The organism is Priestia aryabhattai, from assembly GCF_023715685.1.
GTDB classification, from domain to species: Bacteria; Bacillota; Bacilli; order Bacillales; family Bacillaceae_H; genus Priestia; species Priestia aryabhattai_B.
Map to the genome: position 1 here is coordinate 799,525 of NZ_JAMBOQ010000002.1, position 57,381 is coordinate 856,905.

Sequence of the window (57,381 nt, forward strand, 5' to 3'; positions counted from 1 at the left end):
GGGCAAAAAGCATAAAGCCAATAACCACTATAAATGAAAAAGGAACTTTGTTTGACACATTAAAACCTCCAAAATTATAAATGCTTTTTATTATCATGTTGAATAATTAAAATTTTCAGAATTTTATATTCGAATAATAAAAATAAACATGTATCGTATTATACTAACCTAAAATGCATATTTCAATATAAAATTTTATTTTTTTAATTTATTCGCTGAAATAGCAAAAATAGAAAAATACGCAGCAAAAAAATCTCGGTATACAACAATCATTTGATATGATAAAACAGAACTGTGAGTTTTAAAGATTTGCATGTGCGGTCTTACATTTTTTTAGTAAAGAGCTGTTTACATAAGATGCTGTGAGGGTGTATATTTATACACGGTTCGTTGAACCGCATATGCTCGATGGATGAAAGTCAACTGTGCGAAAGGAGCAAGAAAGTGAAAAGGTTAGGTCTAGCAACTCAGATTCTAATTGGACTGATTTTAGGCGTAGCTGTAGGTGCTATCTTTTATGGAAGCAATACAGCCATTTCTATTTTACAGCCAGTTGGAGACATATTTATTCATTTAATTAAGATGATTGTCGTACCGATTGTGATTTCAGCATTAATCGTAGCGGTCGCAGGAGTAGGCGATATCAAAAAATTAGGTAAGCTTGGCGGAAAAACCATTCTTTATTTTGAAATTGTTACAACCATTGCTATTGTAGTGGGGATTATTTCCGCAAACTTATTTCACCCTGGTGCAGGGGTTGATATGGGACATATTGAAAAAAGTGATATTTCTCAATATGAGGCAACGGCAAAAACTTCTGAAAGTACAGGGATTGCTCAAGAGCTTCTTCATATTGTGCCGACAAACGTCTTTCAATCGATAGCAGAAGGCGACCTTTTACCAATCATTTTATTTTCCGTGCTGTTTGGTGTTGGCGTAGCTTCGATTGGAGAGAGAGGAAAGCCTGTTTTAGCCTTTTTTGAAGGCGTCTTAGATGCAATGTTTTGGGTAACCAATTTGGTGATGAAATTTGCTCCAGTAGGTGTATTTGCGCTTATTGGCGTTAATATTATAAAGTTTGGTGTCGGATCACTAATTCCATTAGGAAAATTAGTGTTCGCCGTTTACTTCACCATGATTTTCTTTGTGCTTGTGGTTCTTGGAATTATTGCTAAAATGGCTGGAACAAGCATGTTTACGCTGATAAAAGTATTAAAAGATGAGCTGCTTCTTGCTTTTACAACGGCAAGTTCAGAAGCGGTTCTACCGTCTCTTATCAAAAAGATGGAAGACTTCGGTTGTTCTAAATCGGTTACATCGTTTGTAATTCCAACAGGTTACACGTTTAACTTAGATGGTTCAACCATTTATCAGGCGCTGGCATCATTATTTATTGCTCAAATGTACGGCATCGACCTTTCCATTATGGATCAAATTCAGCTCCTTCTTGTTCTGATGTTAACGTCAAAAGGAATGGCTGGTGTGCCGGGGGCATCGTTTGTAGTTGTACTTGCTACACTTGAATCCATGGGCTTCCCTCTTGAAGGCATGGCATTTATTGCAGGAATTGACCGCATTCTTGATATGATGCGTACCACAGTTAACGTAGTAGGAAATGCATTAGCTGCTATTGTGATGTCGAAGTCTGAAGGTGAATTTGATAAGCAAAAATCATTAAATTACACAAACGAATTAAAGAAATCAAACATAGCTTAATACAAAAAAGCCGGGCAGCTGCCCGGCTTTTTTGTTTGTAGCTGCCTGTTATCTTTTTTGAAACATATGGTAAAATAAAAGAAATGAGAGACAAAGGAAGTGTCATAATGACGGAAACTGTTCAGTTAATTAAAAAGCTTGTTTCGATTCCCAGTCCTTCTGGCAATACAGAAAAGGTTATTTCATTTGTCGAAGACTATGTAAAAGAGCTAAATATTCAAACGTATCGCAATCGAAAAGGAGGCCTAGTCGCTACAATTCCCGGTAAAGATACTGATCATCACCGCATGCTGACGGCTCATGTCGATACATTAGGTGCCATGGTAAAAGAAATCAAACCGAGTGGGCGTCTGAAAATCGACTTAATTGGAGGATTTCGCTACAATTCCATTGAAGGAGAATATTGTGAAATTGAAATTTCATCAGGAGAAGTATTTACAGGAACCATCCTTATGCATCAAACATCTGTCCATGTGTATAAAGATGCAGGAAAAGCTGAGCGAAATCAAGAAAATATAGAAATTCGACTGGATGAAAAAGTACATAGTGCAGAAGATGTTCTCAGCCTTGGAATTGAAGTCGGCGATTTTGTTTCGTTTAATCCTCGTGTAGAAATAACAAAAAGCGGTTTTGTTAAATCCCGTCATCTTGATGATAAAGCAAGCGTAGCTTTATTGCTTCAGCTCATTAAAACGATTCAAGAAGAACAAATAGAACTGCCATACACCACGCACTTTCTCATTTCCAATAATGAAGAAATTGGATACGGAGGAAATTCGAACATTACGCCTCAAACAGTAGAATACTTAGCGGTTGATATGGGTGCTATGGGTGATGGGCAATCTACCGATGAATACACCGTGTCTATTTGTGTAAAAGATTCAAGCGGCCCATATCATTACGGTTTGAGAAAACATTTGGTGGAGTTAGCCAAGCAGCATGATATTCAGTACAAATTAGATATTTATCCGTTTTACGGATCAGATGCTTCTGCTGCTATTCGTGCTGGACATGACATCGTACACGGCTTAATTGGTCCAGGAATTGATTCTTCTCATGCGTTTGAGAGAACGCATCAAGATTCATTAAATCATACGTATAAGCTTCTTTATCACTATATTCAGTCAAATATGGTTCAGCTTTAAGAGGTGAATATTTAGTTAATGTATTTTTATGCAAAACAAAGAGCAGGACGGGGTTATTATGTCTGTTCTTTCCTAAAAAGAAGCCGGATAGCCGGCTTCTTTTTTTATAGATACTATACATATTTTTACTGGTGAAGCACCAGTTGATTAAGAAAGCGCCTTTTTTAAAAAGGTATAATACTGCTTAGATCTTTTGTACATTTTGTTCATTTCCAGGAGTTAAAATGTTTTTAAATTTTTAAAATTTTCTTATGACAAGTTTTGTAGAATGGGTTTTCAAAAGGAAATGGTTTCGTCATAATGTGGATATAGCGATCACTACAATAATCGGAGGCGAATCTTTTCATGTGGGTACTGACGGTGTATGCTGGAAAAGAAATGAAAATGTTTGAATTTGAAACTGAAAAGCAGGCGAGAGAAGCTTTTGCAAAAACAAATGGCTGTAAAGTTCTTTCAGAAGTCGTGTATTATAATGATCCTCATTTAACATTGGTAGCTATATAGTAGAAAAACAAGAGCTGATTTTTTGCTCTTGTTTTTTTATAGCCTCTTGTATCTTACGAAAAGAATAGAGTTGAAATAAAAAAAAATGTACGCTATGATATGGTAGTTACTTCTATTATTCTGATAGTTTAAAAGGTTCATATATATCAAACAGCAACAGTAAAGGTGCCAAGAAGGCTTAATAGGGAAACTGGTGAAAGACCAGTACTGCCCCCGCAACTGTAAGTGTGGACGAACGAGTATAACCACTGTGAAAAAATCACGGGAAGGTTCTCAAGTAGAATGATACACAAGTCAGGAGACCTGTCTTTATTGTGAAGTTTCTATTTCTCCGGGGAGCGGGAAGGGAAACGTTGGCTTAAAGTGGCATTCGTGTACACTTTTATTCTGACGTTTTACCCGCTCGCATATTAGCGAAGCGGGTTTTTCTCGTAGCATAAAACTGCATATCGTGCAAAAAAAAGGTGCGTAATATTTACATTGCGTTAAATGGGAAGTCTGGTGTGAAGCCAGCGCGTACCCGCCACTGTGAAGAGGAGCTGATTGCATTTGCCACTGTATTCGGGAAGGCGCAATCAAGTGATGAATCGAAGTCAGGAAACCAGCCTTTTTCTAATGCTAAGCTTACCCTACGGGATATAGGTGGAAGTGCAAAAACTTAGTTTGAATTTTTCTGCGCCTCTATCATTGATAGAGGCGCTTTTTTTTAGTAAAGGAGCGAATGAGTGTGACGACGTGGAACTTAAATGGAACAAAACATCACGTGTTGATTTGTAATGGAAGTAGCTGTATGAGAAAAGGTGGAGAAGAAGCCACGCAAGCTATTCGTAATAAAGTGGGGGAACTGAACTTAGATGAAGCGGTTCATACAACGCGTACGCGCTGTAACGGACGATGCAAAGATGCTCCTGTAGCTATCGTATATCCTTCGGGAGACTGGTACAAGCAGGTCACTGAAAAAGTGGCTCACCGGATTGTCGAAGAGCATTTAGCAGGTGGCTGCAGCTTAAAGGAATCGCTTATTTATGAATATGATCAAAAGGGTTTCGTTTCTCCAGAAAACAGTGACTCCATAGAAGGAATTGACAAAGTAAAAAGTAACGCATAAAGGAGGAGCTAGCATGAAAGGTAAACTGTTAGTTATTGGATTCGGTCCAGGAAGCTTTGAACATATTACACAGCGAGCAAGAGAAGCCATTCAAGAAAGTGATATGATCATCGGTTATAAAACCTATGTGGAATTAATTCAAGGACTGTTAACGAATCAGCAAATTATCAGTACAGGAATGACCGAAGAAGTAAGCCGTGCACAAGAAGCTGTAAAGCAAGCTGAAGCAGGGAAAACCGTGGCGGTTATTTCAAGCGGAGATGCAGGAGTATACGGAATGGCTGGACTTGTGTATGAAGTGTTGATTGAAAAGGGCTGGAAAAAGGAAACGGGCGTAGAGCTGGAAGTAATTCCTGGCATTTCGGCCATTAATTCATGTGCATCTCTCCTTGGTGCACCCGTAATGCATGATGCCTGTACGATTAGTTTAAGTGATCATCTTACGCCTTGGGAGCTAATCGAAAAACGAATTGAAGCAGCTGCACAAGCAGATTTTGTAGTGGCTTTTTATAATCCGAAAAGCGGAAGACGAACAAGGCAAATTGTTGAAGCGCAAAGGATTCTATTAAAATACCGTTCCCCTGATACGCCTGTTGGTCTTGTGAAAAGCGCTTATCGTGACCGTGAAGAAGTCGTAATGACCAATTTAAAAGATATGTTAAATCATGAAATCGGCATGCTGACTACCGTTGTTGTTGGAAATTCCTCTACATTCTTTTACGACGATTTAATGATTACACCGCGCGGGTATCAGCGGAAATATACCCTCAACCAAACAGAGCAGCCGCTAAGACCTCATCAGCGACTTCGAAAAGAAGCAGAACCATGGGCTCTTGATCAAGAGGAGGCTGTAAAGCAATCAGCTTCAGCTATTGAAGCAGTTCAGAACACAAGAGAAGAAACAGCAGCTTCACGAGCCCTTGCAGAAGAAGCGCTTCAAGCAATTTTAGGTGAATCCACTTCTGCGGTCGTACACCAGCCAATCGAGTCTATTTTTGAAGTAGCAGTTAGTCCAGGACTTGCAAATAAGAAATTCACGCCTGTTCAAATGACCACACTAGCAGAAGTTGTTGGTGAAAAAGGTACGATGGAGTATACACCTGACCATCAAATCAAACTGCAAATTCCAACGGCTCATCCAGATATGATCATTGAAAAGCTCCAAGCAGCTTCCTTTTTATTATCTCCGGTCGGAGACGTGTTCACAATCAAAGCGTGTGATTTTTGCGATGGAGAAAAAAGCGATGCCATTCCACATACGGAAGAATTACAAAAACGCCTGGGGGGAATGGACATGCCAAAAGAGCTGAAGCTTGGTATTAATGGATGCGGTATGGCTTGTTACGGTGCTGTTCAAGAAGATATCGGCATTGTCTATAGAAAAGGTGCGTTTGACTTATTTTTAGGAGCTAAAACGGTTGGACGCAATGCGCATTCAGGTCAAATTGTAGCGGAAGGCATAGCGCCCGATGACATTGTTGAAATAGTGGAGAATATTATCCATGAATATAAAGAAAAAGGTCATCCTAATGAGCGGTTTCATAAATTCTTTAAGCGTGTGAAGAACGTCTATGGTTTCGACTATCAAGATATAACACCAAAAATAAAAGTAGAACCAGCTCCGTGCGGAGATTAAGAAATGGGAGGACATTATATGAAATCAGTTTTATTTGTAGGTCATGGAAGCAGAGATCCTGAAGGGAACGATCAAATTCGCGAGTTTATTTCTACTATGAAGCATGATTGGGACGCATCTATTTTAGTAGAAACGTGTTTTCTGGAGTTTGAACGTCCGAATGTAAGTCAAGGAATTGACACGTGTGTGGCAAAAGGAGCACAAGATGTAGTTGTGATTCCGATTATGCTCTTGCCTGCTGGTCATTCTAAAATACATATTCCGGCGGCTATAGATGAGGCCAAGGAAAAATATCCACATGTAAACTTCGTATACGGGCGTCCCATTGGCGTTCATGAAGAAGCTCTTGAAATTTTAAAAACGAGATTACAAGAATCAGGAGAGAATTTAGAAACTCCAGCTGAAGACACGGCTGTTATTGTCTTAGGACGAGGAGGAAGTGATCCTGATGCAAACAGTGATTTATATAAAATTACGCGCCTTCTTTGGGAAAAAACAAACTATAAAATCGTTGAAACTTCTTTTATGGGCGTGACCGCTCCATTGATTGATGAAGGAGTGGAGCGATGTTTGAAATTAGGCGCTAAAAAAGTGGTGATTCTTCCGTATTTCTTATTTACAGGCGTATTAATTAAGCGTTTAGAAGAAATGGTTAAGCATTATAAATTGCAGCATGAAGACATTGAGTTTAAGCTAGCCGGCTATTTCGGTTTTCATCCAAAACTGCAGACAATTTTAAAAGAACGTGCTGAAGAAGGATTAGAAGGTGAAGTGAAAATGAACTGCGATACGTGTCAATATCGCCTCGGCATTATGGAGCATATTGATCACCATCATCATCACGATCATGACCATGATCACGGACACCATCACCACGATCACCACGATCACCATGAAGATAAGGTCGGCGAGCTAAAATGATTTTATTGTTAGCTGGAACTAGCGATGCACGTGCATTAGCCGTGCAAGTGAAAAAAGCAGGTTATGACGTTACGGCAACGGTTGTAACCGACAATGCAGCAATCGAATTACAGCGAGCAGAAGTGAAAGTGAAAATTGGACGTCTCACAAAAGAAGATATGACGGATTTTATAAACGAACATGGTGTAAAAGCTATTGTTGATGCAAGTCATCCTTTTGCCGAAGAAGCGTCTAAAAATGCTATCGGTGCGGCTGCTGAAACAGCGATTCCTTACATACGCTATGAGCGGGCTTCGCAGGCTTTTACCTATGATAATATGACGATGGTTTCTACGTATGAAGAAGCAGCAGAAGTAGCAGCTGAGAAAAAAGGAGTTATTATGCTGACAACAGGCAGCAAGACGCTGCAGGTTTTTACAGAAAAGCTGCTTCCTCTTTCAGATGTACGGCTTGTTGCTCGTATGCTTCCAAGGCTGGATAATATGGAAAAGTGCCAGCAATTAGGACTGCCGCAAAAAAATATTATTGCTATTCAAGGGCCGTTTACAAAAGAGTTTGACCGAGCGCTGTATAAGCAGTACGGAGTGACGGTCATGGTCACAAAAGAAAGCGGAAAAGTTGGATCTGTGGATGAAAAAGTGGAAGCAGCCAAAGAGTTGGGCTTAGATATCATTATGATTGGGCGACCAAAAATCGAGTATGGGACCGTTTATTCTACGTTTGAAGAAGTGGTTCATGCTTTAGTAAACCAAACTAGGAGTTGATTGAGATGGATTTTCGTACAGAATTTAAACCGTTAACTGTTCAGCCTCAGCAAATTGAAGGAAAAAGTTTTGAAATGATTACAGAAGAGCTTGGGCCTCATCCGTTTACAGATGAACAGTACCCAATTGTTCAGCGCGTGATTCATGCGTCTGCAGACTTTGAGCTTGGACGCAGCATGCTGTTTCATCCGGATGCCATTCAAGCAGGAATTAAAGCAATTCGCAGCGGCAAGCAAGTGGTTGCTGATGTACAAATGGTACAAGTAGGAACAAACAAGCAACGAATTGAAAAACACGGCGGGGAAATCAAAGTTTATATCTCAGATTCGGACGTCATGGAAGAAGCGAAGCGTTTAAATACAACGCGTGCAATTATTTCTATGCGAAAAGCAATTAAAGAAGCAGACGGCGGGATTTTTGCAATTGGGAACGCACCGACAGCTTTACTTGAATTAATTCGTTTGATTAAAGAAGGAGAAGCGAAGCCTGGGCTTGTTATTGGTCTGCCGGTAGGATTTGTTTCAGCAGCTGAATCTAAAGAAGAGCTTGCTAAACTTGACGTGCCGTTTATTACAAACATTGGGCGAAAAGGCGGTAGTACGGTAACCGTTGCTGCATTAAATGCAATTTCAATCCTTGCAGATCAGGTGTAACGTATGAAGGAAGTGCCAAAAGAACCTAAGAAACTCAGAGAAGGCTATACAACGGGCGCTTGTGCAACGGCAGCTACGAGAGCAGCGCTGCTTACGCTAATTTCAGGAGAAGTGCAAGATGAGTCAACGATTTACTTACCTGTCGGTCGCTTTGCTACGTTTCATCTTGAAGAATGCGAGTATCGCGCAAGCAGCGCTGTAGCTAGCATCATTAAAGATGCTGGAGACGATCCCGACGCCACGCACGGAGCGCTGATTATTTCTGAAGTTTCGTGGTGTAATGGTGTAGACATTATCATTGATGGAGGAGTGGGGGTAGGGCGTGTAACAAAGCCCGGTCTCCCTGTTCCTGTAGGTGAAGCAGCCATTAACCCTGTTCCACGAAAGATGCTGAAAGAAACGGCTCAACAGCTTCTGGCTGAATATAATATTCAAAAAGGCGTTAAGATTGTTATCTCTGTTCCTGAGGGAGAAGAAATGGCGAAAAAGACATTAAATGCACGTCTAGGTATTTTAGGAGGCATTTCGATACTGGGGACAAGAGGGATTGTCGTTCCGTTCTCAACGGCTGCTTATAAAGCAAGCATCGTGCAGGCAATCAGCGTTGCTAAAGCGAGCAACTGTGAGCACGTTGTCATTACTACAGGGGGCCGAAGCGAAAAGTATGGAATGAAACAGTTCCCTGAACTTCCAGAAGAAGCATTTATAGAAATGGGAGATTTTGTTGGATTTACTTTAAAACAATGTAAAAAGCAAGGAATGAAAAAAGTATCGCTCGTAGGCATGATGGGAAAGTTTTCTAAAGTTGCCCAAGGCGTTATGATGGTTCATTCCAAAAGTGCACCCATTGATTTTAATTTTTTAGCAAAAGCAGCTTCTGAGTCAGGCGCTTCTGATGAACTGGTAGAGGAAATAAAAGGCGCAAACACAGCTTCTCAAGTGGGAGATTTAATGACGCAAAGCGGTCATCATCAGTTTTTTGAAAAACTGTGCGAGTACTGCTGTTTATCAGCATTAAAGGAAGTAGGGGACGGAATCGATGTCGATACGTCTCTTTACACATTAAAAGGAGATTTTTTAGGACAGGCGGTGCAACATGGCAATTAAAATTATTGGAATTGGTGACGACGGGAAGTTAAGTCTGCTTCCTATGTATGAACAGTGGATTTACGAAAGCGATGTGCTCATTGGAGGGAAGCGTCACCTTGACTTTTTTCAAGATTTCCAAGGAGAAAAAGTAGCCATTGAAGGAGGTCTTTCTTCCCTTGTTGAACGTTTAAAAAACGAAGAAGGAAATGCGGTTGTGTTAGCATCAGGCGACCCGTTATTTTACGGAATTGGAAGCTATCTTTCTACGAAGCTAGACGTTGAAATATACCCTTATTTAAGTTCTATTCAGCTTGCATTCTCACGTTTAAAAGAAAGATGGCAAGACGCTTATTTTACAAGTGTGCACGGGAGAAGCATAAAGGGACTTGCTCAGCGCATTGACGGCTATAAAAAAGTAGCGATTTTAACCGATGAGCAAAATTCTCCTACTGCTCTGGCAAACTACTTATTGTCATTTGGCATGACAGAATACAAGATGTTTGTGGCAGAGAACTTAGGAGGAGAAACGGAGCGCTGTCAGCTGCTTTCGTTGGAAGAGGCGGCGAATCAATTCTTTTCTCCGCTTAATGTCGTGATATTAAAGCAGGTAGAAGAAAGTCCAGTCTGGCCTCTTGGAATAGAGGACGATGAATTTATTCAACGTAAACCGGATAAGGGACTTATCACCAAAAAAGAAATTCGTACACTTAGTATTAGCGCCCTGCAGCTAAAGAGAGACAGCGTCGTATGGGATATCGGAACATGTACGGGTTCAGTTGCGATTGAAGCGGCTAAAATAGCGCGTGAAGGACAAATTTTTGCCGTGGAAAAAAATGAAGCAGACTTAGAAAACTGCAGGGAAAATCTAGCGAAATTTCGAGTAGATGCCCACACTGTGCACGGAAAAGCACCGGAAGGGCTAAATGAGTTTGCTGATCCTGATGCGGTGTTTATTGGAGGTACAGCAGGAGGCATGGAAACAATTTTAGATGTTTGCTGCAGCCGATTAAATTCAGGAGGTCGCATCGTATTAAATGCCGTAACGATTGAAAATTTAGCAGAAGCGATGAAAGCTTTTAAAGAACGAGGGTTTGAGACTGCTGTTACCCTTGCACAAATTTCAAGAAGCAAGCCAATTTTACATTTAACACGATTTGACGCTTTAAACCCCATTTATATTATTACAGCCAAAAGAGGAGAATGAACATGATTGGAACATTGTACGGACTTGGAGTTGGACCAGGAGATCCAGAACTGATTACAGTAAAAGCATTTCGTAAATTAAAAGAATCACCCGTTATTGCGTATCCGAAAAAGCAAAAAGGAAGCAAAAGCTACGCTCAGAAAATTATTGATGTCTATTTCAGTGCAAATGAAAAAGACATGCTCGGACTTGTGTTTCCGATGACAAAAGATCCTGCTATTTTAGAAAAAAAATGGACCGAAACGGTGGAACGAGTATGGGAAAAGCTTGAGGAAGGAAAAGATGTAGCATTTGTGACAGAGGGCGACCCTATGCTTTACAGCACGTTTATTCACATGATGCGTCTGATGCAAGAACGTCACCCACAGGCTCCGATTCAAGTGATTCCTGGCATTTCATCCATTAATGGAGCTGCATCTCGCTTAGGTATTCCGTTAGCAGACGGGGATGAACACGTAGCAATTGTTCCTGCTCGTGAAGATTATGAAACAATGAAAAAAGTATTAGTGGAAAACGACTGCGTCATTTTTATTAAAGTAGCCAAAGTCATCGATTTTATGGTCGGTCTTTTAAAAGAGCTTGACCTGCTTGAAAAAGCGTCGGTGGTAACAAAAGTAACGTCAGATGAAGAAATTATTTGGAAAGCTTCAGAACTAGAAGGAGCGGATTTACAATACTTAACGCTAATGGTGGTGCGAAAATGAAGTTATACATAATCGGAGCTGGACCCGGAGATCCAGATTTAATTACCGTAAAAGGCTTAAAATTACTTCAGCAAGCAGATGTTGTTTTATACGCTGACTCACTAGTAAGTCAAGATCTAATTGCTAAGTCTAAACCAGGTGCTGAAGTGTTAAAAACAGCGGGTATGCATTTAGAAGAAATGGTCGGTACTATGCTTGATCGCATGCGTGAAGGGAAAATGGTCGTGAGAGTACATACGGGAGATCCGGCTATGTACGGAGCCATTATGGAACAAATGGTGCTTTTAAAAAGAGAAGGTGTTGATATTGAAATCGTTCCGGGCGTCAGCTCCGTATTCGCTGCTGCTGCAGCGGCTGAAGCAGAATTAACCATTCCGGATTTGACTCAGACCGTTATTTTAACTCGGGCCGAAGGAAGAACGCCTGTACCTGAGTTTGAAAAATTAACGGATTTAGCAAAACATAAATGTACGATTGCGTTATTTTTAAGCGCGACGCTCACAAAAAAAGTAATGAAAGAATTTATAAATGCCGGTTGGAGTGAGGATACGCCGGTTGTAGTAGTCTATAAAGCAACGTGGCCTGATGAAAAAATTGTTCGCACGACGGTAAAAGACCTAGATGATGCTATGCGAACAAATGGCATTCGTAAGCAGGCTATGATTTTGGCGGGCTGGGCACTTGACCCCCACATTCATGACAAAGATTATCGTTCAAAACTCTACGATAAAACATTTACCCACGGCTTTCGCAAGGGAGTGAAATCGGAATGATTCAACTCGAAGAAGGAAAAAAAGCTCCAATTACACAGCGCGGGGATTATGCAGTCGTGGCCATCACGAAGCACGGCGTAGAAATTGCAAGAAATCTTGGCCGCATCTTTCAGCAGTCTGATGTGTATTACATGAGCAAGTTTGAAAAAGGAGACGAACAAGAGCAGAACATTCAGATGTTTTCAGGAAGTGTGCGGATGCTCTTGCCTTCTCTTTTTGAATCGTATAAAGGACTTATTATTATTATCTCACTAGGAGCAGTTGTGCGTATGATTGCACCTATTTTAAAAGATAAGAAAACAGATCCGGCGGTTGTTGTTATCGATGACAAAGGCGAAAATGTCATCAGTGTGCTTTCGGGTCATATCGGAGGAGCAAATGAGCTTACGCGTGAAGTTGCGGCAGCTCTTAGGGCCCATCCTGTTATTACAACAGCATCCGATGTTCAAAAAACGATTCCAGTTGATTTATTTGGAAAGCGCTTTGGATGGGTATGGGAATCAGCAGAAAAGCTAACGCCCGTCAGTGCTTCTGTGGTGAATGAAGAAGAAATAGCAGTGGTTCAAGAATCAGGTGAAAAGAGCTGGTGGCATTATGAGCACCCCGTTCCAGCTAACATTAAAACGTATTCATCGATTCAGACAGCTCTTGAAGCATCGCCACATGCAGCTTTGGTCGTAACGCATCGCGATTTAAAAAAAGAGGAAGAAGCGATCTTAGAAAACGGTGTTCTTTACCGGCCAAAAGTGTTGGCGATTGGGATGGGGTGCAATCGAGGGACAAGTGCAGCTGAAATTGAAACCGTTATTGAAAAAACGCTTGCTGAACTTCAGTTTTCAATGAAAAGTGTAAAAGCATTATGTACAATAGAGTTAAAGAAAGATGAAGAAGGGCTGCTAGAAGTGGCGTCTAAGTATGGCTGGGAGTTTGTCTATTATTCGCCGCAAGAGCTAAACAGCATAAGTATCCAACAGCCTTCAGATACTGTCTTTAAATATACAGGTGCATATGGCGTTAGTGAACCTGCTGCTATGTTATACAGCGGTGCTGATACGCTTGAACTTGTTAAGAAAAAGTCAGGGAATGTAACTATTTCAGTGGCACTTATTCCATATGACTAAAGGAGAGAACAACATGTCAAACAGAAGACTCGTCATTGCCGGTACCGGAAGTGGCGTAGGAAAAACAACCCTTACAATCGGGCTGATGGCAGCATTAAAACAAGCTGGTTATAAAGTTCAAGGGTTTAAGTGCGGACCCGATTATATTGATCCAACGTATCATACGGCTGTTACAGAACGAACGTCTCGAAATATCGACAGCTGGATGCTTGAACACGACATGGTTAGAGAAATTGTCGCTCGGGCTAGTCAAGATGCTGATATTTCCATCATGGAAGGAGTTATGGGATTTTTTGATGGAAAAAACCCGTTAACGAACGAAGGATCAACAGCAGAAATTAGCTTAATCACAAATAGCCCTGTCCTTTTAGTTGTCAATTGTGCTAGTATGGCTAGAAGCGCAGCGGCGATTGTAAAAGGGTTTCAGCAATTTTTACCCGAAGCCAACATTGTCGGTGTGATTGCTAACCGAGTTGGAAGTGAAGGGCACTATAAACTTGTTAAGGCAGCGATTGAACAGGAATGTCACATCCCTGTAGTAGGCTACTTGAAAAGAAACGATGAGCTTACGATTCCTGAGCGTCACCTCGGGCTCATTCCGTCGATTGAACGAGGAGAATTAACACCGTTTTTTGAACAGTTAGGGCAGCTTGTTCATGATACAATTGATATCGAAAAAGTATACGAGCTGGCTTTAGCTCCTAAAATAGAAATTAATGATCCTATATTTACAAAGCCGTCCGTGCCTCAAGTGAAAATTGCTGTGGCGAGAGATGCTGCTTTTAACTTTTATTATGAAGAAAATTTCGAATTGTTAAAAGCTTGCGGAGCAGAGCTTGTAGAGTTTTCACCTTTAAAAGGAGAAATGGTTCCACAAGATGCTGACGGCCTTTATATAGGAGGCGGATTTCCAGAAGAATTTGCTGAAACACTGGCTCAGCAAATCGACGTTAAAAACTCTGTCCGAGCAGCCATTCAAAAAGGGCTGCCTACGCTCGCTGAGTGTGGAGGCTTTATGTTTTTAACAGATGGTATTGTCACAACAGATGATACATGCTATGAAATGGTGGGGCTTATTCCCGGACAAGTAAGGATGCAGACAAAATTAGCTGCTTTAGGATACCGAGAAGTCACGGGAAAGCCGGGGAATTTTTTATTTAAAGGCGATATACAAGCTAAAGGCCATGAATTTCATTATTCAACTTTTTATTCAGAGAAAGAGTTTTCGCCTGCCTATGATACAAAAGGGATGCGAGGAATGAAAGAAGAAGGCTATATGAACAATAATTTAATTGCCGGCTATACGCACTTTCATTTCGGCTCTTCTACGAAAATGGTAGAAAACTGGGTGGAACAGTGTAAAGCGGCAAAAAAAGAAAGAAGAGATGCAGTGTGACAGTTGGAAAAGTATATTTAGTAGGAGCCGGACCAGGAGATCCGAAGCTAATAACCGTGTATGGAATGGAGTGTATTCAAGAAGCAGACGTCATTTTATATGACCGCTTAGCCAACGAACAGTTGTTAAACTATGCAAAAAAAGACGCGGAGCTTATTTTTTGCGGAAAATTACCAGGCAAGCACGGAGTCATCCAAGATCGTATTCACGAACTGCTTGTTGAAAAAGCACTTCAAGGAAAAGTAGTCACGCGTTTAAAAGGAGGAGATCCTTTTGTATTTGGCCGCGGAGCAGAGGAAGCTGAAGTGCTTGCTAATCAAGGAATTCCTTACGAAGTAGTGCCAGGTATCACGTCAGGAATTGCAGCTCCGGCCTATGCAGGAATTCCTGTTACCCACAGAGACTATGCAACTTCTTTTGCGATTGTAACTGGGCATGGAAGAGAAGAAAAAGGAAAAGATTATTTAAACTGGTCAGCGCTCGCTCAAGGAATAGATACGATTGCTTTTTATATGGGCGTTGGAAATCTCCCTCACATATGCAAACAATTGATGGATCACGGAAGAGATAAACATACGCCAGTGGCGCTTGTTCAATGGGGAACGACAAAGTATCAGCGCACCGTAACTGGAACTCTTGCCACAATTGAAGAAATAGCAAAAAAAGCAGAAATTGCTCATCCTGCTATCGTACTTGTAGGAGATGTTGTGACAATCAGAGAAAAAATAAAATGGTTCGAAGAAAAAGCGGAAAATATTCTGCTTTAACGTTAAAAGGAGGAGACAACATGACGATTATCTCACAGCTAAAAGAACGAAGAGCGGTACGAGATCATGAGGCACGTGAAGTGGAGCAAGAGAAGATTGAACAGCTGCTTGAAGCAGCGACGTGGGCTCCAAATGACCGAATGAGAGAGCCTTGGAGCTTCTATGTGATTCAAGGAGAAGCAAAAAAGAAGTATGAAGAACTGGCTGAAGCTTATTTAAAGGAGCGCTTTCCTACAAAGCCTCATTTGGTAGAAAGTTCGTTAAAAGCAGTGAAAAATACGCCTGTACATATCGTCGTAACAGCTGATACAGTTGAAGGAGACGAAGAAGCCACTGAAGACAACAAATATGCGGTTTCATGCGCGATTCATTCCATGTGGCTAGCAGCTAAAGAGCTAGGTCTTGGATTCGTTTGGAGAACAAGAGGCGTTGGTCTTGTTCGAGACGAGCGCCTGTATGAGTTTATCGGTAAGCCTTCAGGTAAAGTCGTAGTAGGAAACGTATTTCTAGGCTATCCAAATGAAGAGTCTCTTACAAAAATGAAAGAGCCTGCTAGAACACCGTTTACAGAAAAAACAACGTGGCTGTAAATGTCATAAAGTGAAATTAGAAGAAAAAGAGGTTTTTAGATTGAAAGACAAACGTGGTCTTACGTTAATTTATACCGGAGACGGAAAAGGGAAAACAACCGCTGCTTTAGGTCTTGCTTTGCGCGCTACGGGACGCGGACAAAAAGTATTAATGATTCAATTTATTAAATCTCCTCAACGTACATATGGCGAAAAGCTGATGTTTGACAGAATGGGAATTGAAATGATTCAAACAGGAGTCGGCTTTACGTGGACAAAAACACCGCCTGAACATCGTGATGCTTTGCAAAAAGCATGGGCGCTAACGAAGGAAAAAGTCTTCTCGAACGAATATGATGTGGTTATTTTAGATGAGTTAAATAACGCCCTGGCTATCGATAAATTTCCTATTGATGATGTGCTACCGCTACATGAAGTGATTGATCTTATTCAAAAGCGCCCTGTGCATATGCATTTGGTCATTACGGGACGTTCTGCAAAAAAAGAAGTGATGGAAGCAGCAGATCTTGTGACGGAAATGAAGCCTCACAAACATTATTACGATGAAGGAATTCCTGCTGTAAAAGGAATTGAATTTTAAAAAGCCCTCAATGAAGAGGGCTTTTTTTATTGAGCAGGGGCATCTACTTTTTCAGCTTGCCAGTAAAATTGGCTAATGACATCAGACAGTGCTTTTGTTGTGTTGGTTAGTTCATCAAAGTTATTGTCAACTCCGCCCACTTCGATTAAAATAGCATTTTTAGAAACATCTTGATTATATACACCGTTACCGCTGGATTTGTTTTTGCCAATAACTCCGCGGCTTAAGCCAGGATACTTCTTTTCAAGTCCTTCATGAAGCGCTTTTGCCATTTTTAAGTTTTGTTCAAAGTTTTGATTTGCTTTCCCTAAAACAAACACAACTTTTGCGTACGATTTATTGTTAATCTTAATAGTTGTATTATCTTTTCGAAGCGAATCTCGGTGCAAATCGATAAAGTAAGTTAAATCTCTATTCTCAGTCATCGCCGTTTCAATTACTGTGCGAGACATGGCGTACGATTGATTGGTGTTCCAACCTTTTTCTTTTAATTTCTGTCCAATATTGGTTTGATCTACTTCTGCCCCAATTCCCTGTGCCTCTAAATCTTTTCCTAGCATATTTGCGACAATATTAATATTTGTTTTGCTATCCACTGCTTTATTAGCATCTGGATCACCTTCAAGTCCTAACAGAGGCAAGTAAGATTCCCAGCTGTGCGTATGATAAATATAAAATACCTTTTTTCCACCAGTTGTATTATTTGGAGCGTTCTTATCATTGTTTTCTTTAGGCTGCTGAACTTTTGTAGTAGAATTTCTTTCTTTTAGTGTTTCATCTAACGGTGGTGCAGATTCGCGCGGGAAGTTTGTGAAATTTGTGCCTTCACCGGCAATAATGATATTGGAGTCGTAAATACTGAATCCAGGAAGTTCTGAACCAAACAAGCTTCTGGCGTCTTCTGCTCGAATACTTGTTGATAACTCGAGCAGTGTAGAAGAAAGACCTGGAGGCGAGTAATTTTTATCAAAAGCCGTTGAAAAATGATGGTTTTCTTGGCTCATCAAATAATAAAGGCTCTCTGCTTTATGCTTCGATAACGTTTGATAGACAATAGAAGAATTGAACTGTTCTTTAATTGCTGAGTAACTTACTAGAACAATGATAGATGAGGTCATTAAAACAATGGATAAAATAACAAGAACCATCTTATATGTTAACACTACAAAATTGGCGCGATTACTAGATTTCAATGGCGAAATCTCCTCTCTATGTCAGCATCAAGCTATTGCATATGATAGGTATGAAGGACTTTGCTAATCTAGTAATGATTATATGAATGGAGATTTCTAATTATGATAAGCATTTAATAGAGAAAGTAGTCTTCAAAAATCAAAAAAGAAGAATCACGCGAGATATATTCTCATATTCTCCGTGATTCTTCTTCAAATAGATGCCGGATGGCTTCGCCTTTTGGAGTGAGGCTGAATCCTTTTTTCTCTTTTTTTAGCAGCTGATAGTTTTGTAATTCTTGTAAATAGGTTACGATGCGCTTGCGCTTTACGGAATTCAATAATCCAAATGCAGATACTTTATCGAGCTTTTTTTGACGAATACTGTTAGTCGAAACGCCTTCTAAAATTTGTACGTAACTTTGCTGAGTTTCCGTGTCTTTTAAGGTATCTATAAGCGTTAATAACCGTAACATTTGGTTTGAATCAAAAGTTATTTGACCGATTTTTAGCGGAGTCGAAAGCAGGTTCTGACGCTGTTGATGAAGTTCATTTTCTATCTTAGCGCTTATTTCTGTCAGTTTCTTTTCTATTTTGCTTGGACCCATATAACATGTAAATTTGTCTGTTTCCTGCAGCAGGGTGACGTCTGGAAAATCCCATTGCGAAAACCATTGAATGGAACCAACTTCAAGATTTGCATTCGGTGTTTTTACTTGTAATACGTTTTGAATGAACGAAAGAAAGGGGTATTTTTCCTGTAAAAATTGTCTTTGATTAAGTTGATAAGTGGTTAGGTTGCACAATTTATCTTGGATTTCTTTGATGTGCACTTCATGATGATCTAAAAGACTTTTCCATTTTAAAAAGACAAGCAGTTTTTGAATCACTTCTTCATTTTCATCTATAATCTCTTCGAACTGTCGCTGAGTTGTAGCTAAGCGCTTGGCTGCTAGCACTACATTATACTCATCATCGAGTGAAAAGGCATATCCTGTAACGTTATATGTTACGGCGAGTCCTCTGTTTTCTGAAGTTAAGCGAATGATCTCGTTTTCTCCGTAAACAGTTAATACCGCATCTTCCGTATCTGAAAATCCTCTCTCGAAGGCGGTGGAAGAAAGAGAGCGAAAAGGTCTCATAATGATTTCAATCCGATTGCGCCAAAAAGCAATTTGCTCAGGGTTTTTCATAATAAAAAGCAAAGGTGATTTTTTTGCTTGTTCAATTGCTTCAATCACATCTGCATTTCGATGATAAAGGGAAATGAGCGGATGTTTGAAGAAACACTTATTAATATGTTGAATCCATTCTTCTTTTGGAGAATCATGTATTCTAGCGCAAAACATGTAAACTTTCATAATGCTTCCGAGATAATTTCCCAACTCATTTTTAGTCAAAACCGTAAAATCTTGAGAATAAAACTCATCATGATGAATAGGAATGCCGCGATTCTTATTATATTCTTTCCATAGAAATGAAGTTGGTTTCCAAAAGTAAGGATAAACGTCTTCATTTTTATCAATTGCGACGGGAAAACCGCCCCTATGACTTCCATATAAGAACGTTTGAAAAAGAGTTATATCTTCTTGAGATAACTCATTCATTGCTCGCTCAAAGTAGTCATTTAAACGTCCAAGTAACCCTTTAGTATGTTTACTTCCCACGGAACGAATCGATTTATTCTTACGCCCGAGCGGAAGGAATGTTAAATGGTTGTAAGCTGTAAAATCAACAGGCAAATTCTCTGGTAAAGTCATTCATCTAACTCCTTTCATTTATTGAGTATTTTACCTATTAAAGAAGAGAAGAAAAAATTTTAATGTGTCTTGAACATAAGAGTTATTTTTAAAATTTTCTGTTAATTAATCTGTAGAAATAAAGAAAAGGGGTTCAAAGTAATTTTGAATGGGTATAGTAATAAAAATTTTGACACATATTATCGAATATATATGAATGTTGTCAAAAAAAAACAACAAAAGTGATGATTCATCCAAAGGAGGAAGCTTATGGAGAATAAAGGGCCGTTTAAAAAGACGATATCCCTATTAGATTTAACATTGATTGGATTAGGGGCTATTTTTGGCTCCGCTTGGCTGTTTGCCGTTAGTAACGTCGCTACACAAGCAGGTCCTGCAGGAAGTTTTTCTTGGGTTATTGGTGGAGTTATTATTTTATTAATAGGCCTTGTATACGCTGAGTTAGGGGCTGCCTTGCCTCGTACAGGAGGAATTATTCGATATCCTGTTTATTCACACGGTCATCTTGTAGGCTATATGATTTCGTTTATTACTATTGTAGCTTACACTAGTTTAATCGCTATCGAAGTAACAGCAGTGAGACAGTATGTGGCCTACTGGTTTCCAGGTTTAACAAAATCCGGATCTGATTCACCGACAATATCTGGATGGATTTTACAATTTGTTTTGCTTTGCTTATTCTTTTTACTCAATTACTGGAGTGTAAAAGCATTTGCGAAATCGAATATTATCATTTCTATTTTTAAATATTTTGTACCGCTTACGGTAATTGTAACGCTGGCATTTTATTTTAAGTCAGGAAACTTTACGATGGGAGAGTTTGCTCCCGGGGGATTTGATGGTATCCAGACCGCCATTGCCACAGGTGGGGTTATGTTTGCTTACTTAGGCCTTCATCCGATTGTATCGGTAGCTGGAGAGGTGAAAAATCCTCAGCGTAATATTCCAATTGCTCTTGTGATTTGTATCATTCTAGCAGCACTTATTTATACCGCTCTACAAGTCTTATTTATCGGGGCCATTCCATCTGATATGATTACGGGCGGTTGGTCCGGCATTCAAGATAAATTTTCACTGCCATTTAAAGACATCGCTGTTGTTCTGGGTCTTGGCTGGCTAGCAACGCTTGTTATTTTAGACGCGATTTTATCACCAGGTGGTAACGGTAATATTTTTATGAATACAACATCTAGACTTATCTATGCTTGGTCGCGTAACGGTACGTTATTTAAAACGTTTGCTCATGTGGATAAAAAAACAGGGATTCCACGATCATCTCTATGGCTTTCGTTAGGACTTTCAATTTTTTGGACACTGCCATTTCCTTCGTGGAATGCACTCGTAAACGTATGCTCTGTTGCGCTTATTCTTTCTTACGCGATTGCACCAATTTCATCAGCGGCATTTATGGTGAACGCAAAAGATTTGGAAAAGCCTTTTAAATTAAGAGGAATGAGTATAATTGGTCCATTATCCTTTATTTTTGCTTCCTTTATTGTATACTGGTCAGGCTGGAAGACTATTTCATGGCTGTTAACTTCTCAATTAGTCATGTTTGTTATTTATTTGATTTTTGCTAAATATGTGCCTACAAAAGAAGTAAGTCTTCGTCAGCAGATTAAGTCAACTTGGTGGTTAGTTGCTTATTATATCATCATGCTCTTTATTTCTTATATCGGTTCGTTCGGCGGAGGGAAGGGTTTGATCGATACGCCTGTAGACTTAATTATCATAGCGGTCGTATCCATTGGGATTTATTATTGGGCTAAATATACCGGTCTTCCAAAAGCGCTTATTGATTACGATCATCATTCTGAACAGGAAGAAAAAGCACCTGTATAACCTGTAAAGCAGCGATATTCGCTGCTTTTTTCTATGTTATTTAAACATGAATTTCTAAAGTTTATCGTATAATTTGGTAGGAAAGAAGGAATTAGCACATTATTGTTTAATTAATGTAATGTAACCGTTTTAAATCCAACGCTTGGAGGAAGAGTATGATTGAAAAAATAATAAATTCACTTCGAAAGCGGCTGTGGGAAAACAATAATGTTATAGAAGTGTGTAAAAATGAAGGAGAAGTATACAGAACCACTTGTACTTTTTTTGATGGAGTAAGTAAAAAACAACTGAATGTTTTCGAAGAAGAAATGCATGTAGCACTTCCGAAAGACTACAAGCAGTTTTTGCAGCTAACAAATGGGTGTAATTTGTTCATTGATGCTGACAAAAAAACAACAGGGAATCTTTATAGCTTAGAAGATGTAAGAGAAACAACTTATAAAAGTCAGAGTCTCTATATGACAATTGGGTCTGTCGGAGAGGAAGAGATTATCATTGACTCCAAAAAATCAGCGCATCCTGCATATATAATAGTAAAAAAGCGGAATGCATCGTTTCAAGATGCACATGTATTACATATGAATTTTCAGAAATGGCTGGATTGTTTTATAGTGAGTCAAGGAAATTGTTTTTGGCACTGGAATGAGCTTTGTAGCAAAGCTCATTCAACGGATAAAAAGACAACAGCTCAATAACATTATCTTCTCGAACTTAAAAGCAGAGCGTGTTAATCGTTCTGCTTTTTGTGTAACCATCATAAGCTAGAACAGTGTAGCCATTCTAAAAGGTTATGAGTATGATTGTATAGCAATTGTCTAATGTCTGAGTTGTTGATAAGTAGAGGTGATGTAAGCATCTATATAAATAAAATGAAAAGGGAGAATGGGGATGAGTCGTACGGAAACAAAACGAGGTCCTATCATTTCATCGCTAGTGATAGGTGCATTTGTAGCTATTTTAAATGAAACGCTTTTGACCATTGCTTTTAACGATTTAATGAAAGAGTTTAGCCTTGAACCATCTAGCGTACAATGGCTGTCAACAGCGTATATGCTTGTGATTGGTATATTGGTGCCTGTCACAGCGCTTCTTTGTCAATGGTTTACCACTAGGCAAATGTTCTTAAGTGCGATGATTTTATTTTTAGCTGGAACGTTGATTTGTGGCTTTGCGCCTACTTTTTCGATACTGCTGGTTGGACGAATTATCCAAGCTTTGGGTACGGGGCTATTGCTTCCAGTTTTAATGAATACCATCCTTGCGATTTATCCTCCCGAAAAGCGAGGAGGAGCCATGGGGCTAATTGGCTTAGTCATTATGTTCGCTCCCGCACTGGGACCTACACTTTCAGGTATTATTATTGATACATTTACGTGGAGATGGCTTTTCTTTTTAGTGGTCCCTCTAGTCGTCTTTTCCCTTATATTTGCCTCTGTTTACTTGAAAAATGTATCGGAGCTCACGAAGCCAAAAGTAGATTTTTTATCTATAATCTTGTCTACCTTAGGCTTTGGAGGAGTCGTTTATGGCTTCAGTACAGCAGGTGAAGGAGAGGGGTGGGGGAATCCTGTTGTTATTTATTCCCTTATTGTTGGACTTGTGGGCCTACTCTTTTTTATTTTGCGCCAGCTGCGTTTGAAAGAACCTATGCTTGATATTCGAGCTTTTCGCTACCGAATGTTTTCAGTAGCTGCTGCTATGCTGACCATTATGATGATGACGCTATTTTCTACGTTAATTTTGCTTCCTATGTATCTCCAGGGAGCGCTGCTTTTAACATCAGTAGCAGCTGGTCTTGTGCTGTTGCCAGGTGGCTTAATTAATGGTTTGTTATCTCCTGTGGCAGGAGTGCTATTTGATAAGTTTGGTCCTAAAACATTAGTCACTCCAGGTCTTGTGCTCGTTATCCTATCTCTTGGACTTTTTAGTCAACTTTCCGCTTCTACGAGTGTAGCTTATGTTGTTACTCTGCACGTGATGATGTTGATTGGTATTTCGATGGTGATGATGCCTGCACAGACCACCGGGTTAAATCAGCTTCCCAAGCAGCTGTACCCACATGGCACAGCAATAATGAATACATTACAACAAGTGTCCGGGGCTATTGGAACTGCGCTATTTGTCAGTATTATGTCTTCAGGAAAAGAGAGTTACTTAAAAGGAGTAAATGAACCAAATGCAGCTTTAGCACAAGTGAATGGACTGATTTCCGGATTGCAGCAAGCATTTTTTATTGCTGCTCTCGTTGGAGCGATTGCCCTCGTCTTATCTTTTTTTCTAAAACGAACTCAAGCTCCAGAAAATTCTTCAACAGGAGTTCCTATCAAGTAAACGAGCACCTTTTGGTGCTCGTTTACTTATATAGAAGGAAGACGTTCCCAACCGTATGCTTCGTCTTCAACTTTAGTTTCTCCAAACTGACTTGTACGATTCAAGATTTTTTTACCGCCTAATTTCTTATAAAACTGAGTGGCTTTCTCATTTTTCTTCATAGCCCAAATAATCATAGACGTATATTGCTGATCAGCAAATTCCTTTACTGAATGAGAAAACAGAAGATGACCAATTCCTTGGTTTTGCGCTTCTTTGCAAACGTACAGCGCGTATATTTCAGCACTGGACAAATGAGGTTTGCCTGCTGAAAAGCCGGCAATTTCTCCTTGTTCATCGATAGCGAGCAAAATAAAATGAGAAGGCTCGTTAAGAAAAAGGGACCATTTTTCTGCACTTTGTTTATAAGACAAGTTTTTTAAATAAGCAGCAGGTACTAACCCTTTGTATGTAATGCGCCAGCTGTCTACGTATAAACGGGCAATAGAAGGGATGTGAGAGGAAGTAGCTTTAATAACTTTCATTAAAAAGTCTCCTTTTTTGGAATATTAAGTATAGTATAACTTTCAGCCTAAGAATATTATGAAAAATAGATCGTAATTTCCTAGTAATTCATAAAATGGTAAAAAAGGTGGTGTTCATTCTCACTCTATCACGGTAAAGTGAGAATATACATTTGTTTTTATTGTTTTAATTTTTGCTATATGTATAATGTCTAACGATCTATTTGTTATTCACCTTTACTAGTCTATCAAATAGTTCTGTTAAAGCCAAAGGGGCATGGGGTAAGTAATGTCAATTAAGCTGCGTTTTATTTTAACGTATATCAGCATTGTGTTTGTCTTTATTATTTTGCTTTTTTTATCGGGCTTTCTCATTTTCTTCTCCATTACTGGAGACGCCGATTTTGTAAGAAAGCTGTACAGTCACTCCTATGAGTATAAATTGTTAACGCCAGAAGAAGAAAATGCATTCTTAGATTTAAAGTTACTGAGTGAAAAAAAACCAGAACAGCTGCTGCGGCCGGAGACGGTTAAAAAATATGAATTTGAAAATATTGATATTGTGATTCAAAAAAACACAGAGGTTGTATATGCTTCAGAATCCATTAAAGGAGAAAACCTTCGTAAATACTTGCCAAAGCATCAAAAAAGTAAAGGAAATCATTCGTACCAGCAGGACATGCTGCGCATAGGCAAGCAGTATTTTACATATATCAACCTTGATTTTCCTTTCTCGAATCAAGAAAAAGGAAGCATTTACGTTTTGCGAAAAATCAGCCCTTATGTAGGCATTATTAATCGAATTTTTCCTTTTTTAATCTTTCTACTATTAATCTTAGTGATTGTTATTATCGGATTTTTAAACTACCTTGTTTCAAGAAGCATTATTAAACCTATTCGTGAATTAAAAGAAGCGGCTGAAAAAATAAAACAAGGTGATCTTCACTTTGAGATTTCTGCTAATTCAAAGGATGAAATAGGCGAATTAACACAAGCTTTTGAAGAAATGAGGCAAAAACTAAAGTCTTCTGTTGAACTGCAGATTCAATATGAAGATAATCGAAAGCAGCTGCTTTCAAGTATTTCACACGATTTACGGACTCCTATTACATCCATTGTAGGATATGTAGAAGGAATTCAAGATGGAGTAGCTAATACGCCGGATAAGCTTTCTAAATATTTGTTAACGATTTCAACAAAAGCAAAAGACATGAACGCGTTAATCGATGAGCTATTTTTATTTTCTAAGTTGGATTTACACGAAATTCCATTTGTATTTAAAAAACTTAATATTTCTGCTTTTATGGAAAGTTATGTGCAAGAGCTTCAGTTTGAAATGAGCGAACACGATATTGATGTTTTGTTCTCCAATGATTCTCTAACCACACTGTATGCAAAGGCAGATGCTGAGCAGCTGCGAAGAGTTTTAATAAATTTAACAACCAACAGTATTAAATTTATGGATAAAGAAAGAAAAAGAATCGATATCGTTCTTTCCGCTACCGAAAGCGAACTCATTATTGAAGTGAAAGATAACGGTGCAGGGATTTCACCGGAAGCATTAGCGTATATTTTTGATCGGTTTTATCGAGCAGAACAGTCCCGGAATAGCAATACTGGAGGAAGTGGACTTGGACTAGCCATTGCAAAACAAATTGTTGAACGCCACGGGGGAGACATCTGGGCACTAAGTAAACTTGGCGAAGGAACAAGTATTTTCTTTTCTTTGCAAAAAATGAATGAAAATGGTGATACACATGAAGAAGATATTATTAATTGAAGATGAAGTAAGTATTGCTGAATTGCAAAGAGATTACCTGGAAATTAATGATTTTGAAATAGACGTTCAATATAGTGGTGATAAAGGGTTAGAAAAAGCGTTAAATGAACATTTTGATCTGATTATTTTGGATATTATGCTCCCTAAAGTGAGTGGGTTTGAAGTGTGTAAGCAAATTCGAGCTGCAAAAGATATTCCAATTATTTTAGTATCAGCTAAAAAAGAAGAAATTGATAAAATTAGAGGGCTTGGGCTAGGTGCAGATGATTATATTACCAAGCCATTCAGTCCAGGGGAGCTAGTCGCAAGAGTCAAAGCGCATTTAGCGAGATATGAAAGACTCTCTGATAAGCAAGAAAAGCGCATGATTCGCATTCATGGCTTAGCGATTGATACCCTTGCTAGAAGAGTATTTGTGAATGACAAAGAAGTGTTTTTTACAGCGAAGGAATTCGATTTGCTGAAGTTTATCGTTTCTCATCCAAATCAAGTATTAAGTAAAGAACATCTATTTGAAAAAATTTGGGGATTTGATTCTTCAGGAGACATTTCAACCGTAACGGTTCATATTCGAAAACTCAGAGAAAAGTTAGAAGAAAACCCAGCAGATCCTCAATACCTAGAAACGGTATGGGGAGCAGGGTATCGGTTCAATATTTAAAAAAAGAGATTGAGACATAACTAAATCAGTCCAATCTAAAGACGAATAAATGGAATAAATGAACTAATAGGAATCACTGGTTACACCGCTGTTGATTTCCTTGCAAGACTTCGCTTTCCACGGGCGGCCGATGAGCCTCCTCGTTCCTTACGCTCCTGCGGGGTCTCATCTATTCTGCTTTTCCCTCAGGAGTCTTCGCCTTGCCCTCCCATCAACAGCTAGAAGTAACTAAACACATGAAATCTACGTTCACCGTAACAATGAAAAAGATCCGAACGATTCATCGTTCGGATCTTCCTTCAACTAAAATACTTTTTTATTACGTAGTAGCGATTCTATGACGAGCCTTAATCTTACTCACGGGTGGTTCGGAAGAAAATATGTTTTTTTCACCAATCTTATCATATAGACCAGTTGACTTTAACATTTCTTTCGGCTGGTGCTGTAAACCAGAAATAACGACTTGGCTATGTGAATCTTTCAAACGTTCTACAACCTTTGATAGTAAAGCTTCTCCAGATGTATCAATAAACGATACTTGGCTCATTCGAAGCAGCAGAACTTTCGGTTTCGCTTCAACAATGTTATCAAACGAATCTTCTATCACTTCGGCAGATCCAAAGAAAAGAGATCCTTGCATGGTATATTCCATGATCTCAGGTTTGTGTGCTTTTTCAGATGTATCAGCCAGAACCTTTGAAATCTTCAGCGATCCGCTCATTCGTTTCACAAACATCACGATAGCTAAAAGTAAACCTACTCCAACGCCTGTCGTTAAATCCATTAAAACAGTCAATAAAAACGTAGCTACAAGTACAAATGAATCAGCTGACTTGGTTTTTAAAATATGAGCAAATTCTTTACGCTCACTCATATTCCAAGCCACAAACATTAAAATAGGTGCCATACTTGCCAGCGGAATGTTTGATGCATAAGGAGCAAGCATCACAAGGACCAGTAAAACAACTAAGCCGTGTATGACCCCTGATAACGGAGAAGCTGCGCCGTTTTTGATATTGGTAGCTGTTCTGGCAATGGCACCAGTTGCTGGGATTCCGCCAAATAGCGAGGTAGCGATATTAGCAATTCCTTGGCCCACAAGCTCTTTATTGCTATTATGTTTGGTTTTGGCCATATTATCAGCAACAACAGCTGATAGGAGAGATTCAATACCTCCAAGCATCGCAATTACGCAGGCAGCCGGAAATAGCATAACAATGTTATCCCATGTTAAATCTGGGAAGCTAAAAGATGGCAGTTTACTCGGAATAGCACCGTAAGTAGAGCCAATCGTTGCAACTTTGCCTGGGAACAGTGTAATGGCTACAAGTGTGGAGACAAGAAGACCTAGAAGAGCACCTGGAATTTTAGGTAAAAACTTTGGCGTCGTAATCACGATAGCCAAACAAATAGCGGCTATGATGACGCTGTAAATGTTAATCGTTGCAATTTTTCGTAGTATTTCAATCATATTTAAATGAAATTCCTCATGTTTTGCAATTCCTTTTAATCCTAAAAAGTTAGCGATCTGACCTGAGAAAATAATAATCGCAATTCCTGCTGTAAATCCAATTGTCACAGGGCGCGGAATAAACTTTATAAATTTTCCTAGCTTAAATATTCCGAGAAGCGTAATCATAATTCCAGCCATAAAGCCGGCAATAATGAGGTTCTCATAACCATATTGCATGACAACTCCAAGCAGCACCGGAACAAATGCACCTGTTGGACCTGCAATTTGAAATTTCGATCCACCTAATATTGAAACCATAATCCCTGCGATAATGGTTGTATAAATCCCGTATTCAGGTCTTACACCAGAAGCGATGGCAAAGGCCATTGCTAAAGGAATAGCGACGACCCCAACAACCAAACCGGCGATAATGTCTTTTTGAAGATGCCGTGCTGAATAGCCTTGAAAGCGATTATCTTTTAGCATTCAATAAAATCCTCCTTCATGAGCTTACGGTTTCAGTTGGGTCTTGAGAATAGCCGTTTACAACAACCTCAAGCTTTCCTGTTGAGGGATGAATAACCATTCCAGAAACAAGTACGTCTTTCGGTAGTAAAGGGTGGTTTCGAATCATATCCACACTGTTTTCGACACTATCTTCTACACACTCAAACCCAGTCAGCCATGCTTCTAAATCAATACCAGCATATTTTAGATTACTAATCTGTTCTGTGCTAATCCCTCTTTGCTCAGCAGAGGCTAAAATAGCTTCAGCTTTCATGCCCGTCATTCCACATTCATGATGACCGATGACACATACTTCATCAGCTTGTAGCGCGTAGACGGCAACTAAGATACTTCTCATGACGCTGCCAAAGGGATGTGAGATAACAGCTCCGGCATTTTTAACTATTTTTGCATCTCCATTTTTTAGCCCCATGGCTTTAGGAAGTAATTCTAACAAACGTGTATCCATACAAGTTAAGATTACTATTTTTTTGTTAGGAAATTTGGATGTTTGAAAAGCCTCAAATTGATTGTTTGTTACAAATTTTTCATTAAACTTTAAAACTTCAGATAGACAAGTCATTGTTTTCCTCCTGCGTCATTTATTTTTAACTTATTTTTTAGTCTAAAGATAAAGTTTAAAAACGAACTAAATAAAATATTAAAACTTTCTTAAAATATTCAGAAAAAACTTGTAAATAAATCAAAATTATATGCGTGAAATTATGTAAGCGTATTCTTTCTTTGTTTTCATGCGAAATAGGAATTATATGTTAAAATGATACAAAGTTGGAATTGTTTGAAAGAATGGTAGAGAGGAGGAAGGAAAAAGTGAAGGCTCTTATAGCAATAGGCATTATTTTCTGTTGTTTGGTAGGGTGTAGTTCTAATGCTCAAGTCACCAACGAACAAGAAATGGCGGAGAATATTCAAGAATTATTTGCAAAAAAAGGTGTAAGCTCAGTGGATGTATCGAAGTTAAGTGATTTTAAATGGGAAAAAGGATATTTATTGACAAACAAAAGCAAGAAAGTCGACGTGGAAAAACTTGTAAACGAACCGGTCAGTGAAGAAGTGATGAAAAAACTATCTGCTACTGATCAAATGCTTGTGTTTGTACACGAAGGAGAAGTTGTCCGGTATGTAGAACTACCGCAAAATCTCATAAAATATGATAAAAACCAATTTGAATTTTCGTTTTCTCATTCTGAACTAAAATTTAATAAGAAAAGGGAGGGCAAGCCTATAAAAGCAGGAGATAAAACATTAAGTTCAGAAGATGCTTTAACTGTTGAATCAATTATGAAACAAATCCAATGGAAAAAAGCTGATTATAGCATCGCTCTTGACCCTGATATACAGCTTACTTATGGAGGCGTGGTATACAATGTAAGGTTCACCTCCGAGAGTGCTGAACTTACTTCTAAAAAAAGAGGGGTATACGGTAAAATAACAGGAGAAACAGCACAGCAGCTATATGAAATATTGATGTAACCTATTGATTTTTCAATAGGTTTTTTTGTGCACATATTCTTTTAATTTACATAAAATGTCTTGATTGTATTGACATTAACGTTAACGTTAATCTATAATAGTAATACATAGTTAACGTTAACGTTAATGTTAGAGGGAGGTGAAGGGGAAAACATGTATCTAATCGATGACGTGACGAAAATGACCGGTTTGACCAAGCGTGCTCTTCGGTATTATGAAGAGATTGGACTCATTTTGCCCCCGCAGCGTACAAAAGGAAATGCACGAATTTATTCGGAAGAAGAGGTAAAGGAACTAAGAAAAGTAGCAGAAGCAAAAGAAGTTCTCGGTTTTTCTTTACAGGAACTGCAGCAGTTTATGTCGTTGAAAAGAATGATTGAAGAAAGAAGTGAGCAGCAAGGATTATCAGCGAAAGAGATAACTCAAATAGAAAATTTGCTGGAAAATCAAATCAAGATGATTGAATTTAAAGTTGTTAAAATGCAGGCATTTAAAACAGAATTAAAGGAAATGCGAGAATCTGCTATGGCAATACATGAAAAAACAAAAACAAAAGGAGAGATGAAAGAGTGGAAGGACAGCATTCAAATAACCGATTAGGTCAAATTATTACGGTAGTAGCTACTTTTTTAGCATTTATGGGAATTGGGGTAGTAGATCCGATTTTACCGGAGATTGCTAAGCAAATTGGAGCTTCTCATTGGCAAGTAGAAATGTTATTTACTTCTTATTTATTAATGATGGCTATCATGATGATTCCAGCAGGGATCTTAGCATCACGTGTAGGAGACAAGCGTTTGATGGTAACAGGACTTATCATTGTGACGATTTTTGCAGCGCTATGCGGGTTTTCTAACAATATTCCTCAGCTTTCTATTTTCCGAGCAGGTTGGGGACTTGGTAATTCTTTTTTCTTTGCAACAGCTATGACGTTGCTTATTGCATTATCAGGTGAAGTGAAAAAAGCAGTAGGATTATATGAAGCTGCGATTGGTTTGGGAATGGCCGGGGGACCGCTTGTAGGAGGCGTGTTAGGAAATGCTTCTTGGAGATGGCCATTTTTCGGTACAAGTGCTTTAATTTTTATCGCCTTTATTTTAGTGTTAACAATTGTTAAACAGCCTACAAGCACTAAGCCTCGTAAAGCAGCAGGTTTTAAAGACATGGTTAAGCTCTATAAATTAAAACCATTTACTCAAGGCGCTGTATCAGGCATGCTTTATTACTATGGATTCTTTACAGTGTTAGCTTATACGCCGCTTATTCTATCTATCGGAGCTCTTCAAATTGGCTTTGTTTTCTTTGGATGGGGATTATGTTTGGCTTATGGCTCAGCGGTTTTAGCACATCAGTTAGAAAAAAGACATCAGCCAAAACAAGTGTTACATGTTAGCTTAATTGTTTTTTCACTTATTTTAATTTGTTTATTTGCATTTGATGCAACATGGTTGCGCATTGTTTTAATTATGGCAGCAGGTCTTGTATCAGGACTTAATAATGCGTTATTTACCAGTTATGTAATGGAAGTATCTCCTTATGAACGAGGAATTACATCTGGAGGATATAATTTCTTAAGATGGTTAGGTGCAGCGTTTGCTCCTTTATTATCAGGGGTTATCGGCAATGCCGTAGCGCCTCAAGCGCCTTTTCTCGTAGCAGCGATTCTTGGATTGCTAGCTTTTGTTATTATGGTTATAAAAGTAAAAACAACTTCTCAAACGAATGAAGCTGTATCTAAATAAACGTTGAAATAAAAGGCTTTTTCCTGCAAAAAGCCTTTTATTTTATTTTGTGTTATAATAGTAAAAACGTTTTTAATAATAAAAATGAAACTCTTTACCAACTTGTACGTATACTTTATATGTACATAAATCTTTTTAGGAGCGTGATGCCCATGGCCACCTGTCAAAATTGTAATCATAAATGGAACTGGAGGACAACCTTTAAACAACTGTTAACATTTAGAAACGTTTTAGAATGCCCACACTGTGACAAACAACAGTATATCTCTGCAAAATCCCAAAAGCGATTATCAATCTACTCATTTGCACCTCTTATTATTTGGCTTATTCTCTCACTATTTGACTTTTCCTTTCCATCCATTGTTGTCGCGGAGCTTATTTTCTTCATAGCAGCGGTTATTATGATGCCACTTTCTTATGAAGTAAGCAGCGAAGAAGAACCCTTGTGGTAATAAAAAAACCTTCCGTTAAAACGGAAGGTTTTTTATGCGGTTTTACCGTCTAGCTGTGGTCCGTGATGGCGCTGATAATACACCCACCCAGCGTTCAATAGTAGAAGAACACTAGTTGTTAAGAATACGTAAGGAATACCTTTAGCTCCGGCAATTTGTCCTCCAATGACTGGCCCAGCTAAATTCCCGAAGTATTGCGCTGTTTGATTATAGCCAAACATTTTACCTGTAATAGAGTCCGGCACAATTTTCTTTAAATAAGAATTAATAGAAGGTAATAATCCTCCCATTGCAAAACCGAGTAAAAAACGCAGTAAGAATAGCTGCCAAGTACTATGCACAAAGGCCTGCAAGCCGCAAATAACCGCTACGATAAGCAAGCATATTTGAAGTACATTTTGAGGACCCACGCGATCGCTGACTTTGCCAAGTCTTGATGCAGCTAAAATGTTTGAAATTCCTGTTGCCGCCACGACAAAGCCTGAAATAAGGGCAAGGTGATCGGTATGGGTAGACAGTTGTTTTACATACAGTGTAACGATTGGCTGAATAGCCATAACCGCAAGCTGCAGTAAAAAAGTTGTAACAAATACACCAATGACGGCCTTTGAATTCTTAAGAGACAGTAACCCAATGTTAGATTCTTTAGTCGTTTTCACCGTCTCTTTTTTGTCTTCTTGAATTAAATTTACAATTAAAAAAGACAAAAACATAAATGCACCCGTCACGAAAAAGACGTGGCGTAACCCAATTGTATCTCCTAAGTAGCCGCCTACTAGCGGTCCTAATAAAGATCCTGATACAGCCCCTGTAGACAACGTACCTAATGCTTTACCGCTGTGCTCCTTAGGTGTTTGAGTAGCTACTAACGTAATGGCTGCAGAGATGAAGCCGGAAACGGCCCCCATTAAAAAGCGCAGTCCGACAAGCTGATAGACATTTTGCACAAAACCGATAGAAGTCATAACAATTGCCATGCCTAAGCTTGCGCGAAGGAGCATAAGCTTTCGCCCATATTTATCGGCCAAACTCCCCCATAAAGGAGAAACAATAGCGGCCATTAAAAAAGTAGCTCCAAACGCAATACCAGCCCACCTGCTGATGGAGCTTGTATCGTGAACTCCCAGCTTTTCAATATAAAGCGGTAAAAACGGAATAACTAAACTCATCCCGGCTGTGGTGCAAAAAGAACCGAACCAGCAAATGTACAAGTTTCGTTTCCATAATTCCATTCTATTTCCTTCTTTCGTTGTGCCGCATGGTGTGAAAACAACAAAAGAGCGAAACCATACGGCCTGCTCTTTTAGCATACATGCAGCATCTTTTTATCAGTTTAAATTATACCATATATCAGAAATGTTTAAAATTAAAATGATTCACTTAGTGAACTATTAGCAAAAAGTGAAAATAGAAAGATGTACTGTTTTTACGTTCGGCTTAGAACATAAGGTGACCCTTGGTTCACTCATTACCTTATGCTGTAACAGTAGGAATTATGTAAAGAACTCACGCTGCATCAAAAAACGTGTCAGATAAGGTGTCCAAATATACGTTGTGTCCGCAAATGTTGTCTATTTATTAAATAATGTGTAAAACAATCTGAAAAAAAGAGTGGATTTTCTGTTTTTTAACTTCATATTAAAACTATGTTCTCATTATTCATAATGTGCAGAGTGTTTTAAGGAGGAATTCATATTGGAGCAGATGATTAGTACAATAAGTGAAATGATTTTAACACTTGCTTTATCAGGAGGCGTAGGAGTTGGAAATATTGCGGGAGTTGCAACAGCAATTGCATTCGGTGGTCCAGGAGCAGTTTTTTGGATGTGGTTTATTGCTTTTATAGGTTCAGCTAGTGCGTTTATTGAATCAACACTTGCTCAAATTTATAAAGTAAAAGATAAAGGAGAATATCGTGGTGGGCCTGCTTATTATATTGAAAAAGGCATGGGGAAGAAGTGGTACGCCCTGATTTTCGCTTTTGCAGCATTACTAGCTATGAGTGTACTTGGACCAGGAGGGCAAGCAAATTCAATTACAGCAGGGCTAAATAATGCATTTTCAATTCCGCCTTTAACGTCTGGAGTTGTACTTGTTGTTATTTTAGGATTAATTATTTTTGGAGGAGTTAAGCGTATTGCTGCTGTGGCACAATATGTCGTTCCGTTTATGGCCATTGGATATGTTCTTGTTTCGTTAGTGATTATCGAATTGAACATTCAAGCTTTACCAGAAGTCCTTGCTTTAATCTTTAAAAGTGCTTTTGCACTTGATTCCACGTTCGGCGGAATTATTGGCATGGCCATAGCTTGGGAGTCAAGCGAGGTGTTTATTCAAATGAAGCGGGTCAAGGTACAGGAGCTCACCCCGCGGGAGCAGCGGAAGTATCACATCCTGCCAAGCAAGGTTTGGTACAAGCTTTTTCGGTTTATATTGATACGCTGCTTGTATGTTCTGCTACTGCCTTTAGGATTTTAATTACAGGTTCTTACAGTATCCAAGGGCCAGATGGTTCGTTCATTGTGGATCATTTAAAAGGAGTGGAAGCCGGTCCTGAATATATGCAGCAAGCAGTTGAGACGGTGCTTCCTGGGTTCGGGTCAGGATTTTCAGCTGTTTCTCTCGTGTTTTTCGCCTTTACTACGATTATGTCACAGTATTATATTGCGGAAACGAACTTAGCTTACGTGATGAAAGGCAAACAAAATAAAATAGTATCCATGTTCCTTAAGGTAGCTCTTTTAGCCACTACTTTATACGGATCTATCCGAACAGCTGAAACTGCATGGGCATTAGCAGACATTGGAGTTGGAATAATGGTTTGGCTCAATCTAATTGCAATTTTAATTTTAGCTAAGCCTGCTTTAATAACCTTAAAAGATTATCGCGAGCAGAGAAAACAAGGGATAGACCTTATCTTTTCTCCTGGGAAATTAGGAATTCAAAACGCTGATTATTGGGACAAGGAATATCAGCATGAGCAAGATAAAGAAAATGTTTCATAAATCCAAAAAGCCAACTGGAGTTATCCGGTTGGCTTTTTTGGTTTATGAAGAAGCTATTTTGACCGCTTGAAGATGGTAATGATTCGTTCTTTTCGGATATAATGTGGCGTGAAGCGTCCTCAATTTATTTTCGTTTGAGCATTTATTCATAATATAAGACATATAAAGGGACGGTGGTATGTACATGACTAAAAAAGAAAATGAATCCATTTATATTCAACAGCATTTAGCAAATGAACGAACGTATTTAGCATGGATTCGAACATCTATTGCTACACTTGGTATTGGGTTTGTTGCAGGCGGTCTGCATTTCAATTCCGGAAAAAAATTAAGTGAAGCAGCCGATACTCTTATTATTGCTGTCATCATCTTTTCTTTAGCTGCAAGTGCAGGTTTGCTTCTTTTTTCAACCTATCATTATTTTTCAACCCGCAAAAAAATTAACAGCCAAACGTATCAATCTTCTCACGCTTTGGTTATTTTTGTTTCCATGATCATGCTGATGCTGATCGGCGCTCTTATTTTTTACTTTTTTAACATAGCGTAAAAAAGTTTAACATGTAAGAAAAAAGGGAAAGCAGTCCCAAAGAATTTACGGTTTTATGAAAGAAAAAGAAGATCCATTGATATGGTGGTAATGGCAGATGTAACTATAATGATATCTTCTTTTATGAACCGGCTGTATGATTTTACAGGTTAAATTCTTTGTTAACCGCAGATAATGGAAAAGGAAAGCTTTATAAGCCGAAACTTATCCAATACATGTTGAACATAAAAATTGAATATGAATTTCACTACAGGATGAAGCGAAAGTAAAGGAGAACGCTGTTATGATTCAAACATCTAAGACCGTTGCCGCTCGTTTTTTTACGGAGCGTTTCTTTGATCAGGCTGCTCAAACAGCCTACTATTTTTTGTTATCTTTTGTACCGTTTATTATCTTTCTTTTTTCTCTGCTGAGTTTCTTTCCAATCGATACAAACAATTTGCTGGTATTTATTGAACCATTTACGCCTAAAAGCGCCTACGACGTAATTGAACGGTCAATTGAAACAGTTAATAATAGCGGGAAAAAAGTTTTATCTTTTAGTTTATTAGCGACTTTTTGGCTCGCATCTATGGCTATACAATCTTTGGTTCGCTCGTTAAATGATGCGTATCATATTCAAAGAAAACAAACGTTTTTACGCGGTTTAATTAATGATTTAATTTTGACTTTTGGTTTTATGGTTGTGGTAGCTATTTCATTGTTTGTACCAATTATTGAAGAAGTCATTCGACATTTGGTGCTAACAAAAGTGCAGGTCCCTGATATATGGTTTCAAAGCTGGACGACGATTAGATGGGGAATTGGAACATTATTTTTATTGGGCTTTTTTATTCTTTTTTACAAACTGATGCCAAGTGCAAGAGTAACGTGGAAAGATATACTTCCAGGAGCTGTTTTCTCCACATTGGGGTGGCAAGTTGTATCTACCGGATTTGGATACTATGTCCAGTTTGGAAGCTACTCGCAAATCTATGGTCAGCTTGGAAGTATTATTATTCTAATGGTATGGTTTTATTTAACGGCCGCTATTTTATTAATTGGTGGTTTGATAAACGGTAATAAGTTCATCAAAACCTACCGAAATACAAATTCAAACGTAAGGAATGACGGAGATAAATAGCGAGAGTCAAAGCGCGATTTCGAATAGAGAACAAAAGGTAAACACTTCCATTCATCCTACATTCTTTGTATGATGAATGAGAAGTGTTTTTTTATGGAAGGGAGAATTCTATGATTTTGGTTAGTTCTTGTTTAGCAGGCCAAGCGTGCAGATACAACGGAAGCAGTGCCTTGGTTGAGGAGATTGAAACGCTCATTCAAAATAAAGAAGCGATGATGATGTGTCCGGAACTGTTAGGTGGATTTTACACGCCTCGAGAACCGGCAGAAATCATAAAAGGAACAGGAATAGACGTAATAAATGGAAGCGCGCGGGTTGTTGAACTATCAGGAAAAGACGTCACGGATGTATACATAGACGGGGCCTACAAGGCACTGAGCATCGCAAAAGAGGTAAAAGCTACTATTATTGTGTTAAAAGAAAACAGTCCTTCATGCGGAAGTGAACAAATATATAACGGAACATTTTCAGGTGCTAGAATAATCGGTGAAGGGGTAACGACTGCTCTGTTAAGAAAGCATGGTTTTATCGTCATGTCCGAATCTCAATTTGCAGCTAAAATGTATTCAGAACAATCATAATCACAAAAAGAGCGTACACCGTGTGTGTACGCTCTTTTTCTAAAAGCTTATTTACTGTGAAGCGTATCTGCTGTGCTTTCTGTTCGTGTTACGGCATAAAGAGAGCAGAAAAGACCGAGCAAGACAAAAATAGAACCGACCCAGCCGTTATAAATAACAGAGTATTGATTAACGACAATTCCTCCAACATAGGAGCCGATCGCAATTCCTACGTGTGAAATCGCTGCATTAGTGCTGATTAAAATATCCGACGTTTCGCGTGCACTATGAATAATTAAATTGCTTTGAGCCGGTGAGACCGCCCAGCTGAGCGCACTCCAAATAATCATAAGAAGCAAGAACACAACAAATGGAAAATGAACGCCAAAAGGCATAGCAATCATGCTAACAAAAAAGAGAGCAATCATGGTGATAACAGACGAAGAAGGGTTCCATCTATCAGAAACAGCTCCTCCAAGTCCTCCTCCTGCCACTGCAGCAAGACCGAAAATCCCATAAATAATGGTCACCATCGTTGTATTTAGTCCTAGCGTTTCTTGTAAAAATGGTGTGAAGTACGCATAAAGCGTTAAATGGCCCGCCAGTACAAATAATGTTGCTAGGTGAATAGCGAGCATTTTTTTATTGCGTAAAGCTTTTATCTGAGTTTTTAAGGGTACAATTGGAGCGGGAGCTAGACGTTCCATTGTAAACCAAACGGTAACCATAATAACGGCAGTCAAAATCGCAATCATAACAAATACTTGACGCCAGCCAAGCGCATTTCCAATCAAAATACCAAGAGGAATGCCTAAAACAAGTGAGCCGCTAATTCCCATAAATACAACGCCAATTGCTCTGCCTTGATATTCAGGCTTTACCATTCTAGAAGCCATTGTGGTAGATAGCACAATGATAAAAGAGCCGCTCGCAGCAGCGAGAATACGCCCGATCAATAGCATATAATAACCCGAACTGTAGGCTGAAAATACATTGCTCAATAAGAAAATAAATAATGTCCACATATATACTTTTTTACGCTCTATCTTGGCCGTCACATTTAGTAAAATCGGCGCAGACAAGGCATAAACAAATGAATAAATAGAGATTAAATAACCTGCTTTTGCTAATGATACATGAAATGCATCAGCAATTAAGTCTAAGATGCCTCCTAGAATTAATTCGACCGTTCCAACAACAAAGGAAGCAATCGCAAGTATGTAAACTTTTTTATTCATCAAAAAACCCCCTCTTCAAAAAGTTACAACTAGAATAGTAACCTTTTTCGAATGGAATTTCAATAGATAATTAAAAAAAGGTTACTAATGAATTAGTAACCTTTTTAATAACGCAGTCGAGTAAGCAGCTCCATGATCTCAGAATCTTGAAGAAGCTGCTCTTGATATTTCTTTGTGATATGGGTAAGTGCGACGTCATGATAAAAGAAATCAGCGAAAACTTTTACAAGCGGCTGCGACATGGTTTTAATTGCTTTCCATGTGTCATGTTCAATGCCGGCAAATAAAAGGTAAGCATCGTCAACAATAATCAACTGCGACGGCTCAAGTTTTTTATGGTCATCTATTGGATTTAATGTATGTAAATGTTTGAGGGCAGTCTGCAAGTTTCCTATGGTTAAGACCTCGACGTTCACGCCTTTTTTCTCTTTTTCTTCTAGCAATAAGCGGTAATGTTCCAACTCATCATTCCAAGCCGATAAAATAATAGAAGATTCCGCTTCATGAATCAATTGTTCAATGTGAGCAGAAATAGAAGATTTATCTTTTAAACTCCAAATATGATCATCTGTAAACGTTTTTTTAATTTTATATGTTTTTAATTCATTGATGTCACTTTCAAAATCAGCAGTAAGTTTTTGAATGACGGTTTGAAGAGCTACCGCTGAATAAAGTTTCTTTTTCCCGGACAATGTATTCACTACAATGCCTTTATCGATTAAACGATTAAGCACTTCATAAATTTTTGCTTTTGGAACATGTGAATACGTGACAATCGAACTAGCATCCAGCGGGCCATCATTTGCAAGCAGCGCTTCATATACTTGACTTTCATACTGAGAAAAACCAAATTTTTGCAGCATAATTCTCTATTCATCATCCTTTCTTTTTTAAGTATATCACGGTTTGTAAAAGTGTTACTAATTGTATCAGATATAAAAAATCTTATTAAACTATGTTCTAAATAATCATTAAAGATAAAATAAGCTATTAAAGGATCTTTACTACAGTAAAAATATTTTTAACCATATATTTTCTATACTAAAACACTCATCATTGGGTAAAGAAAAGAAAGAGGTGAAAAAAATGAAGAAAAATGAAAAACTACTGTTGAAAAAAATGAACATGAAACAGCAAAGAGAAGTTGCTGCTCAGCTTGAAGATGTATTGGATTCCTTACTGTCCCTTGAAGAAAAATTATGCTCAGCACCTGATAATAGCGAGTGGCTTTCTTTACAAGCTCAGCTTGAAAAAAGAGAACATGAGCTGAAATTCAAGCATAAAATGCTGTGGGAAGAATGGATAGCACTATAAAAGACAGGCATTTTGTCTGTCTTTTATTGCATCTAAATTTTCATTACCCGAATAGGACTAACCATCAAAATAGCTAAAATAATCATAAGGTAAGGGTTCACGTAATAAAACATGCCCAGCAGTGCGATAATTAGAGCTGGAAAAGGAATAGGCAGCCCTATAAAATAACCTATGGTTGGATTTGCACTAAATTTAGCTAACCTTAATGCGCCCATGCTTGGATAAATCATGAAGGCTAATACGGTTAGCCAAGAGTGGGGAGAAAGAGTATGAAATAAGATTGCAGGCGCTACGCCAAAGCTTATAATATCAGCTAAAGAATCTAGCTCTACACCAAATTCACTATTAACTTTTAGCTTTCTCGCAATTTTGCCGTCAAATAAATCGAAAAAAGCGGCTAGAAAAATAAAAAGAGCAGCTAAGCGTTCGTAGCTGTTCATATTAAAGGCTATGGAAAATACGCCGCTTAGCAAATTTCCAATTGTAAAGAGATTCGGAACCCATTTTAACAGTCGAAGAATCAATGTAATACAACCGCCTTTCACAGTGTGTACAGTTAGTGTAACTGTTAAATCGTATTATTATGTGAGATGCGCGGATTATTTAATTATTTCACATAATACGGCATCTGAACATGTAAAGAGAAGTATCGAGAAAGGATATGTGTATAAAAATAGAGACATACAGGATGAAAGAAAAGTAATTCTGCATTTAACAGAAGCAGGAAAAGACATATTAAAACGGAATTCAAGCTTGGACGAAGAAAAAGTATCAGCTATTTTACGTGAAATGACAGCATCTGAAAAACAGCTGATTCAACAGGCTTTTCAGTTATTAAGCGAGCGTGCAAAACATGTATAGTATCATCAAAATTTTAATGTCGGCTCTTAGTATTGCAGGGATAACAGAAATGGCCAAAAGATTTCCGACATACGGTGGAATTGTGGCTGCTCTTCCTATTGTGAGCTTACTAAGTATTGTTTGGTTATCAGTGCAAGGAGAAAAAAAGGAAGTGGTCAGTCAGTTTACACTCGGCGTTCTTTATGGACTGCCAGGCACTATTTTACTACTTGCTGTCGTCTATATTTGTTTAAAGAACTCACTTCATTTGTTTATGAGTTTATCCATAGGAGTTGTGTGCTGGGGCATGTTTTTAGTGCTTCAAAAGATAATGATTAAACTAATTACTACATAAACTATTGGAATTTAATCCAATTTTCTGTAAAATAAAGGTCTAAGTAAAAGATAGGAGCTGAGTAGAGTTGAGTTTAGCAGAGAAAAAGTTAGAAATTGACCGAGTTGTTTTTATCGGAAGAACGTTTGAAGAGTATAAGGCTATGTTTAATTTGAATGAAAAGCACTTAAAAGGAAAAAAAGTGTTAGATTGTGCTAGCGGAGCTTGTTCTTTTACTGCTCATGCCTTGCAGCAAGGTACGGCGGCTATTAGCTGTGATATTGCCTATAAATTTACGGCAGAAGAGCTTAAAAAAAAGGGAAGCCTGGATTTAATTCATACTATGGATCAAATGCAACACGTACAGGAGCAGTATGTGTGGAAGTATTTTTCGTCTATTGATCACTTAACTGAACATCGAAAAAGAGCATTAAGAGATTGTATCGCTCATATGAAAAAGAACCCCGAAGCCTATCAGTACGGAGCGCTTCCTAATCTGCCTTTTCAAAAGAATGAATTTGATTTAACGCTTTGTGCAAACTTTTTATTTATGTACAGCGATCGGTTAGATTATGCGTTTCATTTAGAGGCTTTAAAAGAACTGATACGCGTTACAAAAGAGGAAGTGCGCTTGTTTCCTTTAACGGATCTAAGCGGCAAGCTTTCTAACTATTTGCCGCAGCTATTAGAAGAGATTGCACCCCTAGTAAAAGGAACAGAAATAGCAGACACCCCGTATGAATTTCAAAAAGGCGCTAATCAAATGCTGAAGATATGTGTATAACAAATGTAATGAAAGCCGCTTTTATTTAAAGCGGCTTTTTAATGGCCAAACGTTTTTTAGCAGTTTGAGTATGTTTTGTTATTATTTCAGATCCAAGCGCTTTGGCCAAGCCGAACGAAGGCATATTCACATACACTGATTCATAATTCCATAAACAGGATAATAATCAATAAAAAAACGCGAGAGTTATGCACTCTCGCGTCTAAAAAAAGGTTTGTATTGCTGAACCATCATTTGCGAAGCAGCAATAAATAAAAAGATAAAGCCTCCACACATTAGCAACATGACAGCACCTATTCTCCATAAAAGCTTTGGCATCAGCATATCTCCTTTTTTGAAGTTATTACCTATAGTGTAAAGAATAGTTTAAGAAAATTCTAGTCATAACTAGACATAATTTTATGACTTCTTTAGATTGGCTCTTCCTTTGGATCATTTTCGTCAAAAATAGGAATTTCTGTATACGTTTCTTCTTTTTCGAAGGCGGAAGAAGGATGCTCTTTATCCTCTTGTGCAGACTTCGTTTTACCAGAAGAAATATCGGATTTAGCGTTTTTTAACTCTTCCATATCTTTTTGGATTTGGTCCGTAAAATCTTTTGGTATAGCTCCACTTCCGTATGTAGCTCCGATATTTAAAGCGCCGCCGAGCTCCTTAATACCAACTTGGCCAATATTATTGTTTTGTTCATATTTATCAAGAAAAAATTTATCAATATGAATAGTAGGAGGAGCATCTTCTAAGAGTGCGGATCTTTGATGAATCGCTTTTACTTCTTCTTGAAGAGCGGACGTTCGTTTTAGCATGTCCACCTGTACTTCAGTTAAAAGCGACATACTTTGCTCTAATGCTGAAACTCTTTCATCTAGTGCGGTCATTTTCTCGAGATAAGGAGCCATTTGTTTCTCTACAGATTGTTCTACTAAGCTAGTTATATCCGTATAAGGCACAGCTTCTTTCTTTTTATCGCGAGGGTTTTGCGTAGAGATAATTTGTTCCAATTGCGCTACTTTTTCTTTTAAAAAATGAAGCTGCTTAGCAGTCTCTCGCATGTCTTTTGTATATGATTGTTCTGTCTCTTTGTGAGCACTTCTTTGTGAAGATGAAGAATCGTTGGAAAGCGTGGGCTGAGCCTCTAGCTTTTTTTTGAGCATTATGAGAGAACCAACTTGCGGTTCGAGTTTTAAAAAACGGTTCATGTGAACTTCAAGCGTGTTAATGCGCTTGATTTGATGTTTGAAGTCCGCTAGCTCAGTGTGAAGATGTTGGTTAGTCTGCTTGGGTGTGAAAAATCCTTTCATAGACATTTCGCTTCTCCTCATCTTGGGCTTATTTCCGTTGTAGTCATAGTTAGATAAATACATATTGTGCCAGTTTGAAAATTAACATTAAATTTTTCACGTTTATAAATGCTTATGTGTAGCATTGAATTTCATTCGTAAAACTACTAATCCTTATTCAATATGAATACGTTCTTCTTGGAAAAACTGCCTGTGATAAGAAAGAATAAGCAGTCCATTTTCAAATTTCGCACGCAGATGATGCGCATCCGTAGGCTCTGGCAATTCAACAATTCGGTTAAAGTCTCCAGAGGGTCGTTCTTGTACAACCGGCTGCCCTGTGATGAGAGGGTGCGGTGAGCCTTTTAATAGAAGCCGGCTGCCTGAAACAGAAACGTGCAAATTTTCTTTTAGATAGCCAGGCAAGTCAGCGATAATAATGATTTCATGAGGGGTAACGTAAATGTCGACAGGTGGAAAATTACTTTTAGAAGCCTGAGGTGCCTGATATGAATCAGGAGCATTCATATCCATATTTTCTTTCATAAAGTCGTTAAAAGCAGTTTGATCAAAGACACCGTTCCAAAAGTCATTTGTTTGATATTTTTTAGCAAATTCCATCCACTGCATAAGTTTATCAAAGTCCATATGGTTTCCTCCTTACCACACATCATAAAAAGATGGAATTTGAATATAGTTTGAAAAGGGGGTGGTTTAAATGGCAGGTGCATCTATAAATATTAATATTTTAATGCTAAAGATAAATTCCTTTGAAAATGCGTCTGCAGTAAATATCGGACAGAATTTACTAGCAGACTGGAATAATTCAGATAAAAAAACACAGGGGTTTGGGCAAAATTTTGGTGATGATAGCGGCTTTATAGGAACGAGAAGCTGCGTTGATGATCGAGATCAAATTGATAGCCCATCATCTTTTCAAAAAGTGCCCATTTCATAGAAAGAGCCTAATAAATATAGCCAGTTCAGATGCAGGTTATATTTATTAGGCTTCCGATTGAATGCTGTTAGTCGTGGTGGTAGAGGTAGAGGAGATGAAGAAATTTATATTACGCTATTTTTAACTGAGTTTGAATCGTTTACATCTGAGTCTATAATCCATGAGAACGGAGTTACGTTCGGAGAAAAATCTCCGTTTGATTCTCCTAGTCCTTGATTACGTTTATAAGATACGAACACATCAAGCTGCTGATTAGGTCCTATGCTTAAAACGGATGAATTATCCAAAACGTTCACTTTGAAGGCTTGTAAGTTAATGACCATAGGCGAAAAAATCATATGGTTTCCTCCTTATTTATCATTTTTTGTTGCAAATGCATCCACATAATCATTATCTACAGTTTTTTGAGCAGATCCTGCTGAAAAACATTGATCAGCGAGCTGCTGTCCGAAGGCCTGATTTTTTTTTGCTGTGACATATCTTGTAACTTTTAACGTATTTCCAATAGAAATACTGCTTGCTTGATCAGCACTGCGAACGTTCAATTTTCCTAGGTTGATTTTTGTTGAGTCAAATAGCATACTATTCTCCTTTCTAAAAAGCGACAGTTCTTCTAAGTCTTTAAAAGCTTATTGTAGCTTCTTTGAAAATATGAATAATACATGGATTCATTCAGAGAGTAGAAGCGGTCTACTGTAGCGTATTGTAGTTCTGTATAAAACGTGAAAAGATTTTAAAAGCTCGGCAGGAAAAGGAGGAAATAATAAAAATGCACGATATTTTACATGCTGTAGAAACATCAACAGTAAAAAGTGTGTTGGCAACGATTGTTCATGTAGAAGGATCCTCTTATTTAAAAGAAGGAACGTCCATGCTGTTTCAAGAAAACGGGGAGAACATTGGGATGTTAAGCGCTGGTTGTGTAGAAGCAGATCTTGCTGAGCGCGTAAAAGAGTTGTTCCACACAGAGCACGTATTAACCGTTACGTATAATTTAAAAGAAGAAGGTGATGCAGGGTGGGGACAAGGAGCAGGCTGCAATGGAATACTTTATATTCTCCTAGAGCCTGTAAATGCGAGGATGAAGCAAAATCTTTTGCGGGTAAAACGTCATTTAGATAACCGAAATCCTGTTTTACATATTAAAAAATTAGATAAAAACTTTATTCAAACAACCTCTTTTTATGTAGAAAAGACGGGCGAAACATTTGGTGCAAATAGCGATGAATCATCTTTTGTAAAAGATGATTGGAATAGGGGAAAGAGCGGTATTCAATTTTTAAATTGCTCTCTACTCTCATATGTTCATCTATATAAACCGAAGCCTCGTTTAGTTATTTGGGGAGCAGGTACGGATGCAAAATACTTAGTATCACTTGCTGCCAATACGGGGTTTTTTGTTACCTTATGCGATTGGAGACCGGATTTATGTAATAAGGAGCATTTTCCACTAGCAGAGGAAATACATATTGGATTTCCAGAGGAAATAGACAAACAATTGTCCGTTCATAGCGATGATTTTGTTGTAATTATGACGCATAATTTTTATCGCGATCAAGAAATTCTGTCGCTATTAAAATCAAAATCTGTGAAGTATATAGGAGTTTTAGGACCCAAAAAGCGAACATTTCGACTATTGAATACCGATATCCCTCCCCAGATTCATTCCCCCGTAGGGCTTTCTATAGGAGCAGTAGGACCGCAGGAAATTGCCGTTAGTATTCTTGCTGAATTAATTCAAACCCTTCGAATGTATGATGGGAAAAAGGGATAAAAATGCCCAGTTTAAATATCGTTGCTGTTTATCTTGCCGCGGGAGCTAGTAAAAGGATGGGCAGCAATAAGCTGCTGCTGCCTTTAGGGAATGGATGTTTAGGTAGTAAAGCTTTACAAACCGCCGTTTGTTCAAAAGTGAATCATACGATAGTAGTAACAAAGAAAGGAGATCATCTTGAGTGGATTGACCCTATTCTTTTTTCAGAAGCATATCAGCAGAAGTGGAGTCATACTTCTTGTAGTAGCGCCTTAAAAGGTCAGTCTGCGTCTTTAAAATGCGGATTAAAAAAAGCAAAAAAATTAAGCGCTGATGCTATTATTGTGCTGCTAGCAGATCAGCCTCTTGTAAGTGACGTACTGATTGATACATTTGTTTCTCTGTTTGAAAAACATTCTTCCGTTCCGTTTATTTCATCTTTTTATCAAGGAATTGCCAGAGCGCCGGTTTTATTTTCAAAGCAAATGTTTTCAAGCTTGGATAAGCTGCAAGGAGATCAAGGGGCAAGAAAAATTATAAGACAAAACGGAACTGAAAATGGAATGTTTTACGAATGTACCGACGCTTCCCTTTTTATTGATGTTGATACAAAACAAGCGTATGAACGCGTTAAAAAGATATACAAAGAGAAACGAGGTGAAAAGAGTGGAGATCATTGGGAAAAGCGTTATTCGAAAAGATGCGTTGGAAAAAGTGACGGGTACAGCTCGATATACAAATGATTACAGTTTTAAAGGTTCCTTGCATGCCAAAATAGTAGTCAGTCCTTATGCTCATGCAAGGATTCAAGCAATAGACGTTCAAGCGGCGATTGCTACTCCCGGTGTTCACGCAGTTGTGACGGGTGAGCATTTGCCGTTAACTGGGGAAGGAGTTCGTGACCGGCGACCGCTTGCATTTGAAAAAGTGCGGTATCACGGAGAAGCCGTAGCGCTTGTAGTAGCAGAAACTCCTGCACTCGCTGAGCGTGCGGCGAGTTCTGTTCATATTCAATATAAGCCGTTACCTGTCGTTCATTCTCCTAGCGCGGCAGTTGAGCCTGATTCTCCTTTAGTGCATGAAAATATGCACATCTACAAGCATGATGAAACGGTGTATCCAGAGCCAGGGACCAACGTAGCTAACAGAGTTAAAATACGAAAAGGCAATATGGAAGAAGGATGGCGGAAAAGTGAGCTAGTAGTGGAAGAAACGTTTTCTCTATCTCCTTCTGATCACGCGGCAATGGAAACAAGAAGTGCTGCTGCTGAAATCCTTCCGAATGGATTAGTTAAAATTATCACTTCTTCTCAAGCTCCTTTTATGGTGAAAAAATTAATCAGTGAGTACTTTGAAATTGAAGCCGGAAAAGTGATTGTTGAAACACCGCTAGTAGGAGGAGGATATGGAGGAAAAGCGGCTGTCCAGCTAGAGCTGCTTGCTTATCTAGCTTCAAAGGCTGTTGGTGGAAGACTGGTTAAAATATTGAACACAAGAGAAGAAGATATGCTCACTTCGCCTGTTCACATCGGTCTAGACGCTAAAATTAAATTAGGTTGTTCTAAAGAGGGATTCTTGCAGGCTGCTGAAATTCTTTATTTGTTTGACAGCGGTGCTTATGCGGATAAAGGAACGGACTTAAGTAAAGCAGCAGCAGCTGACTGTACGGGACCTTATCGTCTTGAACATATTTTCTGTGATTCATTATGTGTATATACAAATCACCCTTACGCTTCCCCTTTTCGAGGATTCAGCCACTCTGAACTATTATTTGCATTTGAGCGCACGATGGACATCCTTGCTAAAAAAGCAGGTATAGATCCTTTGGAGTTTAGAGAAAAAAACGCTATTTTGCCGGGCGATACTACGCCTACACAAGTGCGTTTAACTTCTAGCAGCGTTGGTAACTTACCAGAATGTATTCGTCGCTTGAAGCAGCTAATGAAATGGGAAGAAGGACAGAGAATGGTTCATAAAAACGGCCTTATTTCTGCCAAAGGCATTAGCTGTGTCTGGAAAACTTCGACTATTGAAACGGACGCTGGTTCAGGTGTTATTCTAACATTCAATCCGGATGGAAGCGTGAATTTAATGTCTGGCGTTATTGAATTAGGCACGGGGACGAAAACAGTGCTCGCGCAAATCTTGGCTGAAAAATTGCAAATGCGCGTGGAACGTATTCATGTACGAATGGAAGTAGATACTCAAACGACTCCTGAACATTGGAAAACGGTGGCTAGCAGAGGAACATTTATGGCAGGAAGAGCGGTTTTAGCAGCCGCTGAAGATGTGATTAACCAATTAAAAAAGATAGCTTCTCGTATATTTCGAGCTTCTGAGGAAGATATCGAAATAAAAAATGAAAAAGTTTTTTTACGGGATGAGCCTGAGACCTCCTTGGACTTTAAAGAAATTGTGTATGGCTATAAATATCCGAACGGAAATGCAATTGGAGGGCAAATCATAGGGAGGGGCCACTATATTTTAAGAGGGATGACCTCCTTGGATAAAGAAACAGGAGCTGGGCGTCCCGGTCCTGAATGGACAGTAGCAGCTGAAGGAGTTGAAGTTGAATATAACCCTAGAACGTATAGATATCGTATTGTAAAAGCTATCTCTGTTATTGACATAGGAACCGTGTTAAACGAGAAAATGGCAAAAGGGCAAGTTATGGGTGCTATGAGTATGGGACTATCGTTTGCAGGTAGAGAAACATTTTGGTTTGATTCAAATGGCCGCATTTTAAACCCTCAGCTTCGGAAATATCGTCCTCTTCGCTACGGAGAGCATCCGGAGTACCTAGTAGATTTTGTCCATACGCCTCAATTAGATGCGGCGTACGGAGCTAGAGGAGTCGGAGAACACGGGCTGCTTGGTATGCCGGCTTCTTTAGGAAACAGCTTAACGGTGGCAGCAGAAACAGAATTAAATCAACTTCCGCTTATTCCAGAATTGATTTGGAGAATGAAAGAAGGGAATGCTGATGATTTCATTTGACTTTGAATATCACAAACCTGCCACCGTTTCGGAAGCAGTGGCCTTATTTCAAGAGTTAGAGAATCAAGGCAAACAGCCGCGTTATTATGCTGGAGGCACTGAAATTCTGACGTTAGGCAGATTGAATTTATTTGTTACCCATGCTGTCATTGATATAAAAAATATACCCGAATTTCACAAAGCAGAAGCTAATGAACATTGGATGATTTTTGGTGCAGGGGTAACGTTGACTGAACTGGAAGAGAAAAATTTGTTTCCTTTATTAAGTAAGTCTGCTAGCGAAGTGGCTGATCACACGGCTCGAAATAAAATAACGCTAGGAGGAAATATTTGTGGGCATATCTTTTATCGAGAGGCCGTATTGCCGCTGCTTTTAGCAGATAGTCAACTCGCAGTGGCAGGTCCTGGTGGAATAAACCTCTATTCGATTCACGATCTTTTCCACCGGCGTTTGCAGTTGAAAAAAGGAGAGCTGCTTGTTCAGATGTTTGCTGAAACAAAGTATGCTGACCTGCCATATATGAGTATAAAAGAGCGCCAGCAGTGGGATACAGGATATCCATTAGTTACAATAGCAGCTTTAAAAATAGAAGGAAACATTCGAGTAGCTTTCAGCGGAGTATGTTCGTTTCCTTTTCGCTCAGCTGAAATAGAAGAAGTGCTAAATCATAAAGAAACGCCATTGGAAGCTCGAATTCAAACTGCTCTTGAATATATACCCGCTCCGATTTTAAGCGATGGAGAAGGATCGGATCGATATCGCAAATTTGTGATTAAAAATTTATTGTTTGATATTTTTGCAGAGCTGGGAGGAACGTAATGTGCTAAGAGATGAACGGTATAGAATAACAATTAAGCTAAAGGTTAATGGTGAAGAAAAAATGATTGATATCCGAACAGCAGATACATTGCTTTACGTATTAAGAGAAAAGCTGGGCCTTACCGGAGCAAAACCAGGCTGTTTAAACGGAGACTGCGGAGCTTGTACAGTAGGGATAAATCAACGGCCAATGAAATCATGCCTCATGTTAGCGGCAGAAGCAGAAGAGAAAGAAATAATGACTATAGAAGGACTGAAGAGTTCACCTATGCAAAAAGCTTTTATTGAACACTTTGCTTTTCAGTGCGGTTATTGCACATCGGGTTTTATTATGAATGCTCATTTGCTTTCCAAACACCATCCTTCAGGCAGTGACGATATTATAAAGGAGTGGTTAGCTTCCAATATATGCAGATGTACAGGGTATAAAGAAATTGAAGACGCAGTAAAATCTGTTTTACACTTTTCGGAGCGCGAGTGAGGAAGGAAAAAGCAGAAATAGAATAACATTTACACGTGTTTAGAATAGTATGTGCTAAGGGTGTGGAGAATGTGGAATGGAAAAGCGGCTTTGACAAAGAAAGGGAACTTATCTTTGCCATTCAACGAAATCTGGATGTAGTAACAGCCATATTATTATTAACTGGCCAAATAACAATTATAGGAGTATTTGTGACACCCGGAGCTTTTCGTATTTCAGTAGGCGGACCTATTACAGGAACCAGCCGCATCGAAGGAAAAGACGGAGATGTGGGAATTAATATTATTATTGATATGATTGATGTGTTTCTTGCGGCTTTGCTGCTTAATAACCAGATTAATGTGTCGGGCGCCTTTATTTCTTCTGGAAGGTTTACCATTAACGTAAGTGGGCCTATTTTTGGCGTTCCCAAAACAGAACCCGCATTAAGTGAACTGAATCAATCCTCTCAGTTTTTTCATCGCACCGTATCAAAACATTTTTATGTAAATCCTGACTTAGTTGAAAAATTTACAAAGGACTGATTAAAATGTCATTAACGGATATACCTACAGCAAGACCTTCAGAGACGAGTATTTTTCTTATCGCCCTGCCGCTTATTATTTTTATTTTTTTCTTTACTCAGCCCAAAGCATCAGACGTCAAATAATCATGTAGCATAATGGGTGTTTTATCCCTGGGCACAGAAGCTGCCTATTTTTCTGTTCGTATCATTGCCTCTTCATTCATTAAGCCCCTAACGCTTTTCTTTTCTGTCATGTTTCATTAAAATGAACATAAACATTATATGTAGAGAAAAGAATAATCGAGTGTTTTCTAACGTTATAAAATAGCTTACTATACGAAGAAAGCGTCTATAATAAAAGAAATGAAACTTTTGCGTGGTCAACTGACGATGCTTTTTATTTTTACAAACTGCAGTGAAGGCAGAAAGGAGAGAATTCGATGAGTTTGCGCGAGCGGCTGCTGTATGTAGCGGAACATTATAAACAAATGGGTGGAGACGTACTTGTAAAACACGAAATAGAAAATATGCTTACACGCAGGCTTCCGATTTCTCTTTATCGATTGGAGCATATAAATCGAGAAGAAATGCGTATATCGGGACACCACGCTGAAACATTTCCTTACGTGACCCTTGCCAATAAGAATATAGAGAGTGATGTGATGGTAGCGTATTTATTCAGTGAAGACGGTCAGCGCATTTACTTAGTCATGATGAAAAGAGACCCAGAAGAAGGAACTGATCTGAAAGACATTCGCTTTTTTACTCCTGAACATGCCCGCGTATTGAAAGATAATCATATTGTCATTGGTACAAGCATGGAAGCAAAAAGCTTTGAGGATAGAGTAGCTCTTTACCTTCCTTACAATATAGCAGACTTACCTAGCAATGATCAGCTTCAAAATGACTTGCATTTACTGCTGAGTATGCATGAACAGTATATAAAAACATACGGAATGAGCAAAGAGATGATTGGGGACAAAGACGCCATCGCCCATATTCATGAGTATATTAGGAAATCTGGATTTACATATGAACCACAAGATATAGCCAACGCCTACTTTGCTTTAAAGACCAAACCTTTTATTGTTTTATCAGGAATGAGCGGGACAGGAAAAACAAAGCTTGCTCAGCTCTTAGCAGATAGTATCGGTGCTACGATTGAAAATGGAAGACAAGTGCTCATTCCGGTTCGGCCCGATTGGCACGATAGTTCAGATTTATTAGGATATATTGATTTAAGAGGAGATTTTCGCAGAGGATCGTTTCTGTCAATTATGCAGCAAGCCATTCAGCATCCAGCTTACACATATGTTGCCATATTGGATGAAATGAACTTAGCTCGAGTTGAACATTATTTTAGCGATATCTTAAGCGTGATGGAAAGCAGGAGCTGGTCAAAAGGGAAAATCAAAACGGCTCCGTTATTTCCTGGACATAAGATGTTCCGAGATATTTATTTGCCATCTAACCTTCTCATTATCGGTACCATTAATATGGATGAAACAACCCATGGGTTTAGTCAAAAGTTATTAGATCGTACCAACACCATTGAGTTAAATAAGATTCAACTAGATTCTTTTGATTTTTCAGATGATAGAGATCCATCGCAGCACAGCATTCAAAATGTACAAATTCAAAGTCAATATGTTCACTTAAAAGATGCGTATGTTGAGCATGCTGAGCTTATTCACGAAGTAACAAATGAACTACTAACCGTCAACGAGATGCTTACAGAAGTAGATTTGCAAATAGGTTATCGCGTACGCGATGAAATATGCTTTTATTTAATTTACGCAGTGAAAAGCGGGATGTTTACATTTGATCAGGCGTTTGATTTTCAGATTTTGCAAAAAGTTTTGCCTCGTATTTCAGGAAGCGATGCTTACACATTTGACTTATTAAAAAACCTTTATTATTACTGTACAAATACACTGCTAGATGATGAATTTGAGACAGCTGTCGTCAATGCAGATGGGATGAGATTTCCTAAAAGCGCACGCAAAATAATGGAGATGATGAGACGTTTTGAAGTATACGGATACACGTCATTTTGGATTAATACCGTACGTTGAAATTGAAACCAACACGTGTACGGTGGTTATAAAAGGGAAAAATAAGAAAAGAATAAAACCTGCAGAAGAAGTGATGTTTTTTTCTTGTACGGGAAAAGGAATTACACATGTAAAAGTATTAAATCAAACAAAAGGTATGATGACTTCAAAACCGCCGCTTGAGCCTTTATTTTTTGAAAATGAAACCTATCAAATTACAGTTGTTTCTAAAAATGACACAAGGCTGTTTGTTAACCACGATTCAAAAGCAGTTGAACAAAGTTTTCAAACCGTAGGATTTCCCTACATTTTGACGGGAAATATAAGCTTTCAAAATGAAGTAGGGTATTCGACGTTTCACGTCTACAGTGAAAGAGAAAAAGAGCTGTCCTTTACTCTTGAAATTTTCCCATCAAAAATGAGCTACAAGACAGATTATGTACACATGGTTGATGAAGTGAACGGATACATTCATGATTTGGCATACGATATGCTTCGTAAAACGTATATTGAAGCAAAAACGGTTTGGTCTAAACAAGCAACATGGACGGAATTTTATCATGTGCTCTCTCACTATATGAAACCCTTTCTTCATTCTGTGCGTCAGATTGAGAATCAGCCGTTTCAATCGGTAAAAGTTGAACATGAGCTCATGAGAGGAGATCAAATAAAAAAACAAGATAGCCGTGCTATATCATTTGTCCGAACACACCCTACCTATCTCGCATCTTCAAGCAGGGGGATTAAAATTAATCGAAATATAAAAGTAGTACCCACAAAAGCGATTGGCACAAGGCATGTATCTACCTATGATAATGTGGAAAATCAAAGTGTTAAATGGATGATGACGAAGTTGTACCATAAGCTAACTACACTAATTGACAAATTAATAGAAGATAGATATGTAAAAAAAGAAGCGGTGTCGGCTCTAGAAACCAATCATACCGAATTAAAAAGGCTGTTAAATAATGTGTTTTGGCAACGGGTGAAGACCCTACAAGTTTCAACTCTTCCTTCTACACTACGGACGGCACCTCGCTACCGAGAAGCAAGCAGATACTTTATGTTCTTAACGCGAGGATTGGCTCTTAACGGAGAGTTTTACCACCTTTCATTAAAAGACATCGCAACTCTCTACGAATACTGGACCTATGTTAGTCTTTTAAAGAAGTTGCAAACTTACGGCAAACGGATAGAACAAAACATCATGACAACCACTGAACAAGGGTTGAACGTCAGGATGCAGGCGTCTTATCATCGTTTTCAGGTGGGGAAAGCAGAAGTGACGCTATGGTATCAGAAAGCATACCATCATACTCATACCGTTATTCAAAAGCCGGACTTGCTGCTTAAAGTAAAGCAAGGGGAGAAAAAAAGTGTATATCTTTTTGACGCTAAGTATCGTATCAAACCAAATCACGATACGCCCTCTCCGAGAGAAGAAGATATTAATACAATGCATCGTTACCGAGACGCTATTGTAGAGGAAAATGGAACAAAACCAGTACAAACAGCGATTGTGCTGTTTCCAGGGAAAGTAGAAGGCTATAAGCAGCATCATTTTTATAAAAGTATTGAACGTGTTGGAGTTGGTGCGCTGCCTTTTTTGCCGGGAGAAGAAGGGCTAGTAGAAGAATTTATTGAAACTATTTGCACGGAAGAACCAAATTTTTTTAGCGCTGAGTAGGTAAATAGGTAGAAAGTGAACAAGTCTTTTTTTATGCGTTGACACAGTGTTAAGTTTTTTATGTTTTGATGACATTTCGAGATTTTAGTTGTATTTTCCTGTTGAATTTTCTAGAATAGTAGAGAATAAAACCGTATCGAAAAGAAGTCGTATCATGTGCAGAGAACGTATCAGGAGGACAACGAAGTGAAAAAGATTCTACTATTCACGTTAGTAGCGCTATTGGCAACTTTTTTTATTGACAGGGTATACAGCGAACGCAACCAAGCGCAACTTCAGCAAACCGTAATTAATGAAATTAAAAAAACAAATCAAAGTAAAGAAGAAGCTTCCATCCTTGATTTTAATGAATTATGTGATTTTAGATGGGATAAAGTATATGTTTTTGGCCCGGAAACGACTCGCAGTGAGGTAAATGAAAAGCTGGGCTTCACGTGGTCTGAAGCAAAAGCAAAAGGTATTGGAAAAGATAAAAAAGATAACTTTATTGTTTTTGTAGAAAATGATCAAGTAACGCAATATTTAAAAATACCGGCGTCATATGGAGCTATTGTTCCTAAGACTTCTGCTGCAAATGAAAGCTAACGAATTTCTTCGTTAGCTTTTTTATGCTTTCTTTTTTAAGGATGAAGTTTTTTTCTCTGCTGTTGATTTTGTCGGTTGTAAAGTAGAAGGGTCTATGCTCACTTTTAACATTTCCATTAAATGTCGAATATCTCGCTCTTTGCTTCCGCTGCCTTTTGTAACTTCGCCTTGATTTATTTTTTGTTGAATGACGTTTTGTAAGGCGTCGCGGTAGTTATTTTTGTAAATAGATGGATTAAAAGAAGTAGATAGCTTATCAATTAATTCCACCGTCACTTGTGTATCACTTTCATTAATGGAAGAAGTACTAGATAAGTTAGGCACATCTGTGACTGAACGAAGCTCTTCTTCAAAATGCATCGTGTGAAGAACAAGAGAGCCGCGAAAGGAGCGAATAATCGCTATCTGCTGTTTGGAATATAAAAATACATTGGCAATACCGACTTTATTCGTTATTTCAAGCGCATTTAATAAAGTATAATAAGCTTTTAGGCTCGTTTCTCCAGGAGAGATATAATAAGGCTTATCAAAAAACAGGGGATCAATGTCAACTAACGAAACAAAGTGTAACAATTCAACAGCTTTGTTTGCTGCAAAGGGCTCTTTGACTGTGTCAATTTCCTGTTGCGAAAGTACAACAAACTGACCAGTCGCTGTTTCGTATCCTTTAACCAGTTCATTGGATTCTACTTCTCGTCCACACGTTTGGCAATGTTTTTCTTGATGAATAGGTGTATGGCAAACGGAGTGTAGCGTGCGCAGCTTTACATCTTTTTCTTCGATTGCTCCGTGAAGTTTAATAGGGATATCAATTAATCCAAAGCTGATTTTACCTTTCCAAGCAGTATGAAGCATAAACGTTCTCCTTTTACTCTTTTTTAGTAGTGTGCCGTAAAACAAATTAGATATCCCGTTGTTTTGAAAAGAATAACGTTCTTAAAAAACTATGTGCTAAGTAAACAATTAAATATCTCCAATAAAGCTGCAGAGACAACATCTGCAGCTTTATTGGAAATCAATAGGGACTATTTGCTGGTTAGATTCATTTGTCTCATATTTAGAAATCGTAATTTCAAGGATTTCGTTACTAAATGTAGCGGTAATCTTTTTATTTATCAATGGAAATGGAAAGTCGATTGTACGTTCAACGCTTTCTTCCATTTGTTCTCTGGCAAGCGTTCCTTGCTTTTCATCATGAAATTCTCTAATGCAGTATTTTTTGGCTGTTAGCTGTAAGTGGTCAGCATGTATCTGAACGATAATATCCTTAGGGTGATACCCTAACAATTCAGCTTCGACAATAAATGATTGTTCCGTTTCAAATAAATCGATACGAACGGAATCATAATCTAAATAACTCATAAAGGGATTTGAAAGCATGACTTCTAACAACTCTTGAAAGCCTTTTACAAACATTTGGTCTGCTGGCAGACGCTTGTTTTTCATTTCTACGTTCCTCCATTATTTAAACTGTTTCACTTTACTATCATATGCGCGTTTATGTACTTAGTGAACTCCTGCGCAAAGAATAAGCTTGAAGTACTAGCTGTCTTTTCTATACATAAAAAAGCAAGCTCTGAAGAGAGCTTGCTTTTTTACATATCATGTCCGCTATTGTGTTTTTGGCGAGAATGCTTACGGTTTTTTACTTTATGAGATCCGCTTAGCGGTTCGGGCTGTCCAGAATTGCTTTTTGGTGCATTTCTTCGGATGTCTTTGCTACTGTTTTTGTTCATAGTTAAAGCCTCCCTTTCATTTATTAGGGTAGGATAGTGACAGGGAATTTATCCGATGAAAAATTCCCCTTTTAAAAAGTAGGTTTAACAAAAACAGGAAATGGGAACAGAAAAAAAGCGCCATATATAATGACGCCTTCTCGTTAGATTTCATGGAGTTAAACGATTTTGCTTTTCTAACTAGTGATTAGTATATCCAATAAGGGATTGTTTTATTGATTTTTTTTGCGTTTTTTATTATTTTGTTTCTGTTGTTCCGTTAATGGTTCATTTGAAAATTCTTCGTTATAACCCGCTCCTTTTCCTTGAGCGCTAGCCGTGTTAGCTCCAGGAATGACGTGGTTTGACTTGCGTTTAGCCATGTTGAATCACCTCCGTTTCTAGCATGCGTAAAAATCAATGAAATATGAAT

General features: G+C 38.5%; 62 protein-coding genes, 1 pseudogene and 2 riboswitches (1 of these 65 only partly in view). Of the genes and pseudogenes, 44 read left to right on the top strand and 19 right to left on the bottom strand.

Translation table 11 applies throughout. The annotated features are described in order from the left end of the window. Window positions 1–58 carry the 5' portion of a branched-chain amino acid transport system II carrier protein gene (gene brnQ, locus M3225_RS10975; protein WP_251393295.1) on the bottom strand. The gene continues 1,298 nt to the left of window position 1, outside the view, so 58 of the gene's 1,356 nt are visible here — the first part of the coding sequence; it begins with the start codon at window positions 56–58; the stop codon falls past the left edge of the window. Window positions 59–444: 386 nt separating this feature from the next. Here brnQ and M3225_RS10980 point away from each other — a divergent pair, with 386 nt between their 5' ends. The 17 genes from M3225_RS10980 (at window position 445) to cobO (ending at window position 16,671) form a co-directional block, all read left to right on the top strand. Beyond that, entirely contained in the window at window positions 445–1,716 is a 1,272-nt protein-coding gene (locus M3225_RS10980) for a cation:dicarboxylate symporter family transporter (RefSeq protein ID WP_251393296.1), read from the top strand. A gap of 107 nt (window positions 1,717–1,823) precedes the next feature. Next, the gene (locus M3225_RS10985; RefSeq protein ID WP_251393297.1) at window positions 1,824–2,861 is read left to right on the top strand and encodes a M42 family metallopeptidase; all 1,038 of its coding nucleotides are present in this window, start codon (window positions 1,824–1,826) and stop codon (window positions 2,859–2,861) included. 345 nt (window positions 2,862–3,206) lie between these two features. Next, a complete protein-coding gene (locus M3225_RS10990) occupies window positions 3,207–3,365 on the top strand; it encodes a hypothetical protein (protein ID WP_013057318.1) in 159 nt (52 codons plus the stop codon). A gap of 146 nt (window positions 3,366–3,511) precedes the next feature. Next, window positions 3,512–3,690, top strand: a riboswitch (cobalamin riboswitch). 120 nt (window positions 3,691–3,810) lie between these two features. Beyond that, a riboswitch (cobalamin riboswitch) is annotated at window positions 3,811–3,989 on the top strand. 103 nt (window positions 3,990–4,092) lie between these two features. Beyond that, complete coding sequence (locus M3225_RS10995; protein ID WP_251393298.1) at window positions 4,093–4,473, top strand: (2Fe-2S) ferredoxin domain-containing protein; 381 nt, start codon at window positions 4,093–4,095, stop codon at window positions 4,471–4,473. A gap of 13 nt (window positions 4,474–4,486) precedes the next feature. After that, a complete protein-coding gene (gene cobJ / locus M3225_RS11000) occupies window positions 4,487–6,109 on the top strand; it encodes a precorrin-3B C(17)-methyltransferase (protein ID WP_116071872.1) in 1,623 nt (540 codons plus the stop codon). Between the two features lie 18 nt (window positions 6,110–6,127). Next, window positions 6,128–7,030 (top strand): sirohydrochlorin chelatase, encoded by a 903-nt coding sequence (locus tag M3225_RS11005; protein WP_251393299.1) that lies wholly within the window; start codon window positions 6,128–6,130, stop codon window positions 7,028–7,030. Further along, window positions 7,027–7,794, top strand: a complete 768-nt coding sequence (gene cobK / locus M3225_RS11010; protein ID WP_251393300.1) for a precorrin-6A reductase — start codon at window positions 7,027–7,029, stop codon at window positions 7,792–7,794. The genes M3225_RS11005 and cobK overlap by 4 nt, the downstream gene beginning before the upstream one ends. Before the next feature lie 5 nt (window positions 7,795–7,799). After that, complete coding sequence (locus tag M3225_RS11015; protein WP_025751694.1) at window positions 7,800–8,447, top strand: precorrin-8X methylmutase; 648 nt, start codon at window positions 7,800–7,802, stop codon at window positions 8,445–8,447. A 3-nt stretch (window positions 8,448–8,450) separates the two neighbouring features. After that, window positions 8,451–9,554, top strand: a complete 1,104-nt coding sequence (locus tag M3225_RS11020; protein ID WP_251393301.1) for a cobalt-precorrin-5B (C(1))-methyltransferase — start codon at window positions 8,451–8,453, stop codon at window positions 9,552–9,554. Then, on the top strand, window positions 9,544–10,740 hold the full coding sequence (gene cbiE, locus M3225_RS11025; RefSeq protein WP_116071882.1) for a precorrin-6y C5,15-methyltransferase (decarboxylating) subunit CbiE: 1,197 nt from the start codon (window positions 9,544–9,546) through the stop codon (window positions 10,738–10,740). The genes M3225_RS11020 and cbiE overlap by 11 nt, the downstream gene beginning before the upstream one ends. Window positions 10,741–10,742: 2 nt before the next feature. Continuing rightward, window positions 10,743–11,444: a precorrin-2 C(20)-methyltransferase gene (gene cobI, locus M3225_RS11030; protein ID WP_116071884.1), complete on the top strand. Its 702-nt coding sequence runs from the start codon at window positions 10,743–10,745 to the stop codon at window positions 11,442–11,444. Next, on the top strand, window positions 11,441–12,217 hold the full coding sequence (gene cobM, locus M3225_RS11035) for a precorrin-4 C(11)-methyltransferase (protein ID WP_116071886.1): 777 nt from the start codon (window positions 11,441–11,443) through the stop codon (window positions 12,215–12,217). Before cobI ends, cobM begins: the two co-directional genes overlap by 4 nt. Further along, window positions 12,214–13,338, top strand: a complete 1,125-nt coding sequence (locus M3225_RS11040; protein WP_116071888.1) for a cobalt-precorrin 5A hydrolase — start codon at window positions 12,214–12,216, stop codon at window positions 13,336–13,338. The genes cobM and M3225_RS11040 overlap by 4 nt, the downstream gene beginning before the upstream one ends. Window positions 13,339–13,351: 13 nt before the next feature. Continuing rightward, on the top strand, window positions 13,352–14,734 hold the full coding sequence (locus M3225_RS11045; protein ID WP_251393302.1) for a cobyrinate a,c-diamide synthase: 1,383 nt from the start codon (window positions 13,352–13,354) through the stop codon (window positions 14,732–14,734). Beyond that, window positions 14,731–15,501, top strand: coding sequence for a uroporphyrinogen-III C-methyltransferase (gene cobA / locus M3225_RS11050; RefSeq protein ID WP_116071892.1), 771 nt, complete (start codon window positions 14,731–14,733; stop codon window positions 15,499–15,501). The genes M3225_RS11045 and cobA overlap by 4 nt, the downstream gene beginning before the upstream one ends. 20 nt (window positions 15,502–15,521) lie before the next feature. Next, the gene (locus M3225_RS11055; protein WP_013057305.1) at window positions 15,522–16,091 is read left to right on the top strand and encodes a nitroreductase family protein; all 570 of its coding nucleotides are present in this window, start codon (window positions 15,522–15,524) and stop codon (window positions 16,089–16,091) included. 10 nt (window positions 16,092–16,101) lie between these two features. Next, window positions 16,102–16,671 carry a cob(I)yrinic acid a,c-diamide adenosyltransferase gene (gene cobO / locus M3225_RS11060; RefSeq protein ID WP_308215730.1) on the top strand — a complete coding sequence of 190 codons (570 nt, stop codon included), beginning with the start codon at window positions 16,102–16,104 and terminating at the stop codon, window positions 16,669–16,671. 26 nt (window positions 16,672–16,697) lie between these two features. Here cobO and spoIIP read toward each other — a convergent pair whose 3' ends face one another. After that, a complete protein-coding gene (gene spoIIP / locus M3225_RS11065) occupies window positions 16,698–17,864 on the bottom strand; it encodes a stage II sporulation protein P (protein ID WP_251393304.1) in 1,167 nt (388 codons plus the stop codon). Window positions 17,865–18,034: 170 nt separating this feature from the next. Then, window positions 18,035–19,603 carry an RQC-minor-2 family DNA-binding protein gene (locus M3225_RS11070; RefSeq protein WP_251393305.1) on the bottom strand — a complete coding sequence of 523 codons (1,569 nt, stop codon included), beginning with the start codon at window positions 19,601–19,603 and terminating at the stop codon, window positions 18,035–18,037. Between the two features lie 249 nt (window positions 19,604–19,852). Between M3225_RS11070 and M3225_RS11075 the strand changes: the two genes are divergently transcribed. The 3 genes from M3225_RS11075 (at window position 19,853) to M3225_RS11085 (ending at window position 23,776) form a co-directional block, all read left to right on the top strand. Beyond that, window positions 19,853–21,445, top strand: a complete 1,593-nt coding sequence (locus M3225_RS11075; protein ID WP_251393306.1) for an APC family permease — start codon at window positions 19,853–19,855, stop codon at window positions 21,443–21,445. A 155-nt stretch (window positions 21,446–21,600) separates the two neighbouring features. Then, entirely contained in the window at window positions 21,601–22,140 is a 540-nt protein-coding gene (locus tag M3225_RS11080; protein ID WP_251393307.1) for an SMI1/KNR4 family protein, read from the top strand. Between the two features lie 193 nt (window positions 22,141–22,333). Beyond that, window positions 22,334–23,776 carry an MDR family MFS transporter gene (locus tag M3225_RS11085; RefSeq protein ID WP_251393308.1) on the top strand — a complete coding sequence of 481 codons (1,443 nt, stop codon included), beginning with the start codon at window positions 22,334–22,336 and terminating at the stop codon, window positions 23,774–23,776. 26 nt (window positions 23,777–23,802) lie between these two features. On the opposite strand, the gene M3225_RS11090 is transcribed toward M3225_RS11085, so the two are convergent. After that, window positions 23,803–24,300: a GNAT family N-acetyltransferase gene (locus M3225_RS11090; RefSeq protein WP_251393309.1), complete on the bottom strand. Its 498-nt coding sequence runs from the start codon at window positions 24,298–24,300 to the stop codon at window positions 23,803–23,805. Between the two features lie 268 nt (window positions 24,301–24,568). Here M3225_RS11090 and M3225_RS11095 point away from each other — a divergent pair, with 268 nt between their 5' ends. Together M3225_RS11095 and M3225_RS11100 are read left to right on the top strand one after the other, a co-directional pair. Further along, window positions 24,569–26,059: a sensor histidine kinase gene (locus M3225_RS11095; RefSeq protein ID WP_251393310.1), complete on the top strand. Its 1,491-nt coding sequence runs from the start codon at window positions 24,569–24,571 to the stop codon at window positions 26,057–26,059. Continuing rightward, window positions 26,037–26,720, top strand: coding sequence for a response regulator transcription factor (locus M3225_RS11100; RefSeq protein WP_033579157.1), 684 nt, complete (start codon window positions 26,037–26,039; stop codon window positions 26,718–26,720). The genes M3225_RS11095 and M3225_RS11100 overlap by 23 nt, the downstream gene beginning before the upstream one ends. A gap of 319 nt (window positions 26,721–27,039) precedes the next feature. On the opposite strand, the gene M3225_RS11105 is transcribed toward M3225_RS11100, so the two are convergent. Further along, window positions 27,040–28,659, bottom strand: coding sequence for a SulP family inorganic anion transporter (locus tag M3225_RS11105; protein WP_251393311.1), 1,620 nt, complete (start codon window positions 28,657–28,659; stop codon window positions 27,040–27,042). A 16-nt stretch (window positions 28,660–28,675) separates the two neighbouring features. Then, window positions 28,676–29,263, bottom strand: coding sequence for a beta-class carbonic anhydrase (locus tag M3225_RS11110; protein ID WP_251393312.1), 588 nt, complete (start codon window positions 29,261–29,263; stop codon window positions 28,676–28,678). A gap of 248 nt (window positions 29,264–29,511) precedes the next feature. On the opposite strand from M3225_RS11110, the gene M3225_RS11115 reads away from it, so the two are divergent. The 4 genes from M3225_RS11115 to M3225_RS11130 all read left to right on the top strand — a co-directional run bounded on the left by M3225_RS11115 (window position 29,512) and on the right by M3225_RS11130 (window position 32,368). Continuing rightward, a complete protein-coding gene (locus tag M3225_RS11115) occupies window positions 29,512–30,174 on the top strand; it encodes a hypothetical protein (protein WP_251393313.1) in 663 nt (220 codons plus the stop codon). A 153-nt stretch (window positions 30,175–30,327) separates the two neighbouring features. After that, window positions 30,328–30,774: a MerR family transcriptional regulator gene (locus M3225_RS11120; RefSeq protein ID WP_251393314.1), complete on the top strand. Its 447-nt coding sequence runs from the start codon at window positions 30,328–30,330 to the stop codon at window positions 30,772–30,774. Then, on the top strand, window positions 30,744–31,916 hold the full coding sequence (locus M3225_RS11125) for an MFS transporter (protein WP_308215731.1): 1,173 nt from the start codon (window positions 30,744–30,746) through the stop codon (window positions 31,914–31,916). Before M3225_RS11120 ends, M3225_RS11125 begins: the two co-directional genes overlap by 31 nt. 152 nt (window positions 31,917–32,068) lie before the next feature. Further along, on the top strand, window positions 32,069–32,368 hold the full coding sequence (locus M3225_RS11130) for a TIGR04104 family putative zinc finger protein (RefSeq protein WP_028413131.1): 300 nt from the start codon (window positions 32,069–32,071) through the stop codon (window positions 32,366–32,368). A 32-nt stretch (window positions 32,369–32,400) separates the two neighbouring features. Here M3225_RS11130 and M3225_RS11135 read toward each other — a convergent pair whose 3' ends face one another. Further along, window positions 32,401–33,600, bottom strand: coding sequence for a multidrug efflux MFS transporter (locus tag M3225_RS11135; protein ID WP_251394384.1), 1,200 nt, complete (start codon window positions 33,598–33,600; stop codon window positions 32,401–32,403). Between the two features lie 499 nt (window positions 33,601–34,099). On the opposite strand from M3225_RS11135, the pseudogene M3225_RS11140 reads away from it, so the two are divergent. The 4 genes and pseudogenes from M3225_RS11140 to M3225_RS11155 all read left to right on the top strand — a co-directional run. Then, a pseudogene (locus tag M3225_RS11140) lies at window positions 34,100–35,373 on the top strand (alanine/glycine:cation symporter family protein); the annotation flags it as partial. Window positions 35,374–35,557: 184 nt separating this feature from the next. Then, window positions 35,558–35,920 (top strand): YidH family protein, encoded by a 363-nt coding sequence (locus M3225_RS11145; protein ID WP_071274061.1) that lies wholly within the window; start codon window positions 35,558–35,560, stop codon window positions 35,918–35,920. 283 nt (window positions 35,921–36,203) lie between these two features. Beyond that, window positions 36,204–37,043 (top strand): YihY/virulence factor BrkB family protein, encoded by an 840-nt coding sequence (locus M3225_RS11150; protein WP_251393315.1) that lies wholly within the window; start codon window positions 36,204–36,206, stop codon window positions 37,041–37,043. Window positions 37,044–37,153: 110 nt separating this feature from the next. Next, complete coding sequence (locus tag M3225_RS11155; protein ID WP_251393316.1) at window positions 37,154–37,624, top strand: DUF523 domain-containing protein; 471 nt, start codon at window positions 37,154–37,156, stop codon at window positions 37,622–37,624. 47 nt (window positions 37,625–37,671) lie between these two features. Here the strand turns inward: M3225_RS11155 and M3225_RS11160 are convergent, their stop codons facing one another. Next, on the bottom strand, window positions 37,672–38,841 hold the full coding sequence (locus M3225_RS11160; protein WP_251393317.1) for an MFS transporter: 1,170 nt from the start codon (window positions 38,839–38,841) through the stop codon (window positions 37,672–37,674). Window positions 38,842–38,945: 104 nt separating this feature from the next. After that, on the bottom strand, window positions 38,946–39,704 hold the full coding sequence (locus M3225_RS11165) for a TrmB family transcriptional regulator (RefSeq protein WP_251393318.1): 759 nt from the start codon (window positions 39,702–39,704) through the stop codon (window positions 38,946–38,948). Window positions 39,705–39,927: 223 nt separating this feature from the next. Here M3225_RS11165 and M3225_RS11170 point away from each other — a divergent pair, with 223 nt between their 5' ends. Beyond that, window positions 39,928–40,155, top strand: coding sequence for a hypothetical protein (locus tag M3225_RS11170; RefSeq protein ID WP_251393319.1), 228 nt, complete (start codon window positions 39,928–39,930; stop codon window positions 40,153–40,155). A 32-nt stretch (window positions 40,156–40,187) separates the two neighbouring features. On the opposite strand, the gene pssA is transcribed toward M3225_RS11170, so the two are convergent. After that, a complete protein-coding gene (gene pssA, locus M3225_RS11175) occupies window positions 40,188–40,679 on the bottom strand; it encodes a CDP-diacylglycerol--serine O-phosphatidyltransferase (RefSeq protein ID WP_251393320.1) in 492 nt (163 codons plus the stop codon). Here pssA and M3225_RS29900 point away from each other — a divergent pair. From M3225_RS29900 to M3225_RS11190, 3 genes are all read left to right on the top strand, one after another. Continuing rightward, window positions 40,606–41,016, top strand: coding sequence for a MarR family winged helix-turn-helix transcriptional regulator (locus M3225_RS29900; RefSeq protein WP_374109817.1), 411 nt, complete (start codon window positions 40,606–40,608; stop codon window positions 41,014–41,016). The two genes, pssA and M3225_RS29900, sit on opposite strands and share 74 nt — an antisense overlap. Continuing rightward, window positions 41,009–41,350 carry a DUF3147 family protein gene (locus M3225_RS11185; protein WP_374109818.1) on the top strand — a complete coding sequence of 114 codons (342 nt, stop codon included), beginning with the start codon at window positions 41,009–41,011 and terminating at the stop codon, window positions 41,348–41,350. The genes M3225_RS29900 and M3225_RS11185 overlap by 8 nt, the downstream gene beginning before the upstream one ends. 67 nt (window positions 41,351–41,417) lie before the next feature. Continuing rightward, a complete protein-coding gene (locus M3225_RS11190; protein WP_251393322.1) occupies window positions 41,418–42,113 on the top strand; it encodes an SAM-dependent methyltransferase in 696 nt (231 codons plus the stop codon). Window positions 42,114–42,299: 186 nt separating this feature from the next. Here the strand turns inward: M3225_RS11190 and M3225_RS29550 are convergent, their stop codons facing one another. From M3225_RS29550 to M3225_RS11205, 3 genes are all read right to left on the bottom strand, one after another. Beyond that, on the bottom strand, window positions 42,300–42,431 hold the full coding sequence (locus M3225_RS29550; protein WP_013057274.1) for a hypothetical protein: 132 nt from the start codon (window positions 42,429–42,431) through the stop codon (window positions 42,300–42,302). Between the two features lie 92 nt (window positions 42,432–42,523). Further along, window positions 42,524–43,420 carry a hypothetical protein gene (locus M3225_RS11200; RefSeq protein ID WP_251393323.1) on the bottom strand — a complete coding sequence of 299 codons (897 nt, stop codon included), beginning with the start codon at window positions 43,418–43,420 and terminating at the stop codon, window positions 42,524–42,526. 147 nt (window positions 43,421–43,567) lie between these two features. Then, window positions 43,568–44,041, bottom strand: a complete 474-nt coding sequence (locus tag M3225_RS11205) for an Hsp20/alpha crystallin family protein (RefSeq protein ID WP_251393324.1) — start codon at window positions 44,039–44,041, stop codon at window positions 43,568–43,570. 70 nt (window positions 44,042–44,111) lie between these two features. Between M3225_RS11205 and M3225_RS11210 the strand changes: the two genes are divergently transcribed. Next, a complete protein-coding gene (locus M3225_RS11210; RefSeq protein WP_013057271.1) occupies window positions 44,112–44,351 on the top strand; it encodes a hypothetical protein in 240 nt (79 codons plus the stop codon). 104 nt (window positions 44,352–44,455) lie between these two features. Here the strand turns inward: M3225_RS11210 and M3225_RS11215 are convergent, their stop codons facing one another. Then, the gene (locus M3225_RS11215; protein ID WP_013057270.1) at window positions 44,456–44,689 is read right to left on the bottom strand and encodes a hypothetical protein; all 234 of its coding nucleotides are present in this window, start codon (window positions 44,687–44,689) and stop codon (window positions 44,456–44,458) included. Between the two features lie 12 nt (window positions 44,690–44,701). Next, window positions 44,702–44,932, bottom strand: coding sequence for a hypothetical protein (locus M3225_RS11220; RefSeq protein WP_251393325.1), 231 nt, complete (start codon window positions 44,930–44,932; stop codon window positions 44,702–44,704). A 188-nt stretch (window positions 44,933–45,120) separates the two neighbouring features. On the opposite strand from M3225_RS11220, the gene M3225_RS11225 reads away from it, so the two are divergent. From M3225_RS11225 to M3225_RS11265, 9 genes are all read left to right on the top strand, one after another. Next, window positions 45,121–46,125, top strand: coding sequence for an XdhC family protein (locus tag M3225_RS11225; RefSeq protein WP_251393326.1), 1,005 nt, complete (start codon window positions 45,121–45,123; stop codon window positions 46,123–46,125). Between the two features lie 2 nt (window positions 46,126–46,127). Continuing rightward, window positions 46,128–46,847 carry an NTP transferase domain-containing protein gene (locus M3225_RS11230; RefSeq protein ID WP_251393327.1) on the top strand — a complete coding sequence of 240 codons (720 nt, stop codon included), beginning with the start codon at window positions 46,128–46,130 and terminating at the stop codon, window positions 46,845–46,847. Continuing rightward, complete coding sequence (locus M3225_RS11235) at window positions 46,771–49,101, top strand: xanthine dehydrogenase family protein molybdopterin-binding subunit (protein ID WP_251393328.1); 2,331 nt, start codon at window positions 46,771–46,773, stop codon at window positions 49,099–49,101. The genes M3225_RS11230 and M3225_RS11235 overlap by 77 nt, the downstream gene beginning before the upstream one ends. After that, on the top strand, window positions 49,088–49,921 hold the full coding sequence (locus M3225_RS11240; protein WP_251393329.1) for an FAD binding domain-containing protein: 834 nt from the start codon (window positions 49,088–49,090) through the stop codon (window positions 49,919–49,921). Before M3225_RS11235 ends, M3225_RS11240 begins: the two co-directional genes overlap by 14 nt. Before the next feature lies 1 nt (window position 49,922). Further along, on the top strand, window positions 49,923–50,402 hold the full coding sequence (locus M3225_RS11245; RefSeq protein ID WP_308215732.1) for a (2Fe-2S)-binding protein: 480 nt from the start codon (window positions 49,923–49,925) through the stop codon (window positions 50,400–50,402). Between the two features lie 35 nt (window positions 50,403–50,437). Beyond that, on the top strand, window positions 50,438–50,926 hold the full coding sequence (locus tag M3225_RS11250; protein WP_116071951.1) for a hypothetical protein: 489 nt from the start codon (window positions 50,438–50,440) through the stop codon (window positions 50,924–50,926). Between the two features lie 421 nt (window positions 50,927–51,347). Next, a complete protein-coding gene (locus tag M3225_RS11255) occupies window positions 51,348–52,982 on the top strand; it encodes an MrcB family domain-containing protein (protein WP_251393330.1) in 1,635 nt (544 codons plus the stop codon). Further along, window positions 52,936–54,648 carry a DUF2357 domain-containing protein gene (locus tag M3225_RS11260; RefSeq protein WP_251393331.1) on the top strand — a complete coding sequence of 571 codons (1,713 nt, stop codon included), beginning with the start codon at window positions 52,936–52,938 and terminating at the stop codon, window positions 54,646–54,648. Before M3225_RS11255 ends, M3225_RS11260 begins: the two co-directional genes overlap by 47 nt. 186 nt (window positions 54,649–54,834) lie before the next feature. After that, the gene (locus tag M3225_RS11265) at window positions 54,835–55,233 is read left to right on the top strand and encodes a hypothetical protein (protein ID WP_251393332.1); all 399 of its coding nucleotides are present in this window, start codon (window positions 54,835–54,837) and stop codon (window positions 55,231–55,233) included. Window positions 55,234–55,254: 21 nt separating this feature from the next. Here the strand turns inward: M3225_RS11265 and ku are convergent, their stop codons facing one another. The 4 genes from ku to sspO form a co-directional block, all read right to left on the bottom strand. Beyond that, window positions 55,255–56,088: a non-homologous end joining protein Ku gene (gene ku, locus M3225_RS11270; protein WP_251393333.1), complete on the bottom strand. Its 834-nt coding sequence runs from the start codon at window positions 56,086–56,088 to the stop codon at window positions 55,255–55,257. Window positions 56,089–56,238: 150 nt separating this feature from the next. Further along, on the bottom strand, window positions 56,239–56,679 hold the full coding sequence (locus M3225_RS11275; protein WP_251393334.1) for an Hsp20/alpha crystallin family protein: 441 nt from the start codon (window positions 56,677–56,679) through the stop codon (window positions 56,239–56,241). Window positions 56,680–56,828: 149 nt separating this feature from the next. Next, window positions 56,829–56,969 carry a small acid-soluble spore protein P gene (locus M3225_RS11280; RefSeq protein WP_013057256.1) on the bottom strand — a complete coding sequence of 47 codons (141 nt, stop codon included), beginning with the start codon at window positions 56,967–56,969 and terminating at the stop codon, window positions 56,829–56,831. A 212-nt stretch (window positions 56,970–57,181) separates the two neighbouring features. Next, on the bottom strand, window positions 57,182–57,331 hold the full coding sequence (gene sspO, locus M3225_RS11285) for a small acid-soluble spore protein O (RefSeq protein WP_251393335.1): 150 nt from the start codon (window positions 57,329–57,331) through the stop codon (window positions 57,182–57,184). Window positions 57,332–57,381 lie beyond the last annotated feature (50 nt).

Coding starts and splice junctions, on each gene's coding strand:
- M3225_RS10985 (WP_251393297.1), top strand. CDS start 1,824: ATGACGGAAACTGTTCAGTTAATTAAAAAGCTTGTTTCGATTCCCAGT.
- M3225_RS10990 (WP_013057318.1), top strand. CDS start 3,207: ATGTGGGTACTGACGGTGTATGCTGGAAAAGAAATGAAAATGTTTGAA.
- cobJ (WP_116071872.1), top strand. CDS start 4,487: ATGAAAGGTAAACTGTTAGTTATTGGATTCGGTCCAGGAAGCTTTGAA.
- M3225_RS11005 (WP_251393299.1), top strand. CDS start 6,128: ATGAAATCAGTTTTATTTGTAGGTCATGGAAGCAGAGATCCTGAAGGG.
- cobK (WP_251393300.1), top strand. CDS start 7,027: ATGATTTTATTGTTAGCTGGAACTAGCGATGCACGTGCATTAGCCGTG.
- M3225_RS11015 (WP_025751694.1), top strand. CDS start 7,800: ATGGATTTTCGTACAGAATTTAAACCGTTAACTGTTCAGCCTCAGCAA.
- M3225_RS11020 (WP_251393301.1), top strand. CDS start 8,451: ATGAAGGAAGTGCCAAAAGAACCTAAGAAACTCAGAGAAGGCTATACA.
- cbiE (WP_116071882.1), top strand. CDS start 9,544: ATGGCAATTAAAATTATTGGAATTGGTGACGACGGGAAGTTAAGTCTG.
- cobI (WP_116071884.1), top strand. CDS start 10,743: ATGATTGGAACATTGTACGGACTTGGAGTTGGACCAGGAGATCCAGAA.
- cobM (WP_116071886.1), top strand. CDS start 11,441: ATGAAGTTATACATAATCGGAGCTGGACCCGGAGATCCAGATTTAATT.
- M3225_RS11040 (WP_116071888.1), top strand. CDS start 12,214: ATGATTCAACTCGAAGAAGGAAAAAAAGCTCCAATTACACAGCGCGGG.
- M3225_RS11045 (WP_251393302.1), top strand. CDS start 13,352: ATGTCAAACAGAAGACTCGTCATTGCCGGTACCGGAAGTGGCGTAGGA.
- M3225_RS11055 (WP_013057305.1), top strand. CDS start 15,522: ATGACGATTATCTCACAGCTAAAAGAACGAAGAGCGGTACGAGATCAT.
- M3225_RS11070 (WP_251393305.1), bottom strand. CDS start 19,603: ATGACTTTACCAGAGAATTTGCCTGTTGATTTTACAGCTTACAACCAT.
- M3225_RS11075 (WP_251393306.1), top strand. CDS start 19,853: ATGGAGAATAAAGGGCCGTTTAAAAAGACGATATCCCTATTAGATTTA.
- M3225_RS11080 (WP_251393307.1), top strand. CDS start 21,601: ATGATTGAAAAAATAATAAATTCACTTCGAAAGCGGCTGTGGGAAAAC.
- M3225_RS11085 (WP_251393308.1), top strand. CDS start 22,334: ATGAGTCGTACGGAAACAAAACGAGGTCCTATCATTTCATCGCTAGTG.
- M3225_RS11090 (WP_251393309.1), bottom strand. CDS start 24,300: ATGAAAGTTATTAAAGCTACTTCCTCTCACATCCCTTCTATTGCCCGT.
- M3225_RS11095 (WP_251393310.1), top strand. CDS start 24,569: ATGTCAATTAAGCTGCGTTTTATTTTAACGTATATCAGCATTGTGTTT.
- M3225_RS11100 (WP_033579157.1), top strand. CDS start 26,037: ATGAAGAAGATATTATTAATTGAAGATGAAGTAAGTATTGCTGAATTG.
- M3225_RS11105 (WP_251393311.1), bottom strand. CDS start 28,659: ATGCTAAAAGATAATCGCTTTCAAGGCTATTCAGCACGGCATCTTCAA.
- M3225_RS11110 (WP_251393312.1), bottom strand. CDS start 29,263: ATGACTTGTCTATCTGAAGTTTTAAAGTTTAATGAAAAATTTGTAACA.
- M3225_RS11120 (WP_251393314.1), top strand. CDS start 30,328: ATGTATCTAATCGATGACGTGACGAAAATGACCGGTTTGACCAAGCGT.
- M3225_RS11130 (WP_028413131.1), top strand. CDS start 32,069: ATGGCCACCTGTCAAAATTGTAATCATAAATGGAACTGGAGGACAACC.
- M3225_RS11135 (WP_251394384.1), bottom strand. CDS start 33,600: ATGGAATTATGGAAACGAAACTTGTACATTTGCTGGTTCGGTTCTTTT.
- M3225_RS11145 (WP_071274061.1), top strand. CDS start 35,558: ATGACTAAAAAAGAAAATGAATCCATTTATATTCAACAGCATTTAGCA.
- M3225_RS11150 (WP_251393315.1), top strand. CDS start 36,204: ATGATTCAAACATCTAAGACCGTTGCCGCTCGTTTTTTTACGGAGCGT.
- M3225_RS11155 (WP_251393316.1), top strand. CDS start 37,154: ATGATTTTGGTTAGTTCTTGTTTAGCAGGCCAAGCGTGCAGATACAAC.
- M3225_RS11160 (WP_251393317.1), bottom strand. CDS start 38,841: ATGAATAAAAAAGTTTACATACTTGCGATTGCTTCCTTTGTTGTTGGA.
- M3225_RS11165 (WP_251393318.1), bottom strand. CDS start 39,704: ATGCTGCAAAAATTTGGTTTTTCTCAGTATGAAAGTCAAGTATATGAA.
- M3225_RS11170 (WP_251393319.1), top strand. CDS start 39,928: ATGAAGAAAAATGAAAAACTACTGTTGAAAAAAATGAACATGAAACAG.
- M3225_RS29900 (WP_374109817.1), top strand. CDS start 40,606: ATGGAAAATACGCCGCTTAGCAAATTTCCAATTGTAAAGAGATTCGGA.
- M3225_RS11185 (WP_374109818.1), top strand. CDS start 41,009: ATGTATAGTATCATCAAAATTTTAATGTCGGCTCTTAGTATTGCAGGG.
- M3225_RS29550 (WP_013057274.1), bottom strand. CDS start 42,431: ATGCCAAAGCTTTTATGGAGAATAGGTGCTGTCATGTTGCTAATGTGT.
- M3225_RS11200 (WP_251393323.1), bottom strand. CDS start 43,420: ATGTCTATGAAAGGATTTTTCACACCCAAGCAGACTAACCAACATCTT.
- M3225_RS11205 (WP_251393324.1), bottom strand. CDS start 44,041: ATGGACTTTGATAAACTTATGCAGTGGATGGAATTTGCTAAAAAATAT.
- M3225_RS11210 (WP_013057271.1), top strand. CDS start 44,112: ATGGCAGGTGCATCTATAAATATTAATATTTTAATGCTAAAGATAAAT.
- M3225_RS11215 (WP_013057270.1), bottom strand. CDS start 44,689: ATGATTTTTTCGCCTATGGTCATTAACTTACAAGCCTTCAAAGTGAAC.
- M3225_RS11220 (WP_251393325.1), bottom strand. CDS start 44,932: ATGCTATTTGACTCAACAAAAATCAACCTAGGAAAATTGAACGTTCGC.
- M3225_RS11225 (WP_251393326.1), top strand. CDS start 45,121: ATGCACGATATTTTACATGCTGTAGAAACATCAACAGTAAAAAGTGTG.
- M3225_RS11230 (WP_251393327.1), top strand. CDS start 46,128: ATGCCCAGTTTAAATATCGTTGCTGTTTATCTTGCCGCGGGAGCTAGT.
- M3225_RS11240 (WP_251393329.1), top strand. CDS start 49,088: ATGATTTCATTTGACTTTGAATATCACAAACCTGCCACCGTTTCGGAA.
- M3225_RS11255 (WP_251393330.1), top strand. CDS start 51,348: ATGAGTTTGCGCGAGCGGCTGCTGTATGTAGCGGAACATTATAAACAA.
- ku (WP_251393333.1), bottom strand. CDS start 56,088: ATGCTTCATACTGCTTGGAAAGGTAAAATCAGCTTTGGATTAATTGAT.
- M3225_RS11275 (WP_251393334.1), bottom strand. CDS start 56,679: ATGAAAAACAAGCGTCTGCCAGCAGACCAAATGTTTGTAAAAGGCTTT.
- M3225_RS11280 (WP_013057256.1), bottom strand. CDS start 56,969: ATGAACAAAAACAGTAGCAAAGACATCCGAAGAAATGCACCAAAAAGC.
- sspO (WP_251393335.1), bottom strand. CDS start 57,331: ATGGCTAAACGCAAGTCAAACCACGTCATTCCTGGAGCTAACACGGCT.